Source organism: Aequorivita capsosiphonis DSM 23843, assembly GCF_000429125.1.
In the GTDB taxonomy this organism is placed as follows: Bacteria; Bacteroidota; Bacteroidia; order Flavobacteriales; family Flavobacteriaceae; genus Aequorivita; species Aequorivita capsosiphonis.
In genome coordinates this window covers 57,672-115,186 of sequence record NZ_AUBG01000001.1, presented here as the reverse complement: position 1 = coordinate 115,186, position 57,515 = coordinate 57,672, and the positions used below count along the sequence as shown (strand labels likewise).

General features: G+C 34.5%; 65 protein-coding genes and 2 pseudogenes (2 of these 67 cut by a window edge). 19 read left to right on the top strand and 48 right to left on the bottom strand.

Annotation, left to right across the window (positions count from 1 at the left end; translation table 11 throughout):
* The 7 genes and pseudogenes from G440_RS0100665 to G440_RS21565 form a co-directional block, all read right to left on the bottom strand.
* Window positions 1-1,421: the start of a hypothetical protein gene (locus G440_RS0100665; RefSeq protein ID WP_026449532.1), read on the bottom strand. It extends 1,609 nt beyond the left edge of the window; the window shows 1,421 of its 3,030 coding nt (coding positions 1-1,421); it begins with the start codon at window positions 1,419-1,421; its stop codon lies beyond the left edge, outside the window.
* A gap of 106 nt (window positions 1,422-1,527) precedes the next feature.
* Window positions 1,528-1,884: a hypothetical protein gene (locus tag G440_RS0100660; protein WP_157417783.1), complete on the bottom strand. Its 357-nt coding sequence runs from the start codon at window positions 1,882-1,884 to the stop codon at window positions 1,528-1,530.
* A gap of 89 nt (window positions 1,885-1,973) precedes the next feature.
* Complete coding sequence (locus G440_RS0100655) at window positions 1,974-2,396, bottom strand: hypothetical protein (RefSeq protein WP_157417781.1); 423 nt, start codon at window positions 2,394-2,396, stop codon at window positions 1,974-1,976.
* Complete coding sequence (locus tag G440_RS20880; RefSeq protein WP_084426523.1) at window positions 2,393-4,036, bottom strand: DUF4280 domain-containing protein; 1,644 nt, start codon at window positions 4,034-4,036, stop codon at window positions 2,393-2,395. The genes G440_RS0100655 and G440_RS20880 overlap by 4 nt, the downstream gene beginning before the upstream one ends.
* Window positions 4,037-4,050: 14 nt before the next feature.
* Window positions 4,051-4,980, bottom strand: a complete 930-nt coding sequence (locus G440_RS0100645) for a hypothetical protein (protein ID WP_026449529.1) — start codon at window positions 4,978-4,980, stop codon at window positions 4,051-4,053.
* 2 nt (window positions 4,981-4,982) lie between these two features.
* Window positions 4,983-5,723, bottom strand: a complete 741-nt coding sequence (locus G440_RS21570; protein WP_425393611.1) for a phage baseplate assembly protein V — start codon at window positions 5,721-5,723, stop codon at window positions 4,983-4,985.
* A 51-nt stretch (window positions 5,724-5,774) separates the two neighbouring features.
* A pseudogene (locus G440_RS21565) lies at window positions 5,775-6,383 on the bottom strand (contractile injection system protein, VgrG/Pvc8 family); the annotation flags it as partial.
* Window positions 6,384-6,613: 230 nt separating this feature from the next.
* Here G440_RS21565 and G440_RS21130 point away from each other — a divergent pair.
* Window positions 6,614-6,787 (top strand): hypothetical protein, encoded by a 174-nt coding sequence (locus tag G440_RS21130; RefSeq protein ID WP_157417779.1) that lies wholly within the window; start codon window positions 6,614-6,616, stop codon window positions 6,785-6,787.
* A gap of 79 nt (window positions 6,788-6,866) precedes the next feature.
* Here G440_RS21130 and G440_RS0100635 read toward each other — a convergent pair whose 3' ends face one another.
* The 17 genes from G440_RS0100635 to G440_RS19155 form a co-directional block, all read right to left on the bottom strand.
* Window positions 6,867-7,349, bottom strand: a complete 483-nt coding sequence (locus G440_RS0100635) for a hypothetical protein (RefSeq protein ID WP_026449527.1) — start codon at window positions 7,347-7,349, stop codon at window positions 6,867-6,869.
* 96 nt (window positions 7,350-7,445) lie between these two features.
* Entirely contained in the window at window positions 7,446-8,126 is a 681-nt protein-coding gene (locus tag G440_RS0100630; RefSeq protein WP_034258713.1) for a hypothetical protein, read from the bottom strand.
* A 207-nt stretch (window positions 8,127-8,333) separates the two neighbouring features.
* Window positions 8,334-9,107, bottom strand: coding sequence for a hypothetical protein (locus G440_RS0100625; RefSeq protein ID WP_026449525.1), 774 nt, complete (start codon window positions 9,105-9,107; stop codon window positions 8,334-8,336).
* Window positions 9,108-9,137: 30 nt separating this feature from the next.
* Complete coding sequence (locus G440_RS0100620) at window positions 9,138-9,827, bottom strand: hypothetical protein (RefSeq protein ID WP_034258709.1); 690 nt, start codon at window positions 9,825-9,827, stop codon at window positions 9,138-9,140.
* Between the two features lie 11 nt (window positions 9,828-9,838).
* A complete protein-coding gene (locus G440_RS0100615; protein WP_026449523.1) occupies window positions 9,839-12,514 on the bottom strand; it encodes an OmpA family protein in 2,676 nt (891 codons plus the stop codon).
* 1 nt (window position 12,515) lies between these two features.
* Window positions 12,516-13,007, bottom strand: coding sequence for a DUF4280 domain-containing protein (locus G440_RS0100610; protein WP_026449522.1), 492 nt, complete (start codon window positions 13,005-13,007; stop codon window positions 12,516-12,518).
* A gap of 12 nt (window positions 13,008-13,019) precedes the next feature.
* Window positions 13,020-13,967, bottom strand: a complete 948-nt coding sequence (locus G440_RS0100605; protein WP_026449521.1) for a hypothetical protein — start codon at window positions 13,965-13,967, stop codon at window positions 13,020-13,022.
* A gap of 20 nt (window positions 13,968-13,987) precedes the next feature.
* On the bottom strand, window positions 13,988-15,772 hold the full coding sequence (locus tag G440_RS0100600) for a type VI secretion system Vgr family protein (protein ID WP_026449520.1): 1,785 nt from the start codon (window positions 15,770-15,772) through the stop codon (window positions 13,988-13,990).
* A 40-nt stretch (window positions 15,773-15,812) separates the two neighbouring features.
* On the bottom strand, window positions 15,813-16,244 hold the full coding sequence (locus G440_RS0100595) for a hypothetical protein (protein ID WP_026449519.1): 432 nt from the start codon (window positions 16,242-16,244) through the stop codon (window positions 15,813-15,815).
* 138 nt (window positions 16,245-16,382) lie between these two features.
* The gene (locus tag G440_RS0100590; protein ID WP_026449518.1) at window positions 16,383-16,805 is read right to left on the bottom strand and encodes a hypothetical protein; all 423 of its coding nucleotides are present in this window, start codon (window positions 16,803-16,805) and stop codon (window positions 16,383-16,385) included.
* Between the two features lie 3 nt (window positions 16,806-16,808).
* The gene (locus G440_RS0100585) at window positions 16,809-17,453 is read right to left on the bottom strand and encodes a hypothetical protein (protein WP_157417777.1); all 645 of its coding nucleotides are present in this window, start codon (window positions 17,451-17,453) and stop codon (window positions 16,809-16,811) included.
* Between the two features lie 6 nt (window positions 17,454-17,459).
* On the bottom strand, window positions 17,460-17,855 hold the full coding sequence (gene tssD, locus G440_RS0100580) for a type VI secretion system tube protein TssD (RefSeq protein ID WP_026449516.1): 396 nt from the start codon (window positions 17,853-17,855) through the stop codon (window positions 17,460-17,462).
* A 101-nt stretch (window positions 17,856-17,956) separates the two neighbouring features.
* A complete protein-coding gene (gene tssD, locus G440_RS0100575) occupies window positions 17,957-18,346 on the bottom strand; it encodes a type VI secretion system tube protein TssD (protein WP_026449515.1) in 390 nt (129 codons plus the stop codon).
* Between the two features lie 532 nt (window positions 18,347-18,878).
* Complete coding sequence (gene tssD, locus G440_RS0100570) at window positions 18,879-19,268, bottom strand: type VI secretion system tube protein TssD (protein WP_026449514.1); 390 nt, start codon at window positions 19,266-19,268, stop codon at window positions 18,879-18,881.
* A 187-nt stretch (window positions 19,269-19,455) separates the two neighbouring features.
* Complete coding sequence (locus G440_RS0100565; RefSeq protein WP_026449513.1) at window positions 19,456-20,349, bottom strand: TssN family type VI secretion system protein; 894 nt, start codon at window positions 20,347-20,349, stop codon at window positions 19,456-19,458.
* On the bottom strand, window positions 20,346-21,272 hold the full coding sequence (locus tag G440_RS0100560; RefSeq protein ID WP_026449512.1) for a hypothetical protein: 927 nt from the start codon (window positions 21,270-21,272) through the stop codon (window positions 20,346-20,348). Before G440_RS0100560 ends, G440_RS0100565 begins: the two co-directional genes overlap by 4 nt.
* Before the next feature lies 1 nt (window position 21,273).
* Window positions 21,274-21,903, bottom strand: a complete 630-nt coding sequence (locus G440_RS19155; protein ID WP_084426520.1) for a C40 family peptidase — start codon at window positions 21,901-21,903, stop codon at window positions 21,274-21,276.
* A 135-nt stretch (window positions 21,904-22,038) separates the two neighbouring features.
* Between G440_RS19155 and G440_RS0100550 the strand changes: the two genes are divergently transcribed.
* From G440_RS0100550 to tssO, 5 genes are all read left to right on the top strand, one after another.
* Window positions 22,039-22,470: a GPW/gp25 family protein gene (locus G440_RS0100550; RefSeq protein WP_026449511.1), complete on the top strand. Its 432-nt coding sequence runs from the start codon at window positions 22,039-22,041 to the stop codon at window positions 22,468-22,470.
* 204 nt (window positions 22,471-22,674) lie between these two features.
* Complete coding sequence (locus G440_RS0100545) at window positions 22,675-24,504, top strand: type VI secretion system baseplate subunit TssF (protein WP_026449510.1); 1,830 nt, start codon at window positions 22,675-22,677, stop codon at window positions 24,502-24,504.
* Between the two features lie 193 nt (window positions 24,505-24,697).
* Window positions 24,698-25,687, top strand: a complete 990-nt coding sequence (locus G440_RS0100535) for a PKD domain-containing protein (protein ID WP_026449509.1) — start codon at window positions 24,698-24,700, stop codon at window positions 25,685-25,687.
* A gap of 3 nt (window positions 25,688-25,690) precedes the next feature.
* Entirely contained in the window at window positions 25,691-26,848 is a 1,158-nt protein-coding gene (gene tssK, locus G440_RS0100530) for a type VI secretion system baseplate subunit TssK (RefSeq protein ID WP_026449508.1), read from the top strand.
* A 17-nt stretch (window positions 26,849-26,865) separates the two neighbouring features.
* Entirely contained in the window at window positions 26,866-27,375 is a 510-nt protein-coding gene (gene tssO / locus G440_RS0100525) for a type VI secretion system TssO (protein WP_026449507.1), read from the top strand.
* A gap of 496 nt (window positions 27,376-27,871) precedes the next feature.
* Here tssO and G440_RS0100520 read toward each other — a convergent pair whose 3' ends face one another.
* Entirely contained in the window at window positions 27,872-28,063 is a 192-nt protein-coding gene (locus G440_RS0100520) for a hypothetical protein (RefSeq protein WP_026449506.1), read from the bottom strand.
* Between the two features lie 764 nt (window positions 28,064-28,827).
* Window positions 28,828-30,873, bottom strand: coding sequence for an ATP-dependent helicase (locus G440_RS0100515; protein ID WP_245574805.1), 2,046 nt, complete (start codon window positions 30,871-30,873; stop codon window positions 28,828-28,830).
* A 91-nt stretch (window positions 30,874-30,964) separates the two neighbouring features.
* On the opposite strand from G440_RS0100515, the gene G440_RS0100510 reads away from it, so the two are divergent.
* A complete protein-coding gene (locus tag G440_RS0100510) occupies window positions 30,965-32,320 on the top strand; it encodes a GIY-YIG nuclease family protein (RefSeq protein WP_157417775.1) in 1,356 nt (451 codons plus the stop codon).
* Window positions 32,321-32,859: 539 nt separating this feature from the next.
* Window positions 32,860-33,327, top strand: a complete 468-nt coding sequence (locus tag G440_RS0100505; protein ID WP_026449503.1) for a hypothetical protein — start codon at window positions 32,860-32,862, stop codon at window positions 33,325-33,327.
* Between the two features lie 117 nt (window positions 33,328-33,444).
* Here G440_RS0100505 and ligD (G440_RS19150) read toward each other — a convergent pair whose 3' ends face one another.
* The 3 genes from ligD (G440_RS19150) to G440_RS0100490 are packed head-to-tail and all read right to left on the bottom strand — an operon-like array spanning window position 33,445 to window position 35,867.
* Window positions 33,445-34,248, bottom strand: a complete 804-nt coding sequence (gene ligD / locus G440_RS19150) for a non-homologous end-joining DNA ligase (protein ID WP_084426517.1) — start codon at window positions 34,246-34,248, stop codon at window positions 33,445-33,447.
* 2 nt (window positions 34,249-34,250) lie between these two features.
* On the bottom strand, window positions 34,251-35,252 hold the full coding sequence (gene ligD / locus G440_RS0100495; RefSeq protein WP_034258705.1) for a non-homologous end-joining DNA ligase: 1,002 nt from the start codon (window positions 35,250-35,252) through the stop codon (window positions 34,251-34,253).
* A 3-nt stretch (window positions 35,253-35,255) separates the two neighbouring features.
* A complete protein-coding gene (locus G440_RS0100490) occupies window positions 35,256-35,867 on the bottom strand; it encodes a DNA polymerase ligase N-terminal domain-containing protein (protein ID WP_026449501.1) in 612 nt (203 codons plus the stop codon).
* A gap of 396 nt (window positions 35,868-36,263) precedes the next feature.
* On the opposite strand from G440_RS0100490, the gene G440_RS0100480 reads away from it, so the two are divergent.
* The 5 genes from G440_RS0100480 to G440_RS21125 all read left to right on the top strand — a co-directional run bounded on the left by G440_RS0100480 (window position 36,264) and on the right by G440_RS21125 (window position 38,110).
* Window positions 36,264-36,419: a hypothetical protein gene (locus tag G440_RS0100480; RefSeq protein ID WP_157417773.1), complete on the top strand. Its 156-nt coding sequence runs from the start codon at window positions 36,264-36,266 to the stop codon at window positions 36,417-36,419.
* A 119-nt stretch (window positions 36,420-36,538) separates the two neighbouring features.
* On the top strand, window positions 36,539-37,387 hold the full coding sequence (locus G440_RS0100475) for an SDR family oxidoreductase (protein WP_026449499.1): 849 nt from the start codon (window positions 36,539-36,541) through the stop codon (window positions 37,385-37,387).
* 98 nt (window positions 37,388-37,485) lie between these two features.
* The gene (locus tag G440_RS0100470; protein WP_157417771.1) at window positions 37,486-37,653 is read left to right on the top strand and encodes a hypothetical protein; all 168 of its coding nucleotides are present in this window, start codon (window positions 37,486-37,488) and stop codon (window positions 37,651-37,653) included.
* A gap of 30 nt (window positions 37,654-37,683) precedes the next feature.
* The gene (locus G440_RS0100465) at window positions 37,684-37,932 is read left to right on the top strand and encodes a DUF7218 family protein (protein WP_026449497.1); all 249 of its coding nucleotides are present in this window, start codon (window positions 37,684-37,686) and stop codon (window positions 37,930-37,932) included.
* A 31-nt stretch (window positions 37,933-37,963) separates the two neighbouring features.
* Window positions 37,964-38,110: a hypothetical protein gene (locus tag G440_RS21125; RefSeq protein WP_157417769.1), complete on the top strand. Its 147-nt coding sequence runs from the start codon at window positions 37,964-37,966 to the stop codon at window positions 38,108-38,110.
* 118 nt (window positions 38,111-38,228) lie between these two features.
* Here G440_RS21125 and G440_RS0100455 read toward each other — a convergent pair whose 3' ends face one another.
* Both G440_RS0100455 and G440_RS0100450 read right to left on the bottom strand, forming a co-directional pair.
* Window positions 38,229-39,245, bottom strand: coding sequence for a helix-turn-helix domain-containing protein (locus tag G440_RS0100455; protein WP_026449496.1), 1,017 nt, complete (start codon window positions 39,243-39,245; stop codon window positions 38,229-38,231).
* A gap of 223 nt (window positions 39,246-39,468) precedes the next feature.
* On the bottom strand, window positions 39,469-39,951 hold the full coding sequence (locus G440_RS0100450; protein ID WP_026449495.1) for a YciE/YciF ferroxidase family protein: 483 nt from the start codon (window positions 39,949-39,951) through the stop codon (window positions 39,469-39,471).
* Between the two features lie 235 nt (window positions 39,952-40,186).
* Between G440_RS0100450 and G440_RS19145 the strand changes: the two genes are divergently transcribed.
* Both G440_RS19145 and G440_RS19140 read left to right on the top strand, forming a co-directional pair.
* Window positions 40,187-40,711 (top strand): hypothetical protein, encoded by a 525-nt coding sequence (locus G440_RS19145; protein ID WP_026449494.1) that lies wholly within the window; start codon window positions 40,187-40,189, stop codon window positions 40,709-40,711.
* A gap of 187 nt (window positions 40,712-40,898) precedes the next feature.
* Complete coding sequence (locus tag G440_RS19140; protein ID WP_034258701.1) at window positions 40,899-41,117, top strand: hypothetical protein; 219 nt, start codon at window positions 40,899-40,901, stop codon at window positions 41,115-41,117.
* A 101-nt stretch (window positions 41,118-41,218) separates the two neighbouring features.
* Here G440_RS19140 and G440_RS0100435 read toward each other — a convergent pair whose 3' ends face one another.
* Window positions 41,219-42,112, bottom strand: coding sequence for an IS1595 family transposase (locus tag G440_RS0100435; protein WP_026449493.1), 894 nt, complete (start codon window positions 42,110-42,112; stop codon window positions 41,219-41,221).
* Between the two features lie 177 nt (window positions 42,113-42,289).
* Between G440_RS0100435 and G440_RS20490 the strand changes: the two genes are divergently transcribed.
* On the top strand, window positions 42,290-43,270 hold the full coding sequence (locus G440_RS20490; protein WP_051285041.1) for a helix-turn-helix domain-containing protein: 981 nt from the start codon (window positions 42,290-42,292) through the stop codon (window positions 43,268-43,270).
* 60 nt (window positions 43,271-43,330) lie between these two features.
* Here G440_RS20490 and G440_RS0100420 read toward each other — a convergent pair.
* Window positions 43,331-44,897, bottom strand: a pseudogene (locus G440_RS0100420) (DUF4301 family protein).
* Window positions 44,898-44,920: 23 nt separating this feature from the next.
* Entirely contained in the window at window positions 44,921-45,490 is a 570-nt protein-coding gene (locus G440_RS0100415; RefSeq protein ID WP_026449490.1) for a glycosyltransferase family protein, read from the bottom strand.
* A gap of 374 nt (window positions 45,491-45,864) precedes the next feature.
* Between G440_RS0100415 and G440_RS19130 the strand changes: the two genes are divergently transcribed.
* The 3 genes from G440_RS19130 (at window position 45,865) to G440_RS0100400 (ending at window position 47,119) form a co-directional block, all read left to right on the top strand.
* Window positions 45,865-46,104: a hypothetical protein gene (locus G440_RS19130; RefSeq protein WP_051285039.1), complete on the top strand. Its 240-nt coding sequence runs from the start codon at window positions 45,865-45,867 to the stop codon at window positions 46,102-46,104.
* Between the two features lie 170 nt (window positions 46,105-46,274).
* Window positions 46,275-46,700: a hypothetical protein gene (locus G440_RS0100405; protein ID WP_026449489.1), complete on the top strand. Its 426-nt coding sequence runs from the start codon at window positions 46,275-46,277 to the stop codon at window positions 46,698-46,700.
* Window positions 46,701-46,798: 98 nt separating this feature from the next.
* Entirely contained in the window at window positions 46,799-47,119 is a 321-nt protein-coding gene (locus tag G440_RS0100400; protein ID WP_026449488.1) for an SPW repeat domain-containing protein, read from the top strand.
* A gap of 82 nt (window positions 47,120-47,201) precedes the next feature.
* On the opposite strand, the gene G440_RS0100395 is transcribed toward G440_RS0100400, so the two are convergent.
* The 14 genes from G440_RS0100395 to glf form a co-directional block, all read right to left on the bottom strand.
* Entirely contained in the window at window positions 47,202-48,215 is a 1,014-nt protein-coding gene (locus G440_RS0100395) for a helix-turn-helix transcriptional regulator (protein WP_026449487.1), read from the bottom strand.
* A gap of 239 nt (window positions 48,216-48,454) precedes the next feature.
* The gene (ligD, locus tag G440_RS19125) at window positions 48,455-50,209 is read right to left on the bottom strand and encodes a DNA ligase D (RefSeq protein WP_281170737.1); all 1,755 of its coding nucleotides are present in this window, start codon (window positions 50,207-50,209) and stop codon (window positions 48,455-48,457) included.
* A 12-nt stretch (window positions 50,210-50,221) separates the two neighbouring features.
* Window positions 50,222-50,884 carry a DNA polymerase ligase N-terminal domain-containing protein gene (locus G440_RS21430; RefSeq protein ID WP_245574804.1) on the bottom strand — a complete coding sequence of 221 codons (663 nt, stop codon included), beginning with the start codon at window positions 50,882-50,884 and terminating at the stop codon, window positions 50,222-50,224.
* A gap of 3 nt (window positions 50,885-50,887) precedes the next feature.
* Window positions 50,888-51,664, bottom strand: a complete 777-nt coding sequence (gene ku / locus G440_RS0100385; protein ID WP_026449486.1) for a non-homologous end joining protein Ku — start codon at window positions 51,662-51,664, stop codon at window positions 50,888-50,890.
* 130 nt (window positions 51,665-51,794) lie between these two features.
* Window positions 51,795-51,932 (bottom strand): hypothetical protein, encoded by a 138-nt coding sequence (locus tag G440_RS21120; RefSeq protein WP_157417767.1) that lies wholly within the window; start codon window positions 51,930-51,932, stop codon window positions 51,795-51,797.
* Between the two features lie 101 nt (window positions 51,933-52,033).
* Window positions 52,034-52,171: a hypothetical protein gene (locus G440_RS21115; protein WP_157417765.1), complete on the bottom strand. Its 138-nt coding sequence runs from the start codon at window positions 52,169-52,171 to the stop codon at window positions 52,034-52,036.
* A gap of 47 nt (window positions 52,172-52,218) precedes the next feature.
* A complete protein-coding gene (locus tag G440_RS21110; RefSeq protein WP_157417763.1) occupies window positions 52,219-52,359 on the bottom strand; it encodes a hypothetical protein in 141 nt (46 codons plus the stop codon).
* Between the two features lie 26 nt (window positions 52,360-52,385).
* Entirely contained in the window at window positions 52,386-53,207 is an 822-nt protein-coding gene (locus G440_RS0100365; RefSeq protein ID WP_034258698.1) for an SDR family oxidoreductase, read from the bottom strand.
* A 72-nt stretch (window positions 53,208-53,279) separates the two neighbouring features.
* Entirely contained in the window at window positions 53,280-53,858 is a 579-nt protein-coding gene (locus tag G440_RS0100360; protein WP_026449484.1) for a DUF1989 domain-containing protein, read from the bottom strand.
* A 23-nt stretch (window positions 53,859-53,881) separates the two neighbouring features.
* Window positions 53,882-54,559 carry a guanitoxin biosynthesis heme-dependent pre-guanitoxin N-hydroxylase GntA gene (gntA, locus tag G440_RS0100355; protein ID WP_034258696.1) on the bottom strand — a complete coding sequence of 226 codons (678 nt, stop codon included), beginning with the start codon at window positions 54,557-54,559 and terminating at the stop codon, window positions 53,882-53,884.
* Window positions 54,560-54,885: 326 nt separating this feature from the next.
* A complete protein-coding gene (locus G440_RS0100350) occupies window positions 54,886-55,410 on the bottom strand; it encodes a DUF421 domain-containing protein (protein WP_034258693.1) in 525 nt (174 codons plus the stop codon).
* 59 nt (window positions 55,411-55,469) lie between these two features.
* Complete coding sequence (locus G440_RS0100345) at window positions 55,470-55,952, bottom strand: YciE/YciF ferroxidase family protein (RefSeq protein WP_026449481.1); 483 nt, start codon at window positions 55,950-55,952, stop codon at window positions 55,470-55,472.
* Window positions 55,953-56,072: 120 nt separating this feature from the next.
* A complete protein-coding gene (locus G440_RS19120; RefSeq protein WP_034258691.1) occupies window positions 56,073-57,212 on the bottom strand; it encodes a glycoside hydrolase family 5 protein in 1,140 nt (379 codons plus the stop codon).
* Window positions 57,209-57,515: the 3' portion of a UDP-galactopyranose mutase gene (gene glf / locus G440_RS0100335; RefSeq protein ID WP_026449480.1), read on the bottom strand. Its footprint extends 824 nt past the window's final position; 307 of the gene's 1,131 nt are visible here — the last part of the coding sequence; its start codon lies beyond the right edge, outside the window; it ends in the stop codon at window positions 57,209-57,211. The genes G440_RS19120 and glf overlap by 4 nt, the downstream gene beginning before the upstream one ends.

Genomic DNA, 57,515 nt, shown 5'->3' with positions numbered 1-57,515 from the left:
ATTCTACGTCTGGTGTTAATACCCAAACAAACTGGCGGCTTTTCTCCACTTGCTTGATAGGACTGAATTTCCAATCCCTCGGCCTTGATTGTTATTTTCTCTTTAGTGTCTCCGGCAACTATACCAAACACAAGATCTGTATGATCAATCACTCTGTTGGTCTTGGCATATTCGTCGAAAAGAACGTACGGCTCCATCCTACTTTTATGTTCTATGGTGATTTTTGAATATTTACAGGGCTCTGTTTCCATTGAGACATATTCAATATCGCCAACAACGGCAAACATATTATTTTTCTTTGCTTCATATTGGTCGAGTATAACATCCATAGTTTCATACCGTACCTTAAAAGTAACTTGTTGGTCTTCTAAAACTTGACCGTCTTTGGTAAGATACTCATCCAAAACAGTTTTTTTGTAGTTACTCGCATTATGGATGCCGCGATTAACATCTCTACCTTCAAAGAACCACCAGTATTCATATTTACTTGCAGCCTCGTCTTCTGAGGTAAAGGTTACAGTAACTTCTTCATTATTGGGTGATACTGCATTAAATTTATTAGTGAATTTAAGAATACCGCTGTTGCTTGGGTTTTCATTAGCGCTTATAAGATATCCATTTTCATCTACAGATCCTTTTACGGCATCTTCATTTGCATAAATTGTAGTTTTTATTTTTGCATAGTATTCTTTTTCTCCTTTAGTATGATTTGCATTATCCCTCCATTTTTCATCAATTATAAAGTCCAGTTCGGTAATAGTATTTACAGTAAATTTACCATTAATAGTTTTTTGGTAAAATTGAAGTGGTTCGGTGGTAATCTCTGAATCATTTTCTCGATCCCAAATTGTAACTTCAAATAACGCAAAATTGTGGTAGGGTTTTGTATAATCGGGGATAAGGTGGGAAAGCACATATAATTTTAAACTACTCTTGTAAGTATATACTTGGCTTGTGCCAGCCTCTCCTGGATATTTGTACGCATCTTTAGACTGGGCAAAATACGCTGATAATATTTGTGGCTTATCTATAGTGGCTACATAATGCCCTCTTTCTAATGTGGGTACTTCTCTAAATGCTTCAAAATAATAGATGGTTCCTTTTAGTATTATGTCATCTTGACCTATTTTGGTGGAGACTCCTTTACCGATAACATATTGTTTGAAGATACCATACTTATCAATTACTTTATCGGCATTTTTTGAATCCCATTCTCCCCATTCCTCAAATTTTTGTCCAGATAATATTTTTTTTGCCGCCTCAATATATTCAGTAGCTATCCATACCCACCGTGGCTCTGTATCTGATTTTACCGTGAGCGATCTTTCCTCTCCTTTCTTCACTACCATAAGTTTGCTGTTATCGCCTACGGTAATTTCGTTGGTTCCTTGGGATGCTACTATAATTATATCGTCGTTCATAATGATATTGTATTGTGATGGGCACTTATTTTGTTTTAAGAAAAAACACTTAATTATATAGATTTGTTACTTGACATATTTTAACAATAATTGTTATAGTCTTCGGTTAGTTTAACTTTTTCATATAAATAGTATCTGCCCTAAACTTGGCGGCATTTGGATAAAGTGTTAGTAAAAAATCTTTATATCCTTCTTTTTTTAAAACATAATCAAATTCTAAATTTCTGAAGTTAGGTTTTTCAGCTAAGGGTATAAAAGCTTGTTTCGATTTTATTTCTTTAATTATAATCAATCCTAGATTGTCAGATTTATCGTAACTGGTATAAGTTGAATCATATGGATTATAACCTCCAATAACTACCTCCGCCAATGGGTTGTTTTTAATGTCTTTTATGTGAAGTTGAGTCTCTGGTAAAATAGTATATGTAATGCAACTATTGCAAACAACCAATAAAAAAAACATAATCTTCATTTTTAAAACTATTTTCATATTAGATAGCCAAAATGAGCCGTTTAAATCATTTTGGAAGTGCACGGTCTTCAAAGGAGCGATTATTTTTTAATTTTGAGTTTCTTCAAAAAAATGGTATCCAATTTAATTATGGAATCGACTTTTGATTTTAAAATGTATTTTGGTTTAAACTCATTTTCTTCTTTCCAAAATTCATTTTCATCTTTAGAAATATATAAATTGATATCAATTGAATCCTTTTTTTGATTAAATTTAACAAATGAATTTTTACGAGGATAGATGCTATCTATTGAAAAATAACCTTTTTCATCGGTAATTGTCAATTTTTGGTAAGACCATAACATTGGTTCAATTTTATAAGGATAGAAAATCTCAAGACCGATTGCAGGATTGGTTTTATCTATATAGACATATCCCTCTATTCGATGAATGAGTTTTTCTTTTGATTTGCAACCCATTAAAAATAAAGACAAAAACATAATATAGTGTAATTTTCTTATCATTTTATTTTGAGTTTGGTTAACCATATTGTACTAAGTAAATCCTTTTCCGCCACAACGATTCTTGAAAAATAATTGGATGGACGATCTTCATCTGCATATTCCATAATGTCTATTTCGCCAAATTCTTTGTATCGACTACCCTTCATTGGATTTTGCCAAATTGTTGAAGTACCCTTGTGTTTAGCTGAATACAAAGCTCCACCATATGCCAATAAAATTTGATGTCCAATCTCATGAGCCGAGGTGGCTTTAAAAGATGAATTAGCAAATAATCCTGAAAGGTAAAACCAACCCTTATTCTTGTATTCGTCCGATCTTGTATCTGTTTCTTTCCAATCCTTATCAAAAAGATAACCTGTTTTATAATATAAAATTCTTGATCCAGGAAAATTATGGGAACGATTAAATCGCGTTAGTATTTTATTTGTAAAAAATATTAATTTAGGCGCATCCATTCCACCCTTACTTTGCTCTGCCTTTACAGAAATACTCCAATTTTCACCTTTAATCATCGTTTTTTTAGCACGGGACTTATCATTTCTACTCCAATAGGTTTCTATACCTTTTAGCGCATCTTTTCGCAAGTCTGCAAAAGACAAAGTACGAGAAGCAATGGGTGGATGTCCGTAATATGAAATGACGGATTTAGGAATATTGCTAGCTCCATCCAGCCCTCTCTCTCCACCGTCTCTAAGATTTATTCTTAAAGTTACAATCATCGACTTAAGATTTCGCTGAATATCAACATCCACCCAATCTTTTCCAATGGGTTTTGTCTTTTCCAATTTAGTTTTGTGCGATTTTTCCTGTCCATCTAACCAAACTTTTGCTTCAACTTCAAAATCGTCCTCTTTTAATGCTTTGCTGTTATAATTTTCATAATTATCAAAACCATCCCATTTCCATTCGTGATTTCCCACACCTAACATATTTCCGCTAGTTATCTCCTCTTTATAGTGTGTTTGCCCATTTTTAAAAACCTCTACTGTCATCTTTTCAGCTGGGTTTTCGGTAATGCTGATATTGAATTTTAAATATTCATTCTCCACATTTCCATTAAAATCAGGAATTCCCAATGGTACAAAAGTTACTTTAAGTGTTGTAATCTCAACATCAATTTCACGATTTTGTTTTTTAAATTCTTCTCCTTCCAATACAACTGCAAGACCGTCGTAAGGAGATAAATCCTTCATTATCTTTGGATTAATTTGTGGCAGTAGCTGGGCTGTAATATCTTCGTCTGTATTTTCAACATTTTGAGCTGATGGTTCGGCAACCTGCCCATGAAAGTTAATTTTAACACAGGGTGACCCAGCAATAGCACAAGTAGCTTTGCTATCCTCAAGCAATGGATAGCCTTGGTTTTCTTTTAGCTGGGTTTTTTGGAATGCGCCTTGCCAAGCCGTAATTGCAGGTATACAAGGTTTAAAACTACTGCCAGTGGGTTGTAACTTGCACTGTCCAAATGTTTTTGCTTGAAAAGGAGTGCCTAATTCTTTATCTGTTGCAATTAATTTTTGACTGCCCGCTTGATCGTTGATGTAATTTTTTTTCTGTGTGAGCACCAAGAGGGTGTCTGGAACATCTCCAAATTGACACTCCACAATTGCGCCTTTACACACTAGCTTCTTTTCACTCATTTTTTTCTGATTTTCTATTTGAAAAAATTAAATGGCCACTTCTTATTCTTTTTTACTTCTTTTTGCTCCAATTCTATTTTTGGAGCTTCTAAATCGCTATAATGATCTTGACTTCTAGCGATGCTAACTTCCACCGTTTTAGTTTGTTTTGTATTTCTATATTCCAAAAAACAACTTGCAGTAAGAATTTCAGGTAATTTTAACTCAGGATTTAAATGACATACAATATCCAAGTCTGATTCAAATAGGTCGGATTTATGGTTTCCACTAAAATTAAGTTTCAAAGTTTCAAATTTTGAAAGTTTTGATTTTAGAACCCAACTACCTTTATATTGTAAAGGTTGAGCATAAGGAATGATAGGAAAATTATATAGCTTTTCATCATTTTCTTTTTTATCATAACTCTTATAAAATGAATTAAAGAATAAAGAAAAGAATAGATCTTTCTCAAAAGTCATTTCGAATTTAACAGGGTTACTACATAACTTTTCAAATGCTCGACAGGTATCGTAAAATGTTTTTCCTGTTGTTTGCTGTTTTAATTTTGTTTTCTTTTTCTCCCATCTGGATTTAATATCTTCTAAATTGCTTATCGTTTCTATTGCTCCATATTTGTTGACATCTAAATGAACAGGATAAATAGTTTTGTTTATTTCGTCAAACAGTTGTTCAATTATTAGGTTAGGCTCTTGGTTGTTTATGAAAAAATCGAACTTTTCAATTGCCAAAGAATGACTCTTTTTTGATTCGCCAGATCGCAATGCAATTTTATAATCTAATCTTTTTGATGGTTGCTCCTCATCATTGGAGAAATACTTTATGCTTACCAGATAAACCTGTGTTCCCTTAATATATGGAAAAACCAAATCGTTGTTGAAAATAAAAGCTTTAGCGCTTTGTCTTTCATCATCTTTTTTATTGATTATATCTGTACCGAAATCCATAATTAGATAAGAATATTTTTTTCACCACTATTAGAAACAACTTGCTTTGCACTTGATAAATCCATATTCTCTTTTGTGCTGTTCATTGTTATTTTTTTTGCATTTTTAACCAATTCCTCTGCTTGAAATTCTGCTTTTTCTTCAATTAGAATAGTACTTGATTTGGCCGAAAGTGTTTGTCTTTTGCCTATGCTTTCGCTCTTATTCTCGCCAACAGAAATATTCATGCTTTCTTGAACATTTATGTCAAGATTTTTTGAATTCAAAGTCATGTTTTCCAAGGCGGTAATTGTCATGCTATTACTTGCGGTGTCAATAGTTATAAGATTCTTGTTCTTATCCGTAATAGTAATGAATTCTTGTCCATCGGTATCATTCAATTCAATAGTATGCCCACTTCTTGTTCGGATTGCCTTAACATCATTCAGCTTTGTTTTCCAGCTCTCTGGGCGATGACTACCATGATAAAGAGACCCCATAACATAAGGCCGCTCCGCATTTCCACCTTCAAAACCTACCAAAACCTCTTCGTCGATCTCCGGGATAAAATGAAATCCTTTTTCGCCTCCCGAATGGGGTGTTACAATACGTAACCAAGGTGTTATCCCACCGAATTTTTTCTGCCAGGCAAACTGAACTTTAATTCGTCCCATTCCGTCTGGATCGGCATTTTCCATAACTACTGCGGTCTGGGATTCGCTTCTTGGGATAGCCTGAAAATTTGTGTGCGGATATACATCCATATCTGCACTTACTGCCTGAAAATTGTTTTGATAACGGCCATTTTCGTTGGCTATATGCGTAACGGAGGTTATGCGGTAACTGCCGTAATGTTCGTCTTCACCTATAATCTTAATCACTTTTCCGATGGCAACTCCAGGATTGTCACTGCTTCCTTTTAAGATTACCTGTCTTTGGTCAGCAGCTTTTTTCTGTTGCTCCACTTGTTTGTCCAAACGGCTTTTGGACTGAGGGTCACTGTAGCCGTTTATAAACACATTGGTTTCCTTGGAATACATTTTTGCGGCCCGCTCACTGGCAAAACCGTTAAATCCACTGGCGTTGGCAATTTCGGAGGTTTTCTTTTGATGCTGTTCATTTACCAGATAATCATTAGTAAAATAATTAAAGTTGTTTGGCTGTGGGTTTAACTCCATACTAAATTCCTGCAGGTCTTGACCATAGATTAGGGGAGTGGCCTCGCCATCTTCTGGCTTTCCGAAGATCAGTTTTTTACCATCATAATAAAACCATTCGCTGTATTGCGCCGCCAATCGGGCAGCATATTGCCACGAACTTTCGTTGTTCTGGACAGAGTAGTGGAGGGGAGCATTGTTTTTTGGTGCGATGACCGTTTCCATTTTGGATTTATCGTAACCGGTAAATGTTCGCATTAATATATCTTGGAGGGTAACATCATTATGGGAGGCATAATGTGGACCGTCTTGGTAATAATGGTACCACTATGGCCACCAATCACTACCATATCGCCACCTTTATGGTTGAAAGCTTAAACTGTTAATTAAACAATACCTTTTTAATGAATTAGAGATATCATCTAATTATAGATAAGTTACCGTTTTTTTGCTTTCGATGAAATAGGACTAATTCTACAAAATCTGGTTTGCCTTCTATGGTTGATCTATACTTAAATCCAAAAGGTTCGTTAGGGAATTTAATCCCTACGAGTTTACCATTTCAGAAAACACCTAATTCGCAATCTACAAGAGGTACTTTTTCTATAGAAGTGTGTATAGATGAAAACATCCTAGATGCAACTTCATTTTTAGCATTTTCATCAAGATAGAACACTTGTGCTAAATCATTAAATCTATCCAATGTTATTTTATGATATTCAGCTTCATTACTATTCTTAAAAATATTATTTATTTATTATACCAAGAATATAATTCGCTTAATAAATTCTCTTTATCGTCATTGACGAAACTCACAGAATCTTTCCAACTATCAATTATATATGGAACTGTAGCACGGAAGTTACCTGAATAAGTATATTTTTGCACTTCTTTCCCTTTAAAATCAATCAAAGGAATTTCAAAAACAAGTATGCGCGGAACTTCTTCATATAATTCATTTCTTACCGTAGATTTAAATGCATCTCTCACAAAAACCTTAAAAGAAATCGTTGCTTTTTCCTTAAACTTTTCTTCATCAGGATATTTCTTTGCATTTATACTAAACAATTGTACACCACTTTTTAATATACATTCATTGATAGGCCAATCTACAGCCATACCACCCTCTTTATAATTAGAAAATGAAGGAATATCATTAATTAATATTTCTATAACACAACCACTGGTTTTGATTTCTACTTCGTAAAAAGGGTGCTCTAAATTAGAATCCATTCTTGATATTTTGGTTTATTTTTTTAATATTGTTAAAAATGATTTATAATTCTGTAGAAAAAAATTATAGAAAATTAATCTGTTAGGGAAGAAAAATTATAGTCCGTTTATTTTATCAACAGGAAACTTATTTAAATCGGTACTACTTTTTATTACTGAAATGTTGCAAGTATATTTTCCATCTGATTCTTTGGTTGTTCTTACCATTTCAATAATTTTATCATTTGTTTTCCACTTGTATTTTTCAGCACCATAATAATCCACTACTTGATCATCTTCTTTTATTGAAACCTCGTATTGTTTATATTTTGCCCTTAAAACATTAAGAATATCGTCGAAGGGTTTTTCTCTTGATTCAAAAAATGAAAAAGCTACAAAATTTTCATTTCTATCTAAGTAAAAACTTACAAAGCCTGTCTTAAAATCAGTATTTATAAAATAAAATAATGGTGAGTTTGTTTTATCATTAAAACTTTTAAGTCCCTTTATTTTACGTTGATAAGCAAAAGTATCTGTAACAACTTCTTTTTTTAATTCTTTGTCGTAATAACCATCTGTTAACGGTAAAGTAATATTGTAGGGTATTTTAATAGCTAAAGTATCTAGCGGCACTGTAAAATCAATAGCGTCTAAATCGTATAAGCCCTCTCCAAATTGTTTTGTGTTTTGAGAAGTACACCCTTGCAGCACAAGGCATAAAAAGGTAATCAGTAAAAAGTTGTATTTTATTTTAGTTACCATCGAGATAGGATTTTCCTGATTTATAAATTTCATCATTTTTGTCCAAGAGTTGAAATGGACTGTGTCAAAAAACTGTAGAAAAGGTTAAGCTATAAATTTAATAATCCTTGAATTTAATTTTTATGGCAGAACAAAGAAAGAAATAAGACAGACAATTTAAACTTACCGCGGTTGAAGAATCTTGAATTAGACTAGGCACCGTTATAATAAAGAATACTAAGAGAAACTGAACAAGATGTTTTTTTATATAATTTCGAAAGCATTGGTTTCTTTATTAAAATAGAATTCTATATCAAGCATTAGCTGTTCTTGCTTTTCTTTGTTTCCAAAAGCCAACGCTGGTTCGCCATTAGATTTTTTTAAGGCTGCTTTTTTTCCATAAGCCGAAATGATTGTAACTGAATCTTCCTCAAAAATGACATGGTCATAACCGTTTTTAAAATCGTTTATAATACTTCTAATTCTACTATTTGCCTCTTTGGTAGATAAATACATAGAAGTTGACATGTTATATTCTCTATCTGCTATTTTTTTAGCAAATGCGTCATAATTTCCTTCTTTTATAATATTTATAATTTTGCGATACGCATTCCTTAATTTTTCATCATAATCTTTTATCTTTTTGATATCAATTCCTTCTATCCAGTAATCTCTTAATTTATATGGAACTTCTGCATCAAAAAAAGTTGAATTGGATATCATTGGAATCACTTTATCTTCTATTTCTTCAGATTCAAAGCCGTTATATTCGTCTATCAATTCAAAACCATTAACTGTATTGTAAAGTTTTACAGTGTAACTTAACTCCGCTTTGGGAGATAAATTTGTCTTTCCTAACAGTGGTAAAATTTTTATGGATACTTCTTGCTTACCACTTTGGTGTATAGCATAATTAACAGGTACTCTAGTTGCAGCCTGTCCTTCAAGATTCATAGTTAGTACGGGTTGATCATTCACTCGAATTTCAAATAGACAAGCGGCTGCATTAAAGTCAATCATGTAATAGGGTTCTTTCATTATTTAACTCTTAATTTACTTAATACAAATTTATTTGGTAATTGCGTTATAATATGAGTTTGGATCACTTTCTAAATCTTCTTTGATAAAATCTTGATAAGAAAAATGTGGATTGTTTTTTCTTTTCCTAACATATAAATAATCTTCCCAATATCCAAAAGCACCAATTATATTCAGTTCTTCAATGTCCGAAGAATTATTTTTTACTTCAAGTTTTGCTTTAACTGTTCCATCTAATCCGTAGTTTAGGAGATATAATTTATTGTTTGTGATATCTTCCCACAATAGAGCATCAAACTTATTGTTATCTTTATCTTCTGGTTTTTTAAAATGTGTGAATTGTGGTTTACCCAACTTATCATTTAACGCACTAACCAAATCTCTTGCTTGTTTGTCAGAAAAAATATAAATTTCATATTTATAAATAACACTGTCATTTTTATTGTAATAAAATGAAACACCATTAACTCCATTCTCACTATTAGGGTTTTGACGCCCTACTAAATTAGTACCATTAAAATTTAAAAATTTATCATCTCTTACATTTAAGTACTCATTTTCTGTATTGCCTAACGGGAATACTTGATTCTTCATTTCTTTAGTAACTAAGGCATTAACTTTTTCTCCATTGAGCGTAAGTTGCGTTAAATCAAAATCTGATTGTGACGTACAAGCTTGGAAAATAGATGTCATTAAAATTATTTTAATTATTGTTTTCATATATCGTTTTATTATATTATTTTAATATTTGCGCTAATTCCTGTTAATTTTTCTACTGATTTAATAATATCAAAAGGATCAACTAAATTATATTCTTCTTTAAAATCTGTTAGATTCTTGCTATAGTCCCCTTGAAACCAACCTTTTTTTATTTCCAAGCCTATTTCTGCTTTTATTTCAACTTTTGCAATAATACCATCAAACATTAAGTGTGGCCTATATGCTATTCCATTATTGTTAGCTATAAGTTTGTGTCCAAAAGTTATGGAGCCCTTACCTTCAAATTTAGCATAGGCCTGAGCATAGAATTCAGCAACAATAACGACCATTTTAGCTTTCACTACTAAACCAGCTTCAATCCTTAAACCAACTGTTGCTTTAGCATCTGCGGTAATTTCTCGACTTGTATCTGTGTTATCTGATGCTGTATTGTATTTCAACTTTAATTCGGTTTTAATCTCACCAAATATAATTAAATTTACATATAGGTCTATCGTTAGGTTAGTAGTTTCACTGTCTTGTAACCAATATCTAATTGCAGATAATATCGGTGCTGCTGGTCCAGTTGCTCCAATGGCCATTTGCAATAAATCTAGAGTTAATTCTAGCCCTAATAAAGGTTCGGCTTTTAAATAGAACTCAAAACTTGTACCTAGCTCCTTAACCTCAACATTATTTTGAATTCCTCTTGCTAATTCCCATTCTGCACCTAAACATAAATTAGGGGGCTTAATTTCAACACCAAGAGGAAATTTTTTACCAACAGTTTTAATTGCTTTACCTTTTGTTTTGCCAGTAATAATTTTTGAAGCATCTTTAAGTTGTGCAAAAATCTCATAAAACTTTTTAATTTTAGACTCAAACTTTACAGTTAGTTCCTCTTTGGTTTCATAAGTTGTTTCTGAAATTTTATTCCATTGTGCTTCAAGGATAACTCCAAAATCTATATCTACTTGTTTCCACTTTTGTTCCGCACCTATTTTCCCAGCTTTACTTTGCATTTCTGCATGTTTAGCGTAACCAAGTTTTTGCCATTTTACACTGGGAGAATTACTTAGATTTAAAAATATGTGAAAATCCCATTTAATATCTGGGTATACCTCTATTATTACAGCTGGTTTTTCCTTATTGGCATAATACCTACAACTATTTATATAAAACTTAAAAATATTTATTGAACTTTTATGTGGTAATATATAATCGAAAGGGGCGAATGTTGTTTTTGAAAGACTTGAATATACTTTATAGTTAATTGGTTGTGTGCCGTCCTTAGTGTAAGTCCTATTTTTACTGTTAGTTGTTTGTTCTATAACCTTAACAACTTTTGAATCGTGTTTTTTATCGGGATTAAACTTTCTAAGACATTCCTCGGTCTTGTAATCTGTAATATCTAGCGTTAGCTCCTTTTTTCTTTCAATATCTGGAGCAATAGTTTGATAGACAATGCTCTCTGCATCACCTCCAAAGATTTTAAACCTTATTGTTGCACGCCTGTTGAGTTGATGCTCCGCTTCAGACAAATCATCACCTTCTATAAGTAGCTTTCTTTCTCCGTAGCCTCTGGCATTAATTGTATCTTTCGAGACACCTCTGGAAACTAAATAGTCTACGGTAGCTATGGCCCTACGTATGGAAAGTTTATCATTGTAATCGTGTGAACCCCTATTGTCACAATGTGCTCCAATTTCTGCCGGAAGGTAGGGATTATCTAACAGAAGCTGCACTAAGCCGTCTAGCTTGGCCTTATCTCCAGATCTTAGATTAGACTTATTAAAATCAAAATGAATACTCGCACTAGCTTGAAAATAGGTTTTTGTTTGGTTATCTAATATTACATTACCTTCCTCAAAAAGAGTAATGGGAGCCTCTCCTTTTTCTGTAATGGCTATTTTGGTAAAACGGCATAATTCATAGCGTTCAACATTTACTTCATTTTCTTCTACAGTAAAAGGTTTAGCGTTTTTATGTTTAGTAACTTCTCTTGTTACCGTTTCCTTAAAAACGTGTAGAAACTTTTTTCCTCCCTCATTTGTAACAAGATTTTTACTTCCACTTTTCCTTACTTGAGCATAAAATTTTTCTATCTCCGTAAATATTAAACCAGTAGAATCTTTCCAAGTAGCAGTATTACCAATTCTAAGGTTGACTTCTCCAAAAAGGCATTGTACATTAGTAATTGTACAAACATACCCATCATCTCTCCATTGATCATTATATATGTCAACTTCTAAAATAGCACCATTTAAACCTTCGGTATCTAAATTCAACCAAACCTCTTCTCCATATTTGATGTGTGATTGTTTCAAATCAGCACCCCCTTCTTTTTTACTCCATTTGGTACTAATTATTTTTTCTGGGGCTTTACCATAAAAAACCAATTGCGTTGGATATTTGTTTTCTGGTTGAGTCATAAACGCTTCTATGACAAATTCTTTGGGACCACAATATTTTGCTGGAAGAGATATACTTCTAGAATCACCGATTTTTAATCCATGATCATTTTTACTAAAGGGTGAATCTTTTTTTGGTTTTACAATCCATTTTGCACTTCCCCTTTTACTTACTGGGGTGTCTGGATAGTATTCTGCTTTAACTTGAATTTTTTTTCCAGCTCTTATATAAAACCGTTTCCAAGTATGCTCTTCTCCTTTATGTATTACTACTATTTTATTAATACCTATAGCCATACTAACTTACTATTACTTCTTCAATATGAGATTCTTCGTTTTCAAGAATGTTTACATCAACCAACGGATTTAATTGTCGTTGTACTTCTTTATTTGATTCACTGGCACTACTAGAGCTACCGGCCATAGACTGTCCATGTTTTAAAATACTGATACAGGGACTACCGGCTATTGGGCAGGTTGCTCTACTGTCTTCCAATAAAACTTGTCCACCATTTCCCAACTCTACATCTTTATAAAATTTATCCCATTTAGAAACTACAATTTGACAAGGTTTAAAGCTGCTTCCTGTAGGTTGTAGCTTACATTGACCAAAGGTGTTTTTTTCGAATGTAGCACCGCCTAACTCCATCGTTGTAGCAATTAATTTATCTGCTCCATCAGGATCATTTGCATAATACTTTTTATGAGATAGCACTTTTAACTTGTCCGGAAAGTCGCCAAACTCACATTTGCAAGTAGCACCTTGTATAACTGCATATTTCTGACTCATAATTATTTCCTATTATTTAAATATTTTTGACCAAAACCCAGTTTTAGTTTCTTTTTCTTCCTCTATTAGAAATGCATTTTTATCCTCTAATTTTTTCAGTAAAAATAATTTAACTAAAATCTTTTTCGGAATTGTAAAATGTGTTTCAAATTCCGCTTCAATAGCTTTAATAACACCTGTTTCTCCTTCAAATAGATAGATAAGATTGCAAGATCCTAATAAGGGTTTTTCGTTTTTATCCAATTCTTTGTAATGAGGATTATCTAACTTTTGTTCTAAATCTAATCCACATCTCTCATCATCTATATTACCGTTAATATCCAATCTTATGTCATTGGTATCTTCATTTAACTGAATCTTACTTCTTACTGTATATTCTACCGGTTTTACACTGCCAAGAATGGGATAACTTAACTTTTCATCAATGTATAAATCTTCGGAATAGAACTTATAGATTGACTTAAAATAAAGGTTTATAAACCAATCCTTATTTATTTTACCTAACAGAACATCCTTAGATATTAGTGATTTTTCTGTTGCATTAATATACTTTTCCGTTAAGCTACTTTTATAATCCTCTCTTAATCGTTCTTTAGTTTTTTTCCATCTACTTGATATGGCTTCAAAATTTAAAATTTCAACGAGCTTACCATTAGAATTTGTTTTAATTTCTAATGGATAGAGGCATTTACTAGTTTCTAATCCTAATTTGTCTATGAAATTATTTTGTATAATATCATTTACATAAACTTTCTCCTCTCTATTAATTAAAAATATGTTTTTTCTATCTTCTATATTTCCAATGAAAGAGATATCTAATTTATATCTAACTTCATTTTGCGATTTACCATCATTGAAAAGTACAGAACAACCATATTTAGCATTTAAGTTTTTAGGGTTAAATGTTAAATGATTATCTTCAAAAGCGCTATTATTTTTACTTTTAATTGTCTGTTCCATCTATAATATCAATGACTTCTTTAAAAGAGTTTTACCTTTTCTTTACTTTGTACATCTACGGTTTTTCCAGAAGTAAGCGTTAAATTTTCTTTATTGCTGCTTAAGACTATTTCATCAGCAACTAATGTTTGTTTTTCAGAATCCATCACTAGCTCTTTTTCTATAATGACATTTTGGTTTTTTGCCATGACATTATAATTTTCAGCCACACTCTTTGTAAAATCTTTTCCAGCTACCATATCAATATTTTCGTTAGCTCGAATTTTTATGTTATTAGCGTTTAAGGTTAAAGTTTCATTTGCATTAAGCGTGATATTATTTTGAGCGGTATCTATAAAAATTGAATTACTGTTCTTATCTATAATTGTTATACTTTCTGCTCCAGCGTTATCATCAAACGTTATGGTATGACCACTTCTCGTTTTAATTGATTTAATATTATTTAAATCACTTTTGAAAGCTTCAACTCTATGGTTGCCATTATACAAACTCCCCATAACATAAGGCCGTTCCGCATTTCCGCCTTCAAAACCAACTAAAACTTCCTCACCATTCTCCGGAATAAAGTGAAAACCTTTGTCTCCACCGGCGTGTGGAGAGACAATACGTAACCAAGGCGAGATACCACCAAAGCGTTTCTGCCAAGCAAACTGGACTTTGATTCGTCCCATTCCGTCTGGATCGGCATTTTCCATAACCACTGCAGTTTGGGTCTCGCTTCTTGGGATAGCCTGAAAATTTGTGTGCGGATATACATCCATATCTGCACTTACAGCCTGAAAATTGTTTTGATAACGGCCATTTTCGTTGGCTATATGCGTAACGGAGGTTATACGGTAACTGCCATAATGTTCGTCTTCACCTATAATCTTAATCACTTTTCCGATGGCAACACCAGGATTGTCACTGCTTCCTTTTAAGATTACCTGTCTTTGATCGGCAGCTTTTTTCTGTTGTTCTACTTGTTTGTCCAATCGGCTTTTGGACTGAGGGTCACTATAACCATTAATAAATACATTGGTTTCCTTGGCATACATCTTTGAAGCTTTTTCACTAGCAAAACCGTTAAATCCGCTGGCGTTGGCAATCTCAGAGGTTTTCTTTTGGTGCTGATCGTTTACCAGATAATCATTGGTAAAATAGTTAAAGTTGTTGGGCTGCGGGTTAAGCTCCATACTAAATTCCTGCAGATCTTGACCATAGATTAGGCGAGTGGCCTCGCCATCTTCTGGCTTGCCGAAGATCAGTTTTTTACCATCATAATAAAACCATTCACTGTATTGCGCCGCCAATCGGGCCGCATATTGCCACGAACTTTCGTTGTTCTGGACAGAGTAGTGGAGGGGAGCCTTGTTTTTTGGTGCGATGACCGTTTCCATTTTGGATTGATCGTATCCTGCAAAAGTATGGTTGATAATTTCCTGTAAACTAACATCGTTATACGAAGCATAATGGGGCCCATCATCGGCAATTATAGTGCCGCTGTGTCCACCGATCACCACCATATCGCCGCCTTTATGATTAAATGCCTTGAGGCTGTTTACAGAGGTTACCACACCTTTAAACTGGAGTTCCTTATAACCCGAAAAAGCCCCCACGGACATTACCTGCGCGGAAAAGGACTCTCCCAAAAAGTTTTTGGTTTCTTGCGCAAAGCCACCTCCCGTGATTTTTTCCAGAACGTCCATACGACACACCAACTCAAATTTGTGGTGGGTGCCAAGGTATTGGTGTAAGGTAAATTCCTGAAAGGCCGGGATCGGGTTACCGGCTATGTATATTTCTATTTCGCTTTGTAGTGCCATGGTTATTGTAAATTTTAATGCCTTTTTACTATTTTATTTTTTAGAAGCGAGTTCCTTTTCCATATTTAAAGATATCAATTGGATTCCAGGATGCTTCATCCTTTCTATACCAAACAGTTATATAGTCCCCATCTTTACCGTCCCAAGTTACTTCCTTCAAGCTTATATTGGAAGCCAGTTCTTCTTTTGTAAAGATATTTCCCAAGTTTGCGCGAAGGCCGAAAGCAACAATTTCCTTTAGAGCAAACTCTCTATCAATAATAGTAATACTGCATACCGCTATAGCCTTTTTATAGGAAGCCTTTTCTAGAAAATCAACCGTTAAGCTATCTACCATACAAGCTTGCTTTTGGGTTAAGCTGTCTGTTTTTGTTATAGTACGTTCACTTTTTTTTGAGGTTCCGTTGCAAGAAACAAAAACTACAGAACATATTAATAGGTTGAAACTAATGTATCTTGTTATTCTTTTCATATCGAAATTATTTAAGCAACAATGAAAAGCCAACTTGGGGAATCATGGTGTTTAAAATTGACTTTAATGGTTTGCCCAAGAATTATATTAAGTATCAAATCGATATTAATTATTAACGTTCAAATCAATAAAAATTCTTTAAAATTCTGCATTCTTATTGTATTCTAAGATATCAAACGGCTTCCATACATTATCTCTTTTTTCGTACCAAACGGTTACTAAAATATCTTTTTTTAAATTGTTTAACCAAGTAACTTCATTTATGGGAATAGGTTTTTTAAATTGTTCGTCTGTATAAAAATTCTTTAAATTTATTCTAAATTCATCGAGAACTGCTTCATTCAGAAGATAGGTTTTTTCGCTTAATGGAATACCGTATTCATTTTTAGCCTTTTCAAGTGACAGCTTTAATAATTTTTCTTTGTTTATAGTATCAATCATAATGTTTTGATTTGAAGCGTCTATTAAAATACCTTCCGTCTTATCGATTTTATTAAATTCTCCATCTTTACAAGAACTTAAAAGAGAAGCTGCCACAAATAAGATTAATAAATAGTTCATTTTTTAATTTATTTTATGAAAAATAAAAGTTGTCGGAGGAAACATCAGATTTAATTCCTTGAGCAGAAAATCGATGTGTCTTTCGCGTAAGGTATTTCCTATATTCATTATACTAGCATTGTCATAAAAATAACTGCTTTTAGAATTATATTCGTCACCGTGGCTGCCGGAATATGCATGGATAGAGTTTCCAATTGCGTGTCCAAATTCATGTTTTACCGGATATTGAAAATAACCTTTAGATTTTTTATTTAATACAGTATCCTCTGTATCCAAGTTTATTTCTTTTTTCTCCCATACTACATTGCTCTGTTTAAAAGTACCTACAGGAATTTTAGTGACATTTACTTGCCAATGTGGTTTTGAAAGTTCCCATTGAATATCAAAATTTAAAATAAATTCAGAGGCTGCATTTCTTTTTGCGAAATCTGAAATCCCTTTCACTTTCAATTTATAATGACCTCCCCATTGATTCCATATTAAATTGTCTGCTTTATTGTGAAAATCCCTTTTTTCTACATAGGTCCAAGAAGTTGTTCCTTTTTTATTGAGCCAAGTATATTTCCATCGCTGCCGAACTAATACGGTTTTGCTGTTTTCTTCTAAATAGATATCCATCCGGCTAGTTTGTCTACTATAATTACTCATAAGAAATTATATTTTACTGGGCCATTTATTCTTAAAAGAAGTCCCCTTCACTTTAATTTCTTCCGCAGAAATAAGTAAAAAAATCTTTAAAGGCTCGTTGTCCACAGCGTTAAAACTTTCGGTGTATTCAATACAGTGTGCTCCCATAAACTCAATTTTTTTGAGACCACTCATGGTATCGCGCCTATAAAAAGTAATGGTTCCTTTTTTTGTAAGGTTGGGCTGGATCATCCATTCCAGAAAGTCAGTTTTGGCGGTGCCCTCTATAAGCAGACGCATTTGTCCGCCACGGGGCTTTTCGCTTGGACGGCCGGTATAATCGACGCCTTGGGTAAAGGTAAAGGAGCAGTCCAATAAGTTTAGCTCCTCACCATCCAATATAAGTGTTGAAAGAAAAGACATATTCTTAAATTTTAATGGTTTGTATAGGTGTAAAAAAAGGGATGCGATTGCACCCCTTTTGTCAAGATAAAATCATTGCATTGGGTAATGCAATTTTATAATTACATTGGCCAGTCGTTCACGTGCTCACCAGTACCCATAGAAATGGAACGGGCAGAGATCACTAGCGACTCGCTCATTGGTTCTTTATCTGTACTGTGAAAATTCTCCACGTACTTTACCATATAACCTTCCGTAAACTTAAGCTCTTTGGCAGTTGCCTCGTTATCGCGCTTAAGGAATTTTACGGAACCGTCTCTACGCTCAAAGTTGTTGAACATCCACTCAGCTAGGCTGGTTTCTTCAGTAGATTCTACGGTCAGTTTAATACGACCGCCACGGGTTACAGAAGAAGGTCTTCCGGTTGCATCTGTTTCTTGGAAAAGATCGTAGCTACAGTTTAATACGTTGTACTCTTTTCCGTTTAGACTTAATTTTGCTTTAAATGACATAATAATTCGTTTAAGTTAATTAATGGCAATATTGCCGAATAAATATTAAATATGTTATAAAGATAACAATGTTAATAGATCTAAATGTTAAAGAATTTTTAAATCGATAAAGCGTTCAATGTCATAGCTATCAAACGATACATTATAACTGGCATTGTAAAGAATGTTAAAATTTTATTAATTAGAATTTACTTGCAAATGAGAATCAATTAAAGGACTGTTTAAAGATAGAGTTTGCTTTTTAGAAGATACTTTCTTGTAAATAAATTTTGCAATAAAGGATGCTTGAAAGGGCTTTTGGAGATAAAATCACGTCCTATTTAAGAACAATAAAAATAATTACGGGTTTATTGTTTTGATGCAACAAGCCGAATATGCTAATCGTGAATGAATTAAATATAACTATGGGTTAGTATTAAATATTTTTAAAAAATGAAATTATTTGGGAATAACTTGTTATGATTAGGGCAAAAAATTAGGGATGCTGTGGCATCCCTATAGTTATTTTGGAAACTTAATCAAAATCTATATGTTATCTTGGCCAATTATTCACGTGCTCTCCAGTTCCCATGGTGATAATGCGGGCGGAAATCACTAAAGCTTCACTCATTGGTTCGGTATCTGTACTATCAAAAGTTTCAATATACTTTACCATATAGCCTTCTGTAAATTTTAGTTCTTTTGCAGTGGCTTCGTTGTCGCGTTTAAGAAATTTGATGGAACCATCACGCCGTTCAAAATTGTTGAACATCCACTCTACAAGACTGGTGTCCTCAGTAGATTCAATGGTTACTTTAATTCTTCCACCACGAGTAACGGACGAAGGTCTTCCCGTCGCGTCTACTGCTTGAAAAAGTTCGTAACTGCATTCAAGCACGTTATATTCTTTTCCGTTTAAGTGTAATTTTGCTTTGAAAGACATAATCTATTTTATTTTAAGTTAAATAATTGCAATAATGCTATATAATTTGTAATACGGATTAAAGGTATTAAACAAAGTTGAAATTTTGGCCAAGTTTACTTAAAACTTAAACGGAAAAGAAAGATGCGTTACTGAATGTGATGTTGTTGTATATTCTATTAAAAAAAGATTAAAAGTTATTTCCTTACTATTCAGTTTTTACTTTTTCCTCTTCAACACGTTGGCATATAATAACATTGTCTTCACGGAGGCCATTACTTTCCACGGTACGCGCAAAATCAATATATTTCATAACGGTGTACCAACGCGGTTTTTTATAAAAAATCCAACCATTCGGTTCATTGCTTGGGTCTATATAAACGATTTTGTTTTCTGGATGACGGTCGTTATAGTCATTAATGAAAAAATAAAAGAGACGACCAAATTCCATTTTTTCAGGGGCTTTAAGCCTAAAATTGCTCAATTCGGCAGTTTTATCATCTTTGTGGAATTCAAAAGAAATTACCTGCGGATTTATAAGTTCATCATCTTTAGGATCTTTAATGTTTTTACCTATTGGATAAAACCATTTCTTGTAAATTGGCAATGGAATAGTCATCGCAAATTCGTATGTTTTTATAACCAACATTGGGATTAGAAACCATATGGCCGCTCCTAAGAATACAAACTTATATTCCGGTTTAAACATATTGGTAATAAAGAAGAAAGCAATCAACGAAATACAAGCTATAGCAATTGTGAAAATAAACTCAGACCAAAAACTTCCAGTTTTTTCAGAAAGCACTTCGAAATGTTCTCTACTAACGTAAACGTGCAAAATCCCCAAAAGAAGGAATATAAACTGGAATGCAAATAAATTATGTAGTGGGATATTGTTTAACACATGTGGGTTACTAATCAAGGCGGTTAAGGCAAAAAGAGCGACCATCACCAGCAGATAAATAATAACTTGCTTTCTCTTTTTAGAGAACAGCTTTTTTATTCCCTTCATAAAAACCATTAAAAGAACACCAATTACTAAAAATATAATTGACATTTTTATTACTTCGGGACTAAAGTTTGAGAATCTTGATAGTATCATAGGGCAGTGGTTAAACCCATAATGGCGGGCTCTTCATCATTTAATATAAAATTATTTTCATCGCTAAGGGCTTCAACTTTGGTTTTTACCTCCATTTCCATAGGAATGAAATACTCGTAAAAAGTAGTAATAAATCTCATCCAAGAGGTGCCTTCTATAAAATGTTTAACATTTTTTTTGCTAATCGGTCCAATACAAACTTCTACTTGGGGACATAGTATGGTTGATTCCTCCACACCCAAAACCATGTCTACACCCAATTTGTCCTTTAAATCTCCCTTATGGACATAAAGTGAATAGGGCTCCATGCTTTTTATAAATTTCACCTTTTCACCAATGATTTGTTCAAGGCAGAGGGCTGTAAGCTCTAAGTCTCCGGAAATTTTATGTGCGTAGGGTAGGAGTTTTATCAACTTCATAACAAAATCTGCTGGAAGTGTGTGGTCTATTTGCCAAAACCGTAACAAGAAATTGTTTTTAATATCAGAAAATCTATTGATTAAAGCGCGCTCTTCCTGCTCAATAGTTACAAATTGATTAAAAACCTCATTTTCAATGGGCTGAAAAAACTTACGAGCTTCCTTTTCCTCATTCTTCTGTCTTTCCCGTTTTTTTTGGTAGGACATACCTTTTAAGGCGGGATCTGAAGGATCATGGAAAACACCTTCAGGAAGACTGTCATAAATTCCGTTGCGCGTAAGGTTAAGGTTTAGGGTGTAATTCGTGGTACTAAGAAGCGAGTTTTTTAGATTTAATATATCTCTTCTATAGGGACGTTTAAAAGTACTGAGGTTTTGAACAGTGAAATCTGTAATTTCCGCAGGCGAATTCTCAGTTATTTCCGAGACAAGCGCTTCTGCCCGAATATCGGCATAGACAGATTTTAATTCTTCGAGAATATCTTCAAGTCCCTTTTTGACCATACTACTGTTCTTCTGTCAAGTAAATGTCCAATGGTTTTCTACCGGCATACATAAAACGTTCTTGCCACCAATCTTCTTTAAGGTCACTTATTTTTACGCCTCTATATTTTTCTGGACCTTCATAACCCGATGCACTAACAAACATATTGTTCTGAAGATAAATACCCACGTGGGTAATTGTTTTATCTCTTGAATTTGGTTTTTTAAAGAAAAGTATATCCCCCTCTTTTAAAAACTCCTGGCCAAGAAACTTATCAGTGGATTTCGCTTTGTCCATTTTGCTTGAAGTTCGTTCCAAAAGATAGCCGTAAACGTCTACATAACAATGTTGGGCAAAGGCAGAGCAGTCTATACCTTTCTTATTTTCTCCACCCATTCTGTAAGGCGTGTCAAGCCAACCATCTACAAATTCATAAAGTTTTAAGTTTGTAATTTCTTCAGGAGCTACTCCCAAAACTTCGGCATACTTAATTTGGATTGGCAATAATTCTGGCTCTTTTGGCATGAGCGGAATCGAGTCCACTTTAACCTCTGAGGTTGTAGCTTTAACTTTGTTTTTCGATGTTCCACAACTAGCCAATAAAAGCGACATCATAAAAACAGTAAGTAGTAGGTAAGTTCTCTCTTTCATAATCCGGTATTTTTCTTACAAAGATATAAAAAGGTTCTATATGAATGCAAATTTGGTTTTTTAAAAGATTCTCATTGATTGAAAGTTATAATTGATTAATTTGCACTTAAAAATAAATGTAAATATTCTAATCCAATGGCGCAAAAATTCTACACTTTACCCCTGAAGCCTATTGCTTTTACTAGCAATAATGAACATAAAACATGTTCAATAAAAGATTCCATTGGCGCTTTTCTTCATCTTCTGGCTACCACCTATTTTGGGGAATGCACTTTTGACGAAACCTTTGGCAACGCATTGTGGGATGTGGACTTTGACAATTTAACCAGTAATGATAGACTAAGAGGGATCATTACAGATTCTATTCAAGACAGTATAAATCAATATGAAAAAAGACTTGGAGGGGTTGATGTGGAAATAAAATTAACCCAGGAAACATCTTCCATAAGAAGCAATCAAACTATTGCTCGCAAACGTATTGATATATACATTACCGGAAAAATCAAACAGACCAACGAATCTTTTTCTTATGTGGAGAGCTTTTATATTGCGCCAATTTCGTTTTGATATTTTCTTGGAAAAACAGTTGATTTTTATTGTCAAAAGACTATTCCAGTAAGATTTTTATTATTAACAAAAAGTGATAAAATTATTTCTTTAGATTTTTTTAATACGCGCGACAGCCCTCATTATAAAAAACCTTATTTTTGAAGAAAATGGTTTCTTAGTAAAAACCATTTTTTTTATTTCACCCCATAAAATCCTACCTAAATGTTCGCTAATAACGAAGAAGATATAAAAACCCGAATGATCCAGAAAGCGGCTTCTATTTGGGGGATTGCTCCCAAGGATATTGATAGCTCCTTTGACCCGTTGGTATCGCTGCTCATTGGCGCCTGTGCTTCTGAAATTGGAAAAATTGAAGGGGAAATACACAATTCTCAGACCCGTATTACGGAGCGACTCATTCAACTTATGACGCCAGAGGCTATCCATGGCGCCCATCCAGCACAGGCTGTTGCCTTTGCTGAACCAGTGGAAAAGGTGATGACGCTACGTCCAGAGAATCAACTGGTTTTTTTAAAAAAAGTTAGATCAAAGGAGGCTGGCACATTTCAGAAGAACCTGTTTTTATCACCTGCTCGTACTATGCGGCTCATTGATGCTGAAGTAACGCACCTAATAAGCGGCAATAAACTGTTTTCTCAGGAATCGATTAATGGAAAGAAAGTAGAGGGAACCTTAACGAATCACGCAGAGCCATCAAAACTGTATTTGGGAATAAGAAGTAATTATGAGAACCTTCCTCTAAAAGATGTATCGTTTTATTTTGAACTTCAGGATCCATCCCTCAATGATCTTTTCTATCACCATCTCAAAAATGCCATCTTTACTTTAGATGGTGAAAAATTGACAATCATAGAAGGTTTTTTTGATAACAACGAAAGTGAACGCATGAATATGGAGGCGTTTTTCAGTTCCGTTACCAATAAAACAAAGACCATTGAGGATAGAACAAATCAATATTTCAAGAAAAATTTTATTTCCGTAAAATCACTTTCCTATTTAACCAAGAAAGGTAGTGGACCTAAAGGATTACTCAGCGATGCCGATATTGAAAAATATGGAGAAATAAAAGATCTTAATTGGGTGGAACTGGAATTCCCAAGAATTATAGATAGTGGGGTCTTGGAGCAAGTATTCTGTACACTCAATGCTTTTCCGGTTCTCAATAGAAAACTGAATGCATTTTCATATCAGCTAAAGGACTTTATTAATATAATTCCAATTCAGACCAACGATATGTTTTCTGATATCAAGATTGTTGAAAATACTGATGGTAGGACCTATCAAATGCGTCATAACAGCACTTCTGCAGATCAGAAAGGAACTTTTGTAATTCGAGAGGATCAAGCTGGAAAACTGGATTCGCGAAATGCAAAACAGTTTATAAGCCATATGATGGAGCTTATGAAAGAGGAAAGTGCATCATTTTCTTTCTTGGGGAGTGATTTCCTCCAGAGCAATATCAATAAACTAAATCAAACTATTTTACTGCTCGAAAAGAGAGCAGAAGACCTTACTGAAAAAACTAGAGAAACAGTCTATATTTCTGTAAAACCATATAGGCAAAGAGAAACTCTTATGATTGAGTATTGGACAACTGATGGAAGCTTGGCCAATAAAACAAAAGCTGGGACAGTTTTGGCCAATTATGAAGGAACCGACCTTAAACAAAAAGGAGCTGTACTCTTAACCACCACTTTTAATGGTAAGGACAGTCTGAGTATGGAACAACGTCTCAATAATTATAGAAGCTCCTTGCTTTCAAGAGATAGGATTGTAACCAAACAAGATGTAGGGGCACTTTGCCACTCACTTTACAACGATAAAATAAGTAAAGTTGAAGTGGAAAAAGCATATACTGCTGATATATCCACCAATAAGGGCGTTTTACCGTGTATGAAAATCATTTTATACAAAAACAAAAACAACAAATTGAATGAAAAGGAATGGCAGTTGCTCAACAACAATTTGCTTACTATTCTTGAAAAGAAATCTGTTAATGTATTTCCTTATGTTATTGAAATGAAAACATAGAATCATAGGATTCATTGAGTCTTTAAGAAAATTTAAGAAAATTTAACCTTTTAATCTTTAGAGTATATTATTTTTGTCCATAAGAAATATTTTAAACGTATATTTCATTTTAGTATTTTTATGATTCCTCCGCCCTTTTTGGCCTTACCTGTGCAGGAAATTCAACCTTTAATTTTTGAAAAAACCAAATCACATGGAAAAACCAAATACACCCTATAACTATCATCTTGACAAAACGGTTCTCCTATTTTTTATGATAACCTTTTTAGCTTTCGGATCCCTATTTGCCTATAAGCTTGTTACAAAGGAAGATTGTGGTATCGTAAACTTTAAGATCCACGGCAATAAATATAAAGTTGGCGAACTCATTCGCTTTACCGATTACACCGAAGGTGCCGAAAAGTGGAAATGGGATTTTAATGATAGCACTGAACTAAGAACCGAGCGCAATCCATACCATACTTTTTCAAAACCTGGTAAATACGACATTAGGTTAACCGTCAATAAAGGCTGTGAAGTCACTAAAACGATAACTATTGAAGAAAAAGAATTTGTATTGGACTCTACTAAACTTCCAATTTTTGAAATACCTACCCAAACCATGGTTGGCCAAGAAATAAAGGTGGAAGACAACACTCCGCGAGCAAATACTTGGGAATGGCGTTTTGGTGAAACCGCGACCGTCAACTCTTATGAGAAGGAAGCAAAATATACCTACAAGGAGTCCGGCTTAAAAACAATTTCCTTGGTTATTAACGGAGAACTTAAACACATAGGAAAACAGAAGATAAAAGTTTTGCCACAACCAAAGAAAAAAGAAGACATTGGTTTTGTAAAAAGCAACGATGAGTTGGATTCTGATATAAAAATGTCGCCTGATATTGGAGTTGACGATAAAGATGAGAAAAAAATTGAGAAAGCTCCTTATATTGGCCCAAAGGAATTTGGAGCTAAACTTGTGAAAGTCGCAGACAAAAAGGAGAACTTCCAAATCTTTGCGCCTTATATGTGTAATAATCTGAAAATGTCTGTAGTTGTTAATAAGAAAAAGCAAGACTTCGATGTTTTCTGCCAAAAGATAAGAGGTAGAACAATTACGGTTAAAGATGTAGAAATTGTCCGTGACAAGGAGACAAACTGCATTACTAATGTTATAATAGACGTATCAAAAGGATGGTTTTAAAATATGGAGAATCAAACAAAAGAACACAATAGAATAAACTGGATCGACGGGATGAAAATTAATAAATCCCATTTTATCGGTCAGGATAATGCAACAACTAAACAGCTTCATGAATCTTTGCAGAAGGATATTTCAGCAGTCAATTTTGGGCTATTGCCAGATCCTTCCACTGAAGATGCAGTGGATATGGTGTTATCCATGGATGGGCAAAACACGGTTCATATCACTTTAAATAGATGCAGAGCGGTTACGCAAGGCGGTTTTCTTATTAATATTACCAAAGAGGAGAGTGCTCAGCTCAACGCAGCTAATAAGGTAATAAAAGGGGAATATACTTTTGACGATAATGATGGTGAGTGCTACATTGTGCTCACTATACATCCCTTTAATAGAATTCCAATTGGCAGCGCAGACGAGAACGAGGAACCTCCTCGCCACCCTTTTATTATCCCTGAATATACCTTAGATATTATCCCTTCAGAAAATATCAATAGGAGTGAATTCGGAATGTATCATATTACTATTGGCAAAGTGGTCAACGAGGACGGAAAAATACAGTTGGAAGAAGACTTTATTCCTCCTTGTACGTCCATTCAAAGCCACGAGGATTTAAAATATACCTATGTCGAGATTGATACTTTTTTGAATGCTATGGAACGCTATTCCCTTCAAATAGTTCAGAAAATATTTCAAAAAAAACAGGCAAATGATCTTGCAGTAATGGTAAAGTATATTACGGAGAATGTAGTGCAACATTTAGGAGGTCAGCTTTCTCAGTTTCGTTTACAAGACAGATACAATCCACCCATATGCATGATAACCAAACTGATGGCGTTGGCTCGTGTTATTAAAAACAGTATGGATGTTTATGTAGGTACAGGGAAAGAAGAACTACTCAATTATCTGTCAGATTGGTGTGATGTAAACCAAGGTGCCTTTGAAAATGTGTTAGTTGAAATGATAGAACTTGAGTATCAACATACGGATATTAATAAAGCATTATCAAAAGTTTCCGCATTTACTAAATTGATGTTGTCCTTGTTTAAGAAATTAAATGAATTGGATTATATAGGAAAGAAATCAGATTCCAAAATATTTGTAAAAGAAGAAATAATAGCAAAAAACGAAGTTAAGAATAGAAGAAGCTTCTTACTTGATTAATTGATACCCCAAATTTTATGAAAGCAAAAAACAGAAAAGCGCGTAGAAGCAGTTTTTTTAAATTTTTTCTATTGTTTATAGTAACGGTGCTCCTCATTGTTGTGGCGTTATTCTTCGACTTTAAAACGATGCCATTTAAGGAAAATAAGGTTTTGAGGACCCAAGCCGCTCAAATTGAAAAGGAAAACCAATTTCAAGAGGGTTTTTCTGAAGATTTAAAAGGGCTTAGAGGAATGATTGATTCATTAGATATCCCAGGTCAAAATCGAGCATTTTTGAATTCTATGTTGAGCGCTCAAATAGTCAAACTTCAGGAAAAAATTCCCGTAAAGGATAGTACCTATAGATATGATATGTACAATAACATAATATGGTCTTTCGCCGAGATCCAGAAATTGAAAGAGCAAGTTTCGTCTTATTCCGATGTTGAAAAACGCATTACAGAATATAAGGAGGAATTAGATAAATGTAGAGATCAACTCAGTGAGGAAAAACGCACCGTGGATGCGCTTAGAAGAAGTAATTAACTTTTTTCACTTGGATAAGATAGTAGGCAACAATTTAGAATAATTAAATTGGAAAAAATCAAATATAATATATATTTAGCCATCACCCGAAAACCATCTTCTCCACATTGTTAAGCATTGATTTTACTGGTGTTTTGGGACTAAATATAATAGGAAGACTATTTGAAAATGTGTGTTTTGTAGTTGCAAAAAAACAAAAATCCATTTAAAAACAGTTTGATGAGCAAGACATATAGCTTTTCAATAATGACTCCTACCAGTACAAGACAAATAACATAAGCATAGTCATAATATTACGTTCAGCACTCACCTCTACATTCCGCGCCCGCATGCCGGACGGCAGGAAAAGCTTCATTCCGGGAAAGGAGCTTTTCTACTAAGGTCTTGGACACAACTCCAAAGATTCCGATTTCCATTCCACTAGACCACTCATTCTCGAGAAAATCGGGAAGCGGTCAAACTCCATTCCATCTTCATCTATGAAGTTAAGTCCGCATTAATTCTGCTGAGTATAAAAAACAACTTTTAAATCCCGTTCAGCACTTCCCCGGACATTCCGTGAAAAACTCCATTTCGGGAAAAGGGCTTCACTGCAAAGGTCTTGGATACCGTCCCCAATTTCCGCTTTCCATTTCGCTAGCCCTTCCAGCCCCGAAACCTCGGGACTGGGAAGGGCACTCCCTTCCATTCTGAAATTATGAACACAGTCCGCCCGTTCGGAATTGATATTTCTGCATTTGTTTCCACTTCCCTTGATTTAATATTTCACATACGTTCTTTAGAAACTTACCGAGCCGCATAGCGTCCTAAAAAAAGAGAAAGAAATTTTTGTTCTTCAAAGTTTAATTTTGAGATGCACCGGCTCAACACAAAAATTTATGGGGTAATTAAAAATGAGAGAACTTCGAAATAAGGATTTCGATTTCCTAAGATTCACTATTAGCTATTGCCAATTTATTACTTCCCGAAGTACTTGTAACCCATTTTGATTTAACAAAGCACGAGATTGACGAGTAAGAAACGTAGATTTTTTCCTGTTTAGGATAGCAACTATCTTTGCATAATGCTAAAATCTCACAACTTTTGGACTTGACCCCTTGATCCCAATTGTGCTTTATCTTTGAAGTGGTTAAAAATGGAAAAACTTAAAAATAAAAAACCCTGTAAATCATTGATTTACAGGGTTTTAGCGGAGAAAGAGGAACTATCCAGAATTTTTAAAACTTAGGATTTACAGTAGGTGAGGAGCGGGCAGTGTTTAATACGCACCGAATTACGCACCAGTATTTAAATTTTATTTTTTTTTGAATGTCATGAATTTAATTTGAGGTTTTTTAAAGTGAATTTTAACCATTTTTTTGTTACTAAAAATATTTTCTTAGTAATATCCTCATTTTCAGAATTAAAATATTTACTGAAGGCCCAATTTATATTTCATATATGTTGTATGGATTAACTAAAATCAAATCCAAAATCTAAATCAATAGTATTTTTGGTTTTTGCATCTTCTGGCTTTTTAAAATAACCTCCAGGACTTTCCTGAGTCACTAATTCTTCTGGCAAGTTTTCTAAAAAGTATGCACTATCTTCATCATCGTTCCCAAATGGAGAGTCTGCGGATGCCTTGTACGCATTCAATGAATCTGTAGTTCGAGTTATAATCAATTCATTTTTTGCCCTTGTTAGCGCTACATATAACACCCGCCTCTCTTCCTCAATTTCTTCTGAATTTCCTAGACTGTACGAGGAAGGATATGTTTTCGGAGAAACATTAACTACAAAACAAACATCCGCTTCCAATCCTTTCGCTGAATGAACGGTGGAAATAATTACATGTTCTTGGTGTTGCGTGGTTTGTATTTTTGATCCTTCCAAAAGATGATTACCTCCGAGACCTGTTGAGTTGTCCAAAATTCCTTCAGTTATAAATTCGCCTAGGGTAGAGTAGTGCTCAGCTAGCATTTCTAAAACTGGAAAATCCCCTTTTCGCTTTTCTTGCCAATCCTTCGCATATTTAAGCGCTAGATCGAGCTCCATTTCAGTATAAAGATTTTTTACTGCAGCTTTTACATTATGCTTGTTTTCACTTACAGCATCATAATATTTTTTAATGGTTTGTCCTTCCAAACCCGGAATGATAGATGTTAAATATTCTCCATTAATCTGATCAGGTTCTACGGAAAGAATTTCGCGTAAATAATTACTTGCTCGTACTTCGCCTATTCCGTGTACAAAAGTTAAGTAGCGCATCCAAGCTATTTGATCCATCGGATTATTGATCACTCTAAGCACAGCTAAAACATCTTTTATATGTGCTGCTTCTAAAAATTTTCTTCCTCCATAAGTTTCATAAGGAATCTTCTTTTGAAGAAAAACTGCCTGTAAAGGTTTAGTATAATACTGGGAGCGACTGAGAATTAAAAAGTCTGAAAAGGATTTACCTCCTTCGCCAAAATCTTTTAATATTTTATCCGCAATATAATTTGCTTCTTCAAACTGATTTGAGACATTAACGATTGTGGGTTTTTTACCAGGTCCTCGGTGGGCGCTTAGTTTTTTATTATAAATGATAGGTGATTGTTCCAAGAGCCAGTTGGAAAGATCTAATATTTCTTGGGTGGAACGGTAATTCTGGTTTAGCTTTTTTATTTCTGAGTTTGTTACGCGATCCTGAAATGAATGTACGTTTTTAAAATCTGCACCGCGAAAAGAGTAGATAGATTGAGCATCATCGCCAACACAAAATAATTTGCAGATATTTTCAAAAGGCGCCAATAAAAACCATTGCAGCGGATTGGTATCCTGCATCTCGTCCACGAGAATATAATCGTAGGCATTGGAAAGTATTTTACGAGCATTTTCGTCTTTGTTGAGTCTATTGCCAACCACCAATAACAGATCGTCATAATCCAAATACTTCTGTTGTATTTTAAGCTTTTGGAATTCCTTTATTACTACTTCCAAAATGGGGCGCAATTTTTCCATTTCCTCATTAGTTTCTTCGTCGTCCAAACCTTTGTATAATTGTATTCTAATTGCTTCTGTCAAATTTGTACGTGTATTTCTAGCAAAGGAAAATAGATCCAAAATCTTCTGTGGTTTAATACGCAATTTGCCATATACACCTTTTTCATTACCGCAAGCCATCTTCATCAAACCTAATTGGTCGTCCGAATCAATAACTGTATAATTTGAAGCTCCAAAGAGATTTGGAAAAAGTGTAATTAATTGATTGCACCAACTGTGAAATGTTGAACCATTTAATGCTTGAGCATTTCGACCGCTTATTCCAGCTTTTACCCGTTCCACAATTTCACTTGCAGCTCGTTTTGTAAAAGTAAGGATTTGGATTTTTTCCGGCGGTGTTCCATTTTCAATGAGGTAAGCCGCTCTCCCTACAATTGTTTTAGTCTTTCCAGTTCCCGCTCCCGCCAGTAATAATAAGTGTTTTCCGTTAAAGTTTATCGCTTCTTTTTGTTCTTCGTTGTATGCTTCCAAACTCAATTTTTTTTTGAATAAAGATAAAGGTTATTATTGAAACTTGGAAATATTCCATAATTTTGATGAGGTAATTAAAAAATTCTTTTACGTGAAATATTCCTACATCTCAATTTTTGCTTCAAGTAACAATATTTCCAATGCCAGAATGCTTCAAATAGCCATTATTAATACAGATGAAAGCGGGATTTATTCAAAAGTTTCGTATTATATAAAGCCTGTTCCAAGAATCCCGAAAAGAGATTTAGCTTATTTAGAGATTGATTCCATAGCCCTCAAATCGGCTAATGTATTCTGCGATATTGCACCTTTGATAATTGAAAAGATTATAGAAACAAAGACCATTTTTTCGGATAAATTCTCAGAAAAGTTATTTATAAAAGCATTTAAGGAAATTGGTTATCCCGTGGGGAACGCCAGTTATGTCTTGGAGAAATTATTTAAGCAGCTTGTATCTGGAAGGATTCCTTTTTCCTTAAAGACTGCCCAAATCAGTTTAGGTCTTTCAATGGAAACTTCCTCCTTATTGGAAAAATGTGAAGTGATGAAAGCAATTTTTGAAGTTATACCCGAAATAGAAACGGTAAATATTAAAAGGCCACCAGTTAATACAGCAAATTCCTTTCTAGAATCCTCTTTAAAACTACTTCCTAACTCCCCTGGAGTTTACTTTTTTAGAAACAATAGTGGAGAGATTATTTATGTGGGTAAAGCTATTAATATTTCAAAAAGGGTTAGAAGTCATTTTACAAGTTCTGTACCATTTGAAACAAAATTGTGTTCTCAAACCTTTGAGGTTGATTACGAGGAAACGGGTACTGAGCTGATTGCACTCTTGCTTGAATCGCATTATATTGGCTCCCTTCATCCCCAATATAATTCGCAGCAAAAGGAACTTCTTAAACCTTTTATTATCACTTCAAAAATGGATTCGAAGGGAGTTTTACGATTGCGACCACTTCAGAAAAATTATAAGGATAGTGAAAATGAGTTTTATTACAATAGAGATTCTGTAATAAAAAAATTAATAGAAGTACAGCAAAAGTTTAAACTCTGTAGAAAATTTGCAGGTATTGAAAGAACAAAAGCTTCTTGCAGTGATTCAATTTTCTGTGAGGGAATCTGCAAGGATTTGGAAAGTAATAATGACTATAATAAAAAAGTGGAAGCTTCGCTGGCCTACCTCGAAGGTCAAAGACCTAGTTATATTTTAAAATTAAAAGGTCGACATAAATTTGAAATGGGATTTGTGATAGTAAATCACGGAATTTATACCGGTTTTGGTTTTATAGATTCTGATACCCAAATTAACAGTTTTAATGATATTTCTGGATATTTAAAACACTATACACATACCTATTTTACTTCTAGAATACTCGATCAATTTCATAAGACCAATAGGAGGGCTTCAGATAATATACTTACGCTTCACTCATTGCGCGATTAATCTGGACTTTGAAAACATAGACTACGATCAGGCACAAAAAGTCCTATAAAAAGCTTGGCAATTGGAATTCGATATTATGACACTGCTTCTTAGACGAGAGAAGATTTGGCAAGTTTTTTAAGGACCAAGGTGAAGTCTGAATTTTTATTTTCCATTAAAGTTGGAAAGCTCTTTCAAAAAGTTGATTAGGAAAATATTCTGCCAACGATGTGGAAAAATCCATTACCTTGAGATTATAAACATCATTACTCTGTCGATGCCACCAAGCGCTCCATAGAGGATAACCAAAAAAGATCTGGAGTGGATGCACTTGATATATCAAGCAGGTTGAAGATAATGTTATAGCTTGGAAAGCTGAAATTCCCACCAACTTTTGGAAAAACAGAAGGTCTCATTTATAACAAAGCTCAAACGCCCAAATAATTATTCTTAGAGATGGTATGTAGATTCCCATTTGAACTAATTTTTATCTTCATTGAGCTAAAAACATCTTGAATATCGTATTAAATTAGATAACTAATTTTAAAATAAGGAATGCCATGAAAAATTTAAAAATCTTTTTTACGCTCACCGTGTTTGCACTGTTAACTGCGTGTGGTCCTTCAAAGCAAAGCACTGCGGTAAAAAACCAGCCAAGTAGTGATGGAGTTTCTGATACTACGGGAACAATTTATAACGCCGATGTAAATACGTCCACAAATACTAGAAAACCAAATATTGAAAAGCCCACTACCACCACATCCAACCGAGATCCTAACCGATTAGAAGGCAGAGAAAAAAATGTTCAGGACATGTATTCTTCATTAAATATGACCCAAGAGCAAATTGCACGCTATGAAAAGGAATCAAAGGACTATATGGATACTTGGAGAAAGAACAATCCCAATAATACAATGAATAACTATGAACAGACCGAGTATCGTGACAGAATCCTTAAGTCTACTTTAGACGATGATCAATATAAAGAATATAAACAATGGGCCAAGGATAATGCCAATAAAAACTAATATTCAATAGGATAAGAAAGCCCGGAAAAAGATTCGGGCTTATTTTATTTAGCATTTAAGTTCTCATTTTATTTATAAATTTCTCCAGTTTTTGCAAGTATTACTTTGTTGGTATCACTACTTGTTCTCTTTCAGGATATTTTCCAAATTATATTGAGCTGCACGTTTTGTATTTTTTAATTCATCCCATTCTATTGGCGTCGCCACGCCAGCGTTTTTAGTAGGACGCAGCGAATATGGGCACACAGACGTTTGTGCATAGGCATTGCGAAGGTAATCTATGAAAACTTTATCGTTACGCTTATCTTTTCTTATCGCAGTGGTAAAAATATCGGGGTTTTGGGATTCAAGTTCTTCGGCAAGATCTTTTAATAACGGACGAAGCTCATCGAAGGTTTTGGTTCTTTTAATGGAATAATACACATGGAAACCTTTTTTACCGCTCGTCATCAGTTGCGGGTCTTTATTCTTTTTTCTTAAAAAATCGCCCGTTATTTTTGCGGCTTCCTTTACTTTTTCAAAGTCATTTGTGGAAGGGTCAAGGTCAAAAACCACTTTATCCGGTTTATAGAGTTTGTCCTTTTTTGATAACCAAATATGAAAACCAACCGTTCCCTGGTTGGCCAAATAAATCAAGCTTTTTTTTGAATTGCATAGTATTTGTGTGTTCGTGCCACCTTCGGTTTTAACTTTTATGGTCTTTATGAAATCGGGAAAATAATCTGCCGCTTTTTTATGATAAAAACCATCAGCGTTTATACCATCTGGAAAACGGTGAAGCGTAAGAGGCCTGTCCTTCATAAATGGCAGCATTTCCTCAGCCACACTTTCATAATATTGAACCATTTGCAATTTGGTTATTTTGGCCGACGGAAAAATTAATTTGTCAGCGTGCGATATTTCAATTCCTGCAATTTTCATAATTATTTTTCTTTGGTTACTTCTTTGGCATCTTTATCGTCGCGCATTCCCAAAAAGCGGGGATGGCGCAGTTTGTTGGTCTTGGTCCATTCGGTAAAACCAAACTGGCCCACATATTTGGGTTTTATCCAGTGGTTTTTTCCATCTTTTTTTTCATTGTAATTTTTAAAGGGACTGGATTTTGTTTCAATTTTATCAAATATTTTTCGCCATTTTCTAAGAAAGGCATCGTCAAAACCCGTTCCCACCTTTCCGGCATAAAATAATTCACCTTTTTCATAATAACCCACAAGCATTGCCCCAAAGCCCCGCCGTTCGCCCTGTGGCTCGGTAAAGCCGCCAATTACCAATTCCTGTCCCTTGGAACATTTGAACTTGAGCCACTTTTTGCTCCGCGAATTTACGTAGGCAGCAGTTCCATCCTTGGCTATGAGTCCTTCCCAGCCTTTATCGCATGCGGTTTTTAAATACTCCTTTCCATTTTCGTTTCTGTGTGTTGAATAGCGGATGGGCGAGTGCCATTCCAAGGTATTTTTTAATATTTTTTTGCGGTTTTTTAAGGGTAAATCGGTTAAACTGAAGTTTTCACAATAAAGTATATCGAACAGGTATAAATAAACTTTTACCGAAGTGTCATGAATCTTTTCCTCGTCTTTTAATTGCATACGGTTCTGGAGCTTGCTGAAGCTGGTGGTGTTGCCATCAAAAGCCACAATCTCTCCATCCAGAATTAAATTTGGGTATTTTGTTTCTTCCAACGCATCCTTAAGTTCCGGATAGGTTTGGGACATATCATTTTCATTCCTCGAAAACAACTTTGCCTTGCCGTTTTCTATCAATACCAAACAGCGCACGCCGTCCAATTTGCGTTCATAGATCCATTGTGGGTCATCAAAATAATCTTCCGTTAGGGTGGCCAGCATAGGTTGTTGAAAACCGGGGAAGTCGGTCTTTTTCAGTTTAGCAAGGTTCTTTTCGGTAAGTATGTCCTTCAATTTTTTCATTTTCTATTCTTCCTCTTTTTCATCATTTTCATCATTGGCTATTTCCTTCATACTGCGGCCCGTGACAACGCTTTCATTTTCGGTGCTTACGGGATTTCTTCGGGCATCGGCCTCTTCGTCGTCCATTTTTATGAGCAGCCAGTTTCCTTTCATATTGCCGGATTTCATTTTAATCAAAGCATAGCCGCCTTTCAATTTTTTTCCTTTTAGTTTTACTTCCAAAGTGCCCATTTTGTATGCTTTTTTTAAATCTATTGGCTCGCTATCCTTGTCTTTCTTGATGTTTTCAAAAGTGCCATTGTCCCAGATCATAACCGTTCCGCCCCCATATTGCCCCTTGGGAATGGTGCCCTCAAAATCTGCATAATCCATAGGGTGGTCTTCGGTAGGAATGGCCATTCGCTTTACACTTGGGTCTGTGCTCGGGCCTTTTGGAACGGACCAAGACTTAAGTGTATTATCTATTTCCAACCTGAAATCGAAATGAAGGTTTGTGGCATCGTGTTTTTGGATGACGAAAATTGGATCTTTACCGTTCGTGCTATTGGAATTTCCTTGCGGCTCCTTGGTTTTGGAAAAATCGCGTTTTTTTTGGTAATCGTTCTGGCTTTTCATGCTTGCAGAGTTATTTTGACTTATTTAACACAAATTACAAAATGGCAGGATGTGGTATTTATAAAAAAATGCCAAAATATGGAGGCTTAAGTCTCCATTTATTCAACGGGTCAATTAATTATTTTATAAAGCACATTTCAACAGAGATAAGCATCTAATTTTGATTTGAACATTAAAATTAAACGTTATGAGCACTCAAAAAGAAGATCAGAAAAAACAACAGAACCAAAAAACGGGTACTACAAAAAAAAGTGAGCCCAACAAAAAGCAGGATGATAAAAAAGAAAATCCCCGAAGAAAGTAATTAGCCATTTTTTGCATTTTTAAACCTTCCAGGCTACCTGTTTGGAAGGTTTTAAATCATTAAATATCTTCCTAAACTTAAACAAAACGAATATGAAAAAAACAGCTCAAAAAGATAAAGATAAGGACGACAAACTACGCAGTTTATACCCAAGAAGAGAAAAAGGCCCCCAAAAAGAGGACCACGCCAATCAATATGGCGAGGAGGATGAAGATGAGGATGAAGAGGAAGTTGAACGGGAAGCATAATAAAATTAAAAATGGAACATTAGATTGAAGAATGAGAGAAAGTATGGAAAAAATTAGTGCCGAGTATTTCCTATGAAAACTTATTTTTTAAAGGAAGGTTTGAAAAACTTAAAATAAGAATGGATAAAAAGAAAAAAATACCGAAACAGTCCCAATCCCAGCCAGGCAAGGAATACCTAATGAATCCCAAACCCAAGATTATCCGTAATGATTATAAGGGTAGCGGTAAGCTTAAAAACAAAATAGCCTTGATTACGGGCGGGGATAGTGGCATAGGCCGAAGTATAGCTGTACACTTTGCGCGAGAGGGCGCCAAGATTGCAATCGTATATCTAAAGGAGGATAAGGATGCGAACAACACAAAGGAATTGGTAGAAGCGGAAGGCGCTGAATGTAAAATAATAGAAGGAGATCTAAGGAATGCGGATTTTTGTAAAAAAGTGGTTGAACAATGTATTAAAGAATTTGCCGGTCTCAATATTGTGGTCAACAATGCAGCTATGCAATTTCCAAAAGATAGCCTTTCTGAAATTGACGATGCCCAGCTGGAGAAAACATTTGAGACCAATATTTATACTTATTTCCGTGTAACAAAGGCTGCATTGGAATATTTAAGGGAAAAAGATTGTATTATCAACACCTCCTCCGTTACGGCTTATCGTGGAAGTGAGCATCTAATTGATTATTCAAGCACAAAAGGGGCTATCGTTAGTTTTACCAGAGCTCTGGCAAAGAATTTGGCTAAAAAAAACATTCGTGTTAATGGAGTTGCTCCAGGGCCAATATGGACGCCGTTGATTCCTGCCACTTTTAACGATGTTTCAGATTTTGGAAAGGACACACCAATGGGGCGTCCCGGTCAACCCTGCGAAGTAGCGCCGGCGTATGTGTTTTTGGCAAGTGAGGACAGTAGTTATATTACTGGACAATTTATCCATATAAATGGTGGGGAAATCGTCGGTTCTTAGGTTTAATTCACTAATTGTGCTACTTTTTTTTGTTTTGGAGCAAAGCAGTTGTTCTAAACCGAAGTAATTTTAAGTATTTAAGAAAAGAAATTGATTCTATGAAAATAAGATGGATAAAAAAACGAAATTTTAAAAAAGACGATAAACGAAGAATCAATGAAAATATTTTGGATTCCAATCCCGTAGTTTTTTATGAAGGTGAATTTGACGAAATGATAAGGGAATTGAATAAGCAAGCTGAAAGCAGAAAAAGAAACAGCAGATAAAATGTATAGTAACACTCTAAAACTTAAGTTATGGCGAAAGATCACGGTCCACAGATCAAAGACGATAAAAAATACGAAGAACTGCGCGATGACGGTATGAGCAAAGAAAAAGCCGCCCGTATTGCCAACACTAAAAATGCCTCCAAAAAAGGTGGGGAGGCCAAAAAATATGAAGACCGCAGCAAACAAAATCTTATGGAAGAAGCTAAAAAAGTAGGGATTAAGGGAAGAAGTTCCATGGATAAAAAAGAACTTATAAAAGCGTTGCGAAGCTCTTGAATTATTTAAAAAACCTAAAAACAATTTGAATATGAATACTACAAACGATAATCCTCTAAAAAAAAGAGAGCAAGAGCCCCACAGGGTGCCGAATCATAATGAAAAACCGGAAAAAAAAGAACCTGGAAAAAAGGATCAAAACCCTATTGGGGAACCCAAAACGGATCGCCCTTTATAAATGGACGAAACCTAACAATTAGATAGCCCCTTGATTGGAGGCTTACTAAAAATCCCTCCTTCGCTTGGTCGCTCTGGGAGGGATTTTTTATTTCAAGGAAAAAGAGATTTATAAGGAATCAATGTTTGCCATTGATCCTCACCGTGGAAGGGGAAAGCCCATACTTATCCTTAAATATTTTTGAAAAATAACTTTTGCTGGAAAGTCCTACAATGTAAACAATTTCTGAAATGGAGTGCTCCGAGTTCTTAAGGAGATTGCTGGCAAGGTCCAAACGTCTATTATGAACGTAATTGTTAACGGTAGTATCATACAGTTCCTTAAAACCATTCTGGAGCTTATTGGCGTTAATGCCTACTTGGTTTGCCAATTCTTGAACAGTTTTAAAATCTAATATTTCATTATCTATTATTGCGGAAGCTTCACGTATTAGTTTAAGTTCAAATTTGCGTAAAACCGTTTTGTTTTCATACGTTGCCAAATCATCCTGATATTGCAAAATTTGTAGTGTAAGTACCTTAAAGGCGCTTCCTTCAAAAAATATCCTACGCAGAAAATCTTCTTTTGGGAAACCGTTGATTTCAATAAAAAGATCTGCCATTTTAATGCAGTAGTTGCCGTGATGGTAAAATTCCTCTTTGGCATGTACATCCCTAAATAATGTCTCCAATCCATTTTTTAAACTGTGGAGTTCACAGTCCACGGTATTTTCAAATGCGGCCCGGTTTATTTCCAAACTATTGATTATGGTCTTGAGCCCACCTTTAAATTGTAAAATATGTCCATTATTTTGGGAGCTGGCCACAATAATATTTTCCAGTAGCAACATATGGTGCTCTTTTATCTCATTTTCAAAGCGGTGAGTAAGATTGCCTTCTTCACAGAAAATAAATTTTAAGGGGTGCACTTGATCGATTATAAACTGTATTTCCATATCCTCCCGGAAAGTACAGTCGTATTGGAGCAACGACAGGCCGTCCTTAAAATCAATACCCTTTATGCTTCCTTCCCCCAAGGTTTTGGGAATATCCAGGCGAAACTCGTTACAGTTTTGCGTAAAGGGTGTATCCATTTGCAGCGCCAAATCTTGTATAACGTCTTTAAGCGGAATGGAATGGGAACGTATAGTTTGCATAGTTTAGGTTTAACACGATAAGGTAGGTGCAATATTATCGGTATGCTAACTAATTCACGTTTATTTGTAGCTTTATCGAAACTTGGCATAAAAATATCGGTACAGAAAAAATTTCCGTACCGATATTAATTTTTTGGTGCTATCCAAAATGGGAGGATAGTACCATATAAGGAAAGGAATATGCAGCTTTACCCATTTTTCTACATATTCCCGCAGCTAATTTTTACATCGCCTTTTCGTTTAGACGGTCTTTGGCAAGTTTCTTTAATTTATCATCGGAGCCGTATTCCTCGTCCAGGGTTTTTTTCAGTTTTTTGGCAATATCGTTATAACCCAGTTCCTCGGCATAAGTACAAACGGTGCCGTAACCAGATATCTCGTAATGCTCTACGCGTTGGGCTTCTCCAATAATACCGGCATTTTTAACGGCATCGGTCATATCTTCCTTTAAAAAACTTTCGGCTTCCTTTATGAGGCCCTGCATTGCCTTACAGGTTTCGCCGAAAGGGTCTATGCCCAGTTCATCGCACACTTCTTCCAACCTTCTTTTATGGCCTTTGGTTTCCTCCAAATGGTCTGTAAAGGCTTTTTTTAATTTTTCGTCTTTTGCATTTTCCACCATTTTGGGCAGTGCATTTATCAATTGCTCTTCTGCGCTGTAAAGGTCTTTTAGTTGGTGCTCAAATAAATCTTTTAATGTTTTCATGGTTTTTTTTTAATATTTAAAATGTTTCCCTTTTTTGGGAGCATAAAACTATTTCACGAAGAGGTATTTTCCTATTTCTAAAAAATCAATTATTGATCCAAAAAATGACCAACGGATAAATATTTATTTTTCTTAAACCATTCGCTATCAGACAAAAATTTTTAGTTTTCGCATCAATTTTTCGTGTAAGGTGTTATTAATTTAGATTGAGATTATAAATAAACCATTTTAAGTAATGAAACAGATAATAACCAATTTTAATAACGCACCGAAAAAAATAGCCCATATTTTATGGGGTGGTGTGTTGGCGGGCACGCTTACTATTTTGGCCATTTTATTGTTGTTGAACCTCTTGGGTGCTGGTTTGGGTATTAGTGCTTATGGGGAAATCAACGATCCCTTTGTTTCTGTAGGTACAACTATATGGCTTTTTTTGACCAATATAATAGCAGTTTTTACAGGTGGTCTATTGGCTGCCCGTACCGCGGGGCTGACTTTTTACATGGACGGGGCACTCCAGGGCTTTCTGGCGTGGGCGCTCTATATTATTCTCTCTTCAGCATTTTATATTTCCATAATGGGAAATGATGTAAGTGCGCTATTGAATATAGGTTTTCCGGACCACAGTTTCCTCCTTTTTTGGGTATTGCTGTTCGGGGCAATGGCTGGCATTTGTGGAGGGATTGTCGGTGCCATTTTATTATTAAACCGTCATAAGAAAGAGAAATTAAATGAAAGCCCCGATGTTGATATTAAATAAATAGTAATTAAATAAGACTTTCTATGTACTATGGAAATTTTTTGTGCAACTATAATTGGTTGGTTGGAGCTTGTTGGCCATTGAAAGAAAAACGGCGGACTTTTTAAATCTTGAGCACATAAAAATTTTGGCAAAAAACATAAGACCATAATTCCAATTTTTTTAATAACCTTAAAACCTAACTATTATGACAAAGTTATTTCTATCTATGGCAATACTTTCCGGAATGGGATGGGGGGTTGGTTTTTTTATCTACCACTTGCGTATCATGATACATCTATTATTAATACTCACCGCCATTTTCGTTATACTTAAAATGATGTGGGAAGAATCTTCTAGAATGGAACGGAGTTTTAAACGAAAATGGAAAAAAAATTTACAAAGTAAAAATGAGGAATACCGCTAAAAATTGCTGAATACTCTATAAAAAACTCGCTAATTGTGTAAAAATAACGTTAAAAATATCAATTTTGCTACATTTTAAATCAAATTTATAGAGGTCAGTAGTTAGTTACTTATTATTTGTGTTTGATATATTTTATCAGATTCTACCATTTTAACAATCAAGTTATTGAATATGGTTGCTTTACTTTGTGACCTGTTTATTCTAAAACAGAACTCATTAAAATACCTGTTCAAATTATGTTCACTAACCCAAGAATATGTCGTTCTTATCCAGGATTTCACTTGATGGATCATAGTGTGCAGCGCTTTAAAATTCAACCCTTTGTTGCTTTCAATTTGTGTAATGTTGTAAGCTTTGGCTATTGGTCTATATCCTCTCCACTTATCAGTCACAACTTCTGCTTCTCTGCTAATATGATTGATAAAGATGTACTGTAAAGATTCTGCCGAGAAGTCATCAATTTTCATGGCATACATTCTTTTGACCTTGCCATCCTCGGTTAGCTGCACTGCTGTTATGGCTTTCTTTTTCTTACTGTCATAGCTGCGTCCCACCTTTTCCTTTTCTTTTCCACCCAAAACAAATTCATCCACGTGGACAACTCCATCCATAGGATTGTTGCCGCTGGAGGACATCGCTTCCCTTATCTTAAGCATAAACAATCGAGCTGTCTTTTCTGTAACGCCATAGCGGACTCCCATATAACTAGCTGATAGGCTCTTGGTGGTCGTTGACATTTCAAAACATATAAAAAAAGCTTTTCTCACACCGAACTTTACTTTGTGAAAAAGGGTGTTTGCTGTTGCCGATTCAGTGTGGCCACAGATGTTACATTGTCTGCCATAATTCTTGAGAATTTGACAGGCAGTATGGTTACATTTCAAGCATTTGTATGGTGTTTGTGACTTCAAATATGCTAAGTATTCTTTGCAATCTTCGTCAGTTTTAAACCGATCAGAGAACTCTAGAAGATTTTGACCCTTAAATATGTCCATAATGTAATATATTTACTGACAACTAAGATACGCATTTAACTACTGACCTCTACAAATTTATTAAGCTCTTTTTTGTTTTGAAATTAATTTTACAGTGAAGGAATCAAAAAATACTTGACCAGTTTATTGTCTTTGTCTAAAAAATAAAAACGTACAACTCTCAAACAAACCCTCACTATGAAACCATCCGCAAATTCTACCAGCAACTCCAACAATCTTTTTGCCATAGAAAACCGAAGATTCTTGTCCTTGGATGTTGAACAAACCCAAATAATTAATACGGTTCTCAATCCCTTTGCGTACATAGAGTATTCTCTCTGCCCGTTAGAAGCCGACAATATTAAGGTAAACGTTTCCAATCAGGAAGGATTTTATTTTATCTATTGCTGGCAAGGAAATCTGTCCGTACGTTTGAATGATGAAAAGCAGAATGAAATAGCGGCTTTTCAAAGCTCCATAATTTATGACCGAGCTGGCAAAGGTATTAATATAGAATTCCAAAAACAGACCTCCAATCAATTTTGCATCATAAGTTTCACTAGACCAAAGCTCCGATCACCAGAAATTGAAAATAGTTGCTATTTTAGGATTACCGAGGCTTTTCGTGCGGCTTTACCAGAAAATACAAATGTGTTTACGGGAAAACCTTATTTAAAGCTCTTGGAAAAAATAAACATACTGTCGAGGATAACAAAGGAAAATATTGCCTCAGAACTTATTATGCAAGGCATGATATACCAGATTCTGGGACTTAAAATGAATCAATTGTTAGAAGAGATAAACAATATAGGTTTAGATTATGGCTGTCTTAACAATAGGGAAATGGAACGAATATCGGCCGTTTCAGATTTTATAAGGGAAAATCCTTCCTTGGATTATTCCATTGATTTCTTGTGCAGGGAAACCGGGCTTTCCCCTTCCAAGCTTCAAGAGGGCTTCAAAAAAATGTACGATAGGACCGTTATAGATTTTATTAGAAACGTGCGTTTGGAAAAATCTTTGGAGCTCATTAAGACCACCGACCTAAATATTTCTGAAATTGTTTACAGCATTGGCTTGACCAGCCGGAGCTACTTTTCAAAAATCTTCAGGAAAAAATATAAATGCTCTCCTAAATATTTTCAGGAACAAAACAAATCGGTAGCTGCTACAGCCTGATATATAGAAAAAACCATTTGTTTCGGCAAATGGTTTTTTTTACGTCAAAAATTGAAAACTTTAAGATTGATGCCCATTGTTTAAAAGATCGTTCACGGTCTTTACCGGGTTATAGAGAAGATGATCTATTTCAACAAAAATAGTGTTCCATTTTTCCATGGCACCGTTCCATAATCCCGGTCTTTCCAATGTAGTTAGTGATGTGCCTCTGTTTTTTTTCTCTATCAATATATAATCATCATTTCCCGAGAATTTTGTAAGATCAAATTTTTCGCCCATTGAAATAGGTAGCGTTGTTAAATATTTTTTTCTGTTCTGGGCTGTTCAGGTTCACTTCTTCCTTTTGCACTATTTGAAGCGATATATTATAAGGATCTTTTCCATTGCCAATCCAACAAGGAATTCCAGTGGTCTCCGTAACACTTCTATACTGTTCATTATTTGCAATTACCCCGCATACGCGTAAGGGACGGTTTAAAATAGAACGAATATTGGCTTCTTCTGTACCCACATCTTCGGTTAAAGTGGATATATTATAAAAAAATTCTGTTTTTAGAAACTGGAGCAATCCCTTCAAATGGCCATTGTTCATTTGGCAAGCATCCATCTGTTTTAAATACTCAAAAATGCTGGTTTGGGTAAGGAGTAGTTTACCAAATAACATTTCCCTCATTTGGGTAATTTTTTTCTGTATCTCTTTTGTTGCAATATTGTCAATTGTTGAAATATAAATTATATCTGCCTCAACTTTATTCAGGTTCTCCAATAATGTTCCATGCCCACCCGGTTTAAATACAACTTTTTTATTGTCATCTCTTAAGATATTATTGTTTGAATCCACTAAAATGGTATGGGTATGTTCCATTTGTGAAGAAAATGTAACCTTTGGCCCGTGTTGAAAGACAAGCAAGTGCTTATGCACTTTTTTACTTAATGCCATTTTATATAGTAGTTGTTGGTCTTGGTTTAAAGTAAAATGGAGCTCAGAGGTTTTAAATTTATTTGAAAATCCAATGAACTGGTCAATTTGTTCCTCAAAGGCTGTTCTTGAATTTTCACCTTCATTATGAAAAGGCAGTAAGGCTTTGGGGCAAGAGGCAAATTGAAAGCTGTCACTATAGAGTAGAATACGTGCTATCAATAGTTTCTTTTTCTCTTTATCCATATCCACTGTATCCATTTTGGTGAGTATTTTTTTTAGATCGGCATAAAAGGGAAATTTTCTTTTTTCCTTGAAAAAGAGGAGAAAATCGTAATTTTTAGTGCGGTTTATATAATGGCCAAAGCTTTCAACTTCAGGATTGTATTCTTCGTAAAATTGAAGCAAATCATGAAACATTCTACTTCCAACTCCCGATGCGGGAATAAAATGGCACAGCTCCAAATGTTTTGCGACCTCATTGAAATGATTTGAAAAATCAACTTGTTCATTTTCTGTCAATACGTGAATTCCATCGTGTGGAATTGCTGGCTTATAAAGAGGAATATATTTTCTTTTTCCAAATAAAGCTTCAATTTGGGCATTCACTTTTTTCGGCGAAATATTCCGTACTTTAAAATACAATAAATCCTTTGGAGAGAAATTCCCTTTTTTGTATTCGGCATTTATTATGGGTTGAGGCTTCATAGTATCAATTTCATATAATTGTTTTATTCCTTAAATCGAAATTCAATAAGATCTTTATAAAGATTGAGATATTCTTCGGCCATAATTTGTCCTTCCGCTTGGGTCGCTATAATTCTGTGGTCGTGATGCCACCAATTTCCGTTTCTGCTACTTATTAGGATTATGGTGTAATAACATTTATTTGAAGCAGGAATATTCAAATTGTTAAGTTGAATATTTTGAAGACTGTGAAACGTGGTTAGAAGGATCGAATTCAAATACTTTTTTAAGGGTGTAGGTTCACATTGTAAAGCCTGGTTGTGTACAATGTCATAACCATTTGCATTTACTTGGGAAAAAAGATTGGGATACCACATGGTGAAATCCCTTCCGCCCGTTTTTTCGGGTCCAAGATCATAACCCACATTACCATCGTATTGGAACGGTATTGGTTTAACAACTAAAGTTTGATCAGAGGCCGGATGTGCATATAACCCAACCCGGTGACCCAACTTTAATAATGATTTGCAAAGGAGATGGGTGTCTCGCTCTAGTTTACTGGCATATGGTTCCTTAATTGGGAAAAGGGAATGTGCTATTACGGCTATTTTCATTAAGGGGAGTTTTAAATGGCAATAAATATTTAATAATCAAAGTTGGAATAAACTTTAATTCATATGACTAGGCGGCAATTAACCGAGAGCTATAAACAAAACAGATCATAAAAAGCCAAAACAAAACAAAAGTCTAAATCTTCGAACGAAGTAAATCCAAAAGAACTATTCCTTCTTCAAATCGGAATTTCTATGTTAATTAAAAACGTATCAAATTTATTCACTATACATTTTACTCCTTGACCCAATAAGTAGAAAACTTGCCGTTAAAAACTGTGATTTTTAAAGCTAAAAAATAGTTTGATTGAGCGAAGTGGTGGGAAAAGTTGGTGGTACTTTTGAATACAAGATTATTAATACTTAAAACAAAAACTATGGAAAATCAAAGAAACCAGCAAAACCAGCAAGGTGGGCAGAAACTTGAAAATAAGTGGAATAACATAAAAACTTCCTACCGCGAAAAATATCCCAATCTTACCGAAGAGGATGTAAACTATCGAGAAGGGGAGTTTGATGATATGACCCAGCGCGTTGCCCAAAGAACCAATAGGGACCGTGAGCAGGTGCGCAATGAAATTCGTGACTGGCAGAATAAAAGTTGGGAAGAGGAATAAACACGTAATACTTTGGCAAAAGCCCCATTATAAAAAATTGGGGCTTTTTTTTAGGGGAAATCCATATGAAATTTTATAGCATTAAAAAATAATGCAAATGGGCAGACTCTTCGGTTTTCTTCCCTTTAAATTTGATAAAACCATAAATTCAATCCTTAAAATAGATCACTATGAAAATTTTAAAAACCTCCCTGGTTGCTTTAAGCTTTATGGCAATCCTATCTTGTAATGACACCAATAAAAAAGATGCCTACGGAAACATCTATGATACGGAAACTGCGGATGATGCATTTGATAAAACCGATAATAACCGTAATGCTACCAACGCAGAAGAAACATTTAACAAACAAAATGATAATTCAAATAATGGGATGGATAGCCAAAATATGAAGGCAATGTACCAAGATTTAAATATGACGCAAGAGCAGATTGAGCGGTTTAAACGAAATTATGCCCAAAAACTTTCGGAAATGAAATATGGGGAAACAGATGAAATTGACGCCGCAATGAAGGAAAAATTAAGAGATGAAAGTCTCATGGACATACTTTCAAAAGAACAGAATGACAATTACCAGCAATGGAAAAATAATCATTGATTAGTTTTCTTGTATACTTTGGTGGATTTTTCTAAAAAGGGTTTTCGGCCTCTTTTTCAATAAAAAGGAATGCCTTTTTTCAAATTAGGATAAATTGTATGTGGATCCAAATACTGAGTATGAATATAGGATACTGGCTAATTATGGCGGGATCTCTTTTGGAATATAGCGAGAAAGCTACATATAATGGATGTGTGGTGGGTTTTGCCATTGTCTTGTTTTCTGTCATAGGAATTGGAAGAACGACACGGCGCATACAACGCTTGAATTACTCTTTAGCCATTTGGTTATTTATGTCGCCATGGATTTTGAACTATAATGATACGTTTGCCGTGGTGAACAGCATCGTATGTGCGTCGCTCATCATTTTTCTTTGCTCACTATCTTGGCAACGGCTTGTTTTAGCCAAAAAAGGATAAATTTATAGATTGTTTTGAATAATTACGGGATATTCCGAAGGATAGGGAAAACATACATTGATGTATAGCAGTTTTTCATCTGTTATTTTTTGCTATTTCTGAACGATGAGGGCTGTACCCCATATTCCTCCTTAAAAATCCTGGAAAAATAGCTTTTGCTGGAAAGCCCCACTTTATAGACAATTTCTGATATACTGTCATCGGTATTTAGAAGTAATTCTTTAGCATGGTTCAGTCTTGCTTCAAAAACGTATCTATTTACAGTGGTACCATACAGATGCTTAAAGCCTTCTTGCAGTTTTGTTGGATTAAGTCCAGTAATTTTCGTGAGAGATGGGACGGATTTATAAGTAGAGAGGTTATCATTAATATAATTCGATGCGTGCAGAATTTTTTCCATTTCAGAACGTCTTAGAACATTCCGATTGCCTTCTTCGCGTTGATCATCTAAAAACTGAGAAATTTGATGAACTAATGTCTGATAAGCAATGCTTTCCATAAAAATCATATGTAAGAAATCGCTTCCCTCAAAGTCTTCAATCTTTTTAAAAATGTCATTCATAATTAAGCTATAGTCTCCTTCATAATAAAAGGACGATTCAGCTTCTGCATCTTTGAACAATTTTTTTAATTTTGGGTTCATCCCATCTTTGTTAAAGGATGTTTTATTTTTAAAACTCTCACGATTAATCTCTAGACTGAAAACACAGGTTTTTACATTTTTTTTAAAATTTAAAATATGTCCATGATTGTCGCTGCTAGCCACAATTGCATTTTGAAATTGATGCACAATATGACTTTCATGTTCATTCTCAAAACGATGATTTAGCTTTCCATTCATCACATATAAAAATTTTAATGGATGAACTTTATCCACAATAAATTGAATTTCCATATCTTCAAGGAAAGTACAATCATATTGCAAAATACCCAATCCTCCATCGAAATTTATACCTCGAATACTACCAATACCGATATTTTCAGGTAATCTTATCAGATGTTCGCCAAAATCAATTTCTGGTGCAGTATTAAATGCTTTGGAAATATCGTGAATTACCGCCTGTAGCGGTAGTGAGGCAACCCGAATGGTTTTCATAATTTTTTGTTGGGAAACAAATGTAGAACCATTTAAAATTTGAATTTAACTTAATAGCATTGATATATAACATTATTGATAAAAATAATATCTTGGCTATATATTAAATTTCATTTATGCTATAATTTAAAATGTCCTTATTTAATCAACCTTTCAAGAGAAACAAAGATATTATAATCTTAAAAATTTCTCATATATGTTTTAAGGGATTTTCTTATGTTATAGATCAAATTTGTCTTTTACCAATTATTGATTTTCTCTAATACAGTTTCAATTTCGACCCCATTTTCTAATACCCCAAAAAATATGTCGCCTAAATTCTCAACTCTTTCGGGTACAGTAAGAATATTATAATCACCTATATTTAGTCCTGTTTTTAATTCTGCCCAATTTAATGGTGTTGAAACAGTAGCTCCTTTTTTTGGTCGAACACAATAGGCAGCTGCAATGGTTTGTCCTCTTCTATTTTGAAGATAATCTAAATAGAGTTTACCATTTCTCTTATTAATGGACCGCTCCATAGTTGTTATTTTAGGCAATTTCTCTTGAATTAGATAGCAAAGTAGTTTGGTAAAATCTCTTGCCTCTTCGTATGTATATTTTCCACCCAAGGGAATATAAATGTGAAGTCCAGAAGACCCTGAAGTTTTTAGAAAACCAGGAATTGAAGCCGCATCCATAATCTCTTTAGCAACAAGTGCGGTTTCAATTACGTCTTCAAAACTATTTTTTTCTGAAGGATCCAAATCGATAATCGTATAATCCGGGAAATCCAGATTTTCGATACGGGAATTCCATGGATTAATCTCAATACAACCCAAATTTGCCATATAGAGAAGTGTCGCCTCGTTTTGGCAGAGCAAATATTCGATGTTTTTATTTGAAGATTCGGAAAATATCGGCACAGTTTCAATCCACTCTGGCAACGATTCGTTATCTTTTTGGTAGAAACTAGGCTTGTCGATTCCATTGGGATGACGATGTAGATTTTCTGGTCTATCCCTTAGATATGGCAAAATTATATCTGCGATTTTTAAATAATAATCTATAAGATCATATTTCCGCAAACCAGCTTCTGGCCAATATATTTTTTCCAGATTTGATATTGGAACTGAAAATCCATCAATCTCGAGCACCGAAGAAGAATTTTTTGATTTAGAAGATATATCTTTCTTAATTTCACGATTTTCTATGACTTCCTCTGGATTTTTATCTTCACGTAAACTTTTAAAAACCGGGTGACGCATAACCCCATTTTTTGTCCATTCAGAAAATTTTACTTCACAAACAAGTTTTGGTTTTAACCAAGTTTGTGTGCGTCCTTTAAGATTTATCTTTTTTGGAAATGGGCTTTCCTCAGAAATATATGGTTTAAACAGAGCTACAAGTTCTTTTTTCTGTTGGTCAGAAAATCCAGAACCACAATTACCTACATATTCTAGTTCCTTATTTTCTAACATTCCTAAAATTAATGATCCGAAAGCTGCCCCGCCACTGTTCGCTTCTGTATAACCGCAAATAATACAATCTTCAGTATTTATAGCCTTGATCTTTAACCAATTTTCAGATCGATATTCAGGAAAGTATAAACTGTCTTTTTTCTTTGCGATTACACCTTCTAGCCCCGCTTCAATAGCACGGTTGTAGAATGTCGTTCCCATATCTTCAACGTGATCGCAATAAACAATTTGTTTTAAGCCTTCTAAAACATCAGGCAAAATACCTTTGCGCTCAATTAAGGGTAGTTGGTGCATGTCGTGCCCATTGAGAAATAAAATATCGAACACGTAGTATCTTAATCGTTCATTGCTATTTTTAGAATCGTAATTTTGTAGTTTTTCAAAATCTGAAACTCCATCTTCATTCAAAATGACCATTTCACCATCCAGAATAACATCGTGTGGAATTGAAGCTAACTCGTCTGTAATGGGTTTAAATTTTTGATTATAAGAAATTCCATTCCGTGAATAAAGTGAAACCTTCCCATCCTGTATTTGCGTTATTACTCAATAACCATCCCACTTAATTTCATAAATCCATTCTGGATCATTAAATATCTTTTTTGCTGCTGTGGCTAACATTGGTTTTAGAAGTTGGGAAGGCTTCAACGGTATAATTTTAGAGGCTTTAGAATGTGATTCTTTATTTGAAAATACTTCGGCATCATATTCCAAAACGGTAGAAAAATCATCTTTCTTTTTAATAAGCAACCATTGATTTTGTTCCTTCGTATGTCGCATTTTTACCAATGCGAATTTTCCTTTTATCTTTTTGCCGAAGAATTCAATTTTCAAATCGCCTTTCTTCAATTGAGAAATTCCCGAAGTATATTTTCCATCTGGAATAATTTTATAGGAGCCTTCGTCCCAAATAGTCATATCACCAGCACCATAATTACCTTTCGGAATACTGCCGTGGAAAGTTAGGTATTTCACTGGATGATCTTCTGTTTGGATTGCTAATCGCTTATCGTCAGGATTCAGGGATGGACCTTTGGGAACGGCCCAACTCTTTAAAACTTCATCCATTTCCAAACGCAAATCATAATGCAAATGGGATGCTTGATGGCGCTGAATTACAAATCTATCACTATTCCCCCCTACATATTGACCTTCGGGTTCTGGGGTATTGTTGAACTTTCGCTTTTTTATGTAATCATCAAGAGCCATAATTTAACTAGCCTTTGCTTTTTTCCGCTTTTCTAGACTCGCTTTCAATTGCGCCATCAAATCTTTCGCAGGGGTAGGGGTCTCGTCTATTTTTTCTGTTTTTGGTTTTTTACCAGAGGCTTTATTCTTTATAATTTTCATGAGCTGATCGTTATAAACATCTTTGTATTTAGATATTTTAAATTCGGTGGTATAATTCTCGATTAACGAAATTGCCATATCCACTTCTTTTTTTGACACTTTTGTCGTACCTATTTTTAAATCAGCAGGATTTCTTATTTCATCTTCAAAACGGATTACGTTGAGAACTAAAGTATTTTTATAAACGCCAATAAGACTTAAATTTTCTTTTTCTCTCATCACAAAAGTTGCCACACCAAGTTTCCCGGTTTTTTTCAGCGCGTCGCGTAGTAGGTTATAAGATTTTTTCCCTTCTTTCTGTGGTTCTAAGAAATATGGTTTTTTAAATAATACATCTGCTACTTCATCTTCTTCAATAAATTCCTCAATATCTATGGTTTTACTTTTCTTCATATTTGCCAATGCAAAATCCTCTTTCTCTAAAATAACATAGTCCTCGTCCTGCTTAAAACCCTTTACTATGTCTTTCCATTCTACTTCCTTACCCGTTTTTTCATTTACTCTTTTATACCTAATTCTTTCATGGTCGTGACTATCCAACATATCCAGATCTAGTCTTCTATCTTCAGATCCAGAATACATTTTTATAGGTATTGAAACTAAACCAAAACTTATACTACCATTCCAAATTGATCTCATAGTGTTTTTCTTTAAAATTATTAAATAATGATTTAGCTCATATCAATTTATAGGAATTTTAACCAAATTAGAGCGCAAAAAAAACTTCCCATATTTTGGTTATGGGAAGTTTTTATAGCTGTTTTTCAAATTACTTTTTGCGAGCAGTATCGCTTTTTCCTTTGTCAGCCCCGGATTTTTTATCTACAGCTTTTTTAACTGTGGATTGGGGTCCGTTTTTCTTTTTGTCCCCAGAATCTTTCAAATCTTTTTTTTGTGGACTACTCATAGCATTTATGTTTTAAAGTTTAGATAAAGCTATAAATACTTAACGATCAAGGATAACACAATCGCTTAAAAGAGTATCCCAATTGCAATTGTGAAATAAATTTATGATTTATCCTGAGTTCCCTTGTTTGGAGATTTCGGCAAATCTCTTTTCTTGGTTTGCTCATTTTCATCCTTTTCTACCTCACCATATTGGTTGTGGTCTCTTTTTTTATCAAATCCATCTTCTTTATCGTCCATAATGTTGTTTTTTTAATTAATACTCATAACTAATAACTCACAATTAGTTATTCCTCTTCTTTCCCAAAATTAGGCTTAAAACCATCTTCTGTAGAATCGTCTTTTTTACTGTGAACACTTTTACTTCCTCTCGCAGTTTTATTACTGGAATCAGGAATTTTGTTGTAATCTTTTTTGTTTGAACTCATCTTTTTAATTTTTAAGTTATTAATAATTATTTTTTAGATTTATCTATTGTATCCGTCTTAATATCGTACTGACGTTCTTGATACTCTTTACATTTTTCAACTAAATCGTCAGGAAAGATTGTACGGAATGCATGTTTATCTTTGGGAATTACCTCAACCATTTTATCAATCATTTTCTGAGGATCAAATTGGTTTTCTTCCATTTTAGTCGCGGCTTTCTCGATTGGCTTTTGGGATGTAAAATGTAAATCTTCATCAAACCATTGTTTATACGTATCGTACATTCTATCGTTAAACCCTGTTTTGAACGGCCCAGGATTAATTGTTGCTACAGTAACTCCGTGTGGTTGAAGTTCGTCGCGTAAGCATTGAGCAATAACCTCCAAGGCGTGTTTTGAAGCATTATATGGAGCTAAAAAAGGATGTGTGGCTAATCCCGCAACCGAAGACAAGAATATTACCTTTCCTTGACCCTTTTCAACCATCTTTCTAATAAATGGTTGTGAAAATTCTAAAGTTGAGAATACATTCGTCTCCATCACTTCTCTTAGCAAGCCAACGGGAATTTCGGCTATTGGTCCTGTTTGTCCTATACCTGCATTATTAACTAAGATATCAATATCTAAATCCCAAGCCTTCTCGCAATCCATATAGTCTAATATATCTAGTTTTATAAGATTTATATTCTTTTCATAATCCTTATCTTTTTTATCTTCAATGAATCGAGACATTTGCTCCCAAGTATGCATCCCAGCAATAACAGAATGGCCTTCCTTTGCTAAACCGATTGCGGTTCCCTTTCCTAAGCCAGAACCAGCTCCAGTAATTAAAATCTTTTTCTTTTTCATTATTTTTATTTAAAGGTAAATATTTGTTTTACGCAATTTTATCTTTTAAGAAAACTTAGGGAGATGGTATGTCTATATAATTTCATAATTTATGGGTTTAAAAGTTCCACCGTTGCTATCTTCCGCCGAACAGGCGGTTAATGCTACTATCAAATCCATTTCAGCTTCAAAAACAATATAATCGCCACTTTTACTTAATGGAGGTAGAACTGTTAGTCTTCCATCTTCAGCAAATTGCACATTCATAAAGATATTAAAGGCGGTAGGTACTTCATCAGGTGTAATTTCAAACTGCCTCAGATTGGTATATAGATTCTCAAAGCAACTTGGATGGTAATCTGGATTATTGTACATTATTTGAAATGTTTCTGGGCTACAAGGCGCCAATAAAAAATCATTCCGGCCATTGGTATCTTCTAAAATTTTCATCATTTTATTACTCCGATTGCTCCAAAGAAAGTGTCCCTTTGTTATTATGATGGTCTCTTCAAAATCTAATGTTTTTCCCGAAGAAATTTTTTCTCTTGTATCTTCGGCATTAAAAAGAACCATGTCGCTAACTTGCTCTCCAAGCGGATCAATTACTTTTAATTGTTGGCCTTTTTTAATTTTGAAAGCTGTACCAGTTTGAGGTTGAATTTTATAAGTCATTAACTTCAGTTTTTAATATCTAATTAAGATGTATGAAATGGACATTTCCACTTTTCACCAACATTTCTTCCACTGTATTGTCGAGCCTCACTAGATTCACCAAAATCTTTTAGGACGGGATTTATGCTGCCTTGTAATGCCTTATCCCTTGCCCTAATTTTATCACGAACTTTATGATATGCTCCCATTTCACGTAATTCCTCAAATTGGGAATGTAAATTGAATACTATAGTTGGGTAGGGTGCTCTTCTGGCGATTCTAGAACTTTTAGGATGCATTCCTACAATATAAAAGGCATGTCCCTGAATGCTAAAACTAAAATTAGGATCATTTGGATCATCACTTACTTGGGGATCCCAATCACGCTCATCTTTTTCATTGATAAATTGAAGTTGCCGCCAAAGCAGATTTTCAAATTCCACTTCTGTCTCAATTTCTATCTCAGGAAAAACTGCTATGAGAGATTCAAAACTTTTCGAGTCAAAATCGTAATCATCAATATAATTTTGAATATCCTCTAACATAGCAATAGCAGTATTTTTGCTTCCCAATTTAAAATATGTTTTAAGTCGGAATTGATTCATAGAAAAGACAGTGTTGGCCATAATACATGGATGATTTTCGGCTACAATGAAATTTCTATATTGGTCTTCGAGGTCATTTAAATAATCTAGATTATTGGATTGTATGTGTGCTTTCATCTTTTTTTTATTTTAAAATTAGAGCATTTATTTAAATGATTAAATGGCTTAATAAAAGTTTAAATTATAATTAAGAGTCATTTAACAACAATGTTCGATAGTGTTATTTTTCGGATGGATAGAGCAAAACGGAACTAATGTGGGCGCATTGACCAAATGGATTGAGTATCGACATTTCATTTTTTATAACCTCTTCAATTTTCCACAAAAACTCCTAGTTGAGAAATGAAATTGAGTTAAAGGAAAATCAGAAAAGTCGTTAGGGCATATTTATAAGAAGGAAATCCAAGTCTTTTTAACCCTTTATCCTAATCCATTACACCATTTTAATTCAATTTAACATCACTTAAAAGCCACTCTTCTAAATCCATATTGTTGTCCGTTGTGTGAAGTACAACCATATCTCCTGTGGTTTCGAAAACAACAGCCCTTACTTGCGATAGGTTGAGAACATTAGCCTCGCGTAATTTTGATCGTAAATCTCCTTCCGTAACACGAGCTTTTTTTAAATTATCAAATAGAATAGTTTTGCCATCCATTAATAATAAAGGTTCATTATCAATTAAGTTTTGAAAAAATTTGTACTTTCTAAAATAAGCAGCTGTTAATTGAAGCAGATAGACAGTAAATAGACCAATGATTCCCTCCAAAATCGAAACGGAGCTCGATAAAATTGTGGTGGCAATAATAGAACCTACGGCAACCGTCATGGCAAAGTCAAAACTTGACATTTTGCTAAAACTCCGTTTTCCAAAAATGCGGGTAAATAAAATTACGGCAACGTAGATCCCAACACAGCTCAGTACAATTGCGAGTGCGGCTTTTGGCGTAGTTATAAACCATTTTTCCATTATTATCTATTTATAAAAAAAGCCCGTTATACGCGGGCTTTTTATTCATATCAAAATGCTTACTTAGCTTTTCTATTCAGGCGTTTTTCGGCAATATCATTTAATTTGTCATCTGCACCATATTCCTCATCTAATGTTTTTTTAAGTTTTTTGGCTATATCGTCGTGTCCTAACTCTTTGGCATAACGAACGGCAGTTCCATAACCCGAAATTTCATAATGTTCTACACGTTGTGCTTCTGCAATCATTCCGGCATCCAAAACTTCCTTATCCTTAACTTCTTCCATAAAACTTTCGGCTTCCTTTATTAGTCCTTTCATAGCTTTACAGGTTTCGCCTTTCGGATTAATATCTAACTCCTTACAAATTTCCTCTAAACGGGTTTTATGGTTTTTGGTTTCTTTTAAATGATCTTCAAATGCCTTTTTCAATTTTGCATCGGTAGCATTTTCCACCATTTTCGGCAATGCTTTTGTAAGTTGGTCTTCAGCACTGTAAAGATCTTTTAATTGATGTTCAAATAGTTCTTCTAAATTTTTCATAATTTTAATTTTTAAATTTTAAGATTTAAAGCTATGGATTCTTAAAAATTCGTGCAAAGGGATTTAAATAATATTAACATTATTGTACGGATAGGATTAAGAATTTAAGTTATAATTGCATTAATCGATTGTGAATAATTCATTTTGAAATATTTTACCACTTTCCCTTACCTGGGAATAATAAGAGTTAAAAACTATTCTATTGAATTCATTATCCAAATCCCAAATTCCACAATTACAGTAAGAAGACAGATCATCCCAATCTGGTCTATCAATTACTGGATAAATACATACCCCTTTTAAATCTACGCCAGCTTTTAAAGTTAACAAACACTGCTCTGTAATCTGTCGCATCCACAGATCTCGATGTGGACCAAAATGGCCGGTTTCTGTTAAGATTATGGGTTTGCGGTATTTGTAAAAGACTTCTTGAAGCAAAACGTTTAATGGCGTCATTCTTTGCGCATCACGGAGCCAATCTATGGTCTCATTCATTTCGTTCCATTGATTGTTATAGTAATAGTTAAAGCCCAACATATCTACTAATTCTGCATTTCCTGAAAGTTCCGGATGGCGCATTCCCAGAATAATTTCCATGGCCTCAAATTGCCCGTCGTTTTTCTTTTCTACTTCCTCAATACTAAGAGACCTATATTCCTTATGGATTTTTATTAAAGGTTCTACTAAAAGCACAATGCTGTTTGGGGCAATCTCTTTTATAATCTTAATGCCCTGAATGGCAGCCTTACATAAATGGTATTTTATATCTGCCCCACTATTAACGGCAAATGGAACCGTGCCGCGAACATCGCCTGAGTGCCAGGAGAGAAAACTTATTTCATTGATGGGAACAATCCACGGGGGTTTATTGCAATGGTTTTTGTGGTAATTTAAAAATGCTTCACATAATGCACAAAACCGCTTCACAAATTGGGGATGGGTAGGAGTGAGGTCATCAGGATATCCAAAGTGGCAGAGGTCCCAAATAATTTGTATACCCAATTCCTCCGAAGCTTTAAAAAATGAATCCAATCGGGAAAAGTCAAATACGAAGGGCTTGGTTTCCACAAAACTCCAGCAAATACCTTCCCTAACTGTTTTAATTCCCAATCCCTGAAGGTCGAGATAATCTTCCCGCACCCTTACATCGTGCTGGGTAATGCTTTGAAGATTGATGCGCTCTCCAGATCTATTAATATGGTCTGCACATTCATAGCCGGCTATCATAAAACTGTTTAGAGAAAGTGTTGAAATATTCATATTTTAGCAAGTTCAGATTGATAGGTTGCTACGGATTTAAAAACGGCAAGCGCATTTTTGAATGCCTCATCCATATTGAAATACTTATAGTTTGCCAATCTTCCCACAAAGTGAATATTTGGATGGTTGACCGATTCTTGCTTATAGCGTTCGTATATTTTTAAGTTTCTATCGTTAAGTACGGGATAATAAGGTTCACCTTCATCTGTGGTGTATTCTTTCACAATGGTTGTTTTTTTGCTTTTTTGATTTCCAAAATGTTTATATTCCACTATTCGCGTAAAATCCACTTCTTGGCCTGGA

Coding starts and splice junctions, on each gene's coding strand:
- G440_RS0100660 (WP_157417783.1), bottom strand. CDS start 1,884: ATGTTTTTTTTATTGGTTGTTTGCAATAGTTGCATTACATATACTATT.
- G440_RS0100655 (WP_157417781.1), bottom strand. CDS start 2,396: ATGATAAGAAAATTACACTATATTATGTTTTTGTCTTTATTTTTAATG.
- G440_RS20880 (WP_084426523.1), bottom strand. CDS start 4,036: ATGAGTGAAAAGAAGCTAGTGTGTAAAGGCGCAATTGTGGAGTGTCAA.
- G440_RS0100645 (WP_026449529.1), bottom strand. CDS start 4,980: ATGGATTTCGGTACAGATATAATCAATAAAAAAGATGATGAAAGACAA.
- G440_RS21570 (WP_425393611.1), bottom strand. CDS start 5,723: ATGGATGTATATCCGCACACAAATTTTCAGGCTATCCCAAGAAGCGAA.
- G440_RS21130 (WP_157417779.1), top strand. CDS start 6,614: ATGGTTGATCTATACTTAAATCCAAAAGGTTCGTTAGGGAATTTAATC.
- G440_RS0100635 (WP_026449527.1), bottom strand. CDS start 7,349: ATGGATTCTAATTTAGAGCACCCTTTTTACGAAGTAGAAATCAAAACC.
- G440_RS0100630 (WP_034258713.1), bottom strand. CDS start 8,126: ATGATGAAATTTATAAATCAGGAAAATCCTATCTCGATGGTAACTAAA.
- G440_RS0100625 (WP_026449525.1), bottom strand. CDS start 9,107: ATGAAAGAACCCTATTACATGATTGACTTTAATGCAGCCGCTTGTCTA.
- G440_RS0100620 (WP_034258709.1), bottom strand. CDS start 9,827: ATGAAAACAATAATTAAAATAATTTTAATGACATCTATTTTCCAAGCT.
- G440_RS0100615 (WP_026449523.1), bottom strand. CDS start 12,514: ATGGCTATAGGTATTAATAAAATAGTAGTAATACATAAAGGAGAAGAG.
- G440_RS0100610 (WP_026449522.1), bottom strand. CDS start 13,007: ATGAGTCAGAAATATGCAGTTATACAAGGTGCTACTTGCAAATGTGAG.
- G440_RS0100605 (WP_026449521.1), bottom strand. CDS start 13,967: ATGGAACAGACAATTAAAAGTAAAAATAATAGCGCTTTTGAAGATAAT.
- G440_RS0100600 (WP_026449520.1), bottom strand. CDS start 15,772: ATGGCACTACAAAGCGAAATAGAAATATACATAGCCGGTAACCCGATC.
- G440_RS0100595 (WP_026449519.1), bottom strand. CDS start 16,244: ATGAAAAGAATAACAAGATACATTAGTTTCAACCTATTAATATGTTCT.
- G440_RS0100590 (WP_026449518.1), bottom strand. CDS start 16,805: ATGAACTATTTATTAATCTTATTTGTGGCAGCTTCTCTTTTAAGTTCT.
- G440_RS0100585 (WP_157417777.1), bottom strand. CDS start 17,453: ATGAGTAATTATAGTAGACAAACTAGCCGGATGGATATCTATTTAGAA.
- tssD (WP_026449516.1), bottom strand. CDS start 17,855: ATGTCTTTTCTTTCAACACTTATATTGGATGGTGAGGAGCTAAACTTA.
- tssD (WP_026449515.1), bottom strand. CDS start 18,346: ATGTCATTTAAAGCAAAATTAAGTCTAAACGGAAAAGAGTACAACGTA.
- tssD (WP_026449514.1), bottom strand. CDS start 19,268: ATGTCTTTCAAAGCAAAATTACACTTAAACGGAAAAGAATATAACGTG.
- G440_RS0100565 (WP_026449513.1), bottom strand. CDS start 20,349: ATGATACTATCAAGATTCTCAAACTTTAGTCCCGAAGTAATAAAAATG.
- G440_RS0100560 (WP_026449512.1), bottom strand. CDS start 21,272: ATGGTCAAAAAGGGACTTGAAGATATTCTCGAAGAATTAAAATCTGTC.
- G440_RS19155 (WP_084426520.1), bottom strand. CDS start 21,903: ATGAAAGAGAGAACTTACCTACTACTTACTGTTTTTATGATGTCGCTT.
- G440_RS0100550 (WP_026449511.1), top strand. CDS start 22,039: ATGGCGCAAAAATTCTACACTTTACCCCTGAAGCCTATTGCTTTTACT.
- G440_RS0100545 (WP_026449510.1), top strand. CDS start 22,675: ATGTTCGCTAATAACGAAGAAGATATAAAAACCCGAATGATCCAGAAA.
- G440_RS0100535 (WP_026449509.1), top strand. CDS start 24,698: ATGGAAAAACCAAATACACCCTATAACTATCATCTTGACAAAACGGTT.
- tssK (WP_026449508.1), top strand. CDS start 25,691: ATGGAGAATCAAACAAAAGAACACAATAGAATAAACTGGATCGACGGG.
- tssO (WP_026449507.1), top strand. CDS start 26,866: ATGAAAGCAAAAAACAGAAAAGCGCGTAGAAGCAGTTTTTTTAAATTT.
- G440_RS0100520 (WP_026449506.1), bottom strand. CDS start 28,063: ATGGAAGGGAGTGCCCTTCCCAGTCCCGAGGTTTCGGGGCTGGAAGGG.
- G440_RS0100505 (WP_026449503.1), top strand. CDS start 32,860: ATGAAAAATTTAAAAATCTTTTTTACGCTCACCGTGTTTGCACTGTTA.
- ligD (WP_084426517.1), bottom strand. CDS start 34,248: ATGAAAATTGCAGGAATTGAAATATCGCACGCTGACAAATTAATTTTT.
- ligD (WP_034258705.1), bottom strand. CDS start 35,252: ATGAAAAAATTGAAGGACATACTTACCGAAAAGAACCTTGCTAAACTG.
- G440_RS0100490 (WP_026449501.1), bottom strand. CDS start 35,867: ATGAAAAGCCAGAACGATTACCAAAAAAAACGCGATTTTTCCAAAACC.
- G440_RS0100480 (WP_157417773.1), top strand. CDS start 36,264: ATGAAAAAAACAGCTCAAAAAGATAAAGATAAGGACGACAAACTACGC.
- G440_RS0100475 (WP_026449499.1), top strand. CDS start 36,539: ATGGATAAAAAGAAAAAAATACCGAAACAGTCCCAATCCCAGCCAGGC.
- G440_RS0100470 (WP_157417771.1), top strand. CDS start 37,486: ATGAAAATAAGATGGATAAAAAAACGAAATTTTAAAAAAGACGATAAA.
- G440_RS0100465 (WP_026449497.1), top strand. CDS start 37,684: ATGGCGAAAGATCACGGTCCACAGATCAAAGACGATAAAAAATACGAA.
- G440_RS21125 (WP_157417769.1), top strand. CDS start 37,964: ATGAATACTACAAACGATAATCCTCTAAAAAAAAGAGAGCAAGAGCCC.
- G440_RS0100455 (WP_026449496.1), bottom strand. CDS start 39,245: ATGCAAACTATACGTTCCCATTCCATTCCGCTTAAAGACGTTATACAA.
- G440_RS0100450 (WP_026449495.1), bottom strand. CDS start 39,951: ATGAAAACATTAAAAGATTTATTTGAGCACCAACTAAAAGACCTTTAC.
- G440_RS19145 (WP_026449494.1), top strand. CDS start 40,187: ATGAAACAGATAATAACCAATTTTAATAACGCACCGAAAAAAATAGCC.
- G440_RS19140 (WP_034258701.1), top strand. CDS start 40,899: ATGACAAAGTTATTTCTATCTATGGCAATACTTTCCGGAATGGGATGG.
- G440_RS0100435 (WP_026449493.1), bottom strand. CDS start 42,112: ATGGACATATTTAAGGGTCAAAATCTTCTAGAGTTCTCTGATCGGTTT.
- G440_RS20490 (WP_051285041.1), top strand. CDS start 42,290: ATGAAACCATCCGCAAATTCTACCAGCAACTCCAACAATCTTTTTGCC.
- G440_RS0100415 (WP_026449490.1), bottom strand. CDS start 45,490: ATGAAAATAGCCGTAATAGCACATTCCCTTTTCCCAATTAAGGAACCA.
- G440_RS19130 (WP_051285039.1), top strand. CDS start 45,865: ATGGAAAATCAAAGAAACCAGCAAAACCAGCAAGGTGGGCAGAAACTT.
- G440_RS0100405 (WP_026449489.1), top strand. CDS start 46,275: ATGAAAATTTTAAAAACCTCCCTGGTTGCTTTAAGCTTTATGGCAATC.
- G440_RS0100400 (WP_026449488.1), top strand. CDS start 46,799: ATGTGGATCCAAATACTGAGTATGAATATAGGATACTGGCTAATTATG.
- G440_RS0100395 (WP_026449487.1), bottom strand. CDS start 48,215: ATGAAAACCATTCGGGTTGCCTCACTACCGCTACAGGCGGTAATTCAC.
- G440_RS21430 (WP_245574804.1), bottom strand. CDS start 50,884: ATGGCTCTTGATGATTACATAAAAAAGCGAAAGTTCAACAATACCCCA.
- ku (WP_026449486.1), bottom strand. CDS start 51,664: ATGAGATCAATTTGGAATGGTAGTATAAGTTTTGGTTTAGTTTCAATA.
- G440_RS21120 (WP_157417767.1), bottom strand. CDS start 51,932: ATGAGTAGTCCACAAAAAAAAGATTTGAAAGATTCTGGGGACAAAAAG.
- G440_RS21115 (WP_157417765.1), bottom strand. CDS start 52,171: ATGGACGATAAAGAAGATGGATTTGATAAAAAAAGAGACCACAACCAA.
- G440_RS21110 (WP_157417763.1), bottom strand. CDS start 52,359: ATGAGTTCAAACAAAAAAGATTACAACAAAATTCCTGATTCCAGTAAT.
- G440_RS0100365 (WP_034258698.1), bottom strand. CDS start 53,207: ATGAAAAAGAAAAAGATTTTAATTACTGGAGCTGGTTCTGGCTTAGGA.
- G440_RS0100360 (WP_026449484.1), bottom strand. CDS start 53,858: ATGACTTATAAAATTCAACCTCAAACTGGTACAGCTTTCAAAATTAAA.
- gntA (WP_034258696.1), bottom strand. CDS start 54,559: ATGAAAGCACACATACAATCCAATAATCTAGATTATTTAAATGACCTC.
- G440_RS0100350 (WP_034258693.1), bottom strand. CDS start 55,410: ATGGAAAAATGGTTTATAACTACGCCAAAAGCCGCACTCGCAATTGTA.
- G440_RS0100345 (WP_026449481.1), bottom strand. CDS start 55,952: ATGAAAAATTTAGAAGAACTATTTGAACATCAATTAAAAGATCTTTAC.
- G440_RS19120 (WP_034258691.1), bottom strand. CDS start 57,212: ATGAATATTTCAACACTTTCTCTAAACAGTTTTATGATAGCCGGCTAT.